Source organism: Acinetobacter gyllenbergii CIP 110306 = MTCC 11365 (assembly GCF_000413855.1).
GTDB classification, from domain to species: domain Bacteria; phylum Pseudomonadota; class Gammaproteobacteria; order Pseudomonadales; family Moraxellaceae; genus Acinetobacter; species Acinetobacter gyllenbergii.
The window spans coordinates 288,357-346,027 of record NZ_ATGG01000011.1 but is presented as its reverse complement, the minus strand read 5'-3'; the positions used below and the strand labels follow the sequence as shown (position 1 = coordinate 346,027).

Here is a 57,671-nt window from a genome sequence, read left to right as displayed (position 1 = left end):
GATTTTAGAACTTAGAAAGAAGACCATGTCTAATCTTCAACGTTCCCTGTATGAGTCGCAGCGACGTTTTGATGTGGGGATGATCACTCGTGCAGACTTGGCACAAGTGCTGGCTCAGGTTGCTCAGGGCCAGGCTGATATCACGCAAGCCCAATCCAATCTCACGGTGAGTGAAGCTCAGTTTTCACAAATCACAGGTTTAACTGCAGATAATCTAACAGCTGTTAACCGTCTGCCAGAGATTTCCAATAATCTCGATGAAATTTTAGCTAAAACCAAGAATCATCCAGCATTACTACGTGCCAAATACGAAAAACAAGCTTCTGAAAAGCAATATGCCTTAACTAAGCGAGAACTTTGGCCGACCGTGATGCTGACTAGTCGTGCAGGTGCTCAGCATGAGGCCAGTTATATTGGTTCAGAAAGTAACAACTATATGGTGGGGGTTCAACTGAATGTGCCGCTCTATGACGATGGTTTAAACCGTGCCAATATTCGAAAAGCACAGGCAGATGTTGATTTGGCTAATCAAAAGATTCGTACCCTTGAGTTGGATCTGAATCAGCGTGCACGGACGACTTATGCTCAATTGCAAACCATTCGCCAAAATAAAGAGGCACTGCAAAACGCGATTGATGCAGCATCGATTGCCTTTGTGTATACCCGTAAAGAATTTGAATTGGGGACCAAAACAACTTTTGACTTGCTCAATACAGAACAAAAGTTATTGGATGTGCAAACTCAGAAAACGGTGAATGAGCAGGATGAAATCGTGTTTGTTTATCAGCTTTTAGATCAAATGGGGCACCTCAATGATTTGGTGTCCACACAAAATACGCAACAGGTGAATAATTAATGAAAACAAATCCACCAAATACCCAAAGCAATCCATTGTTTACCCGTGAAGCAACCTCTGCAGATGATCAGGCCTTACGTGAATTGATTGCGGTGCCAATGACCACCAAAGGGGTGAAAATCAGCTTTCAGCGTGAACCGAGTTATTTTAGAGCTTCGGATATTTTGTATCGGCATAAGCTGCATGTGGTGATTGAAGATACTGAAAGTCAAAAAAATGTGGCTTGTTATAGCAATGGCCATCGCCCGTGTTATGTCGATAAAACAATACAGAATGTGCGTTATGCCAGTGATTTGCGTGTCGATCCAAACTATCGCGGCAAATCTTTGGTCAAGGCTTTAGGGGTCCATGTCAAACAAACCATGCATGATCCTAATTTTAGCCAAATGATCATCTTTGATGATAATCATGCTGCACGAGCAGCAATACAAACGGGTAAAACAGGCATTCCTGATTATTATGATGAGGGATTAATTGAAACCTTGACCCTGACTCATTTGGGGGCTAAAAGAAAAATTAAGGCTTTTTTAACCCAAAGAACTCAAGCTAAAACAGAGATTAGCGAGATTAAGTCCTGTGTGGCGCACGCTGAACATATTAAGGTAATGACCCGATTTATTGCTGAAATGTCGCAGTATTATAATTTTATCCCTGCCTATAATTTTGAAGAATTGCTGGCAGGACATCATTATTTTACAGGTCTACAACTCTCGGACTTTCAGCTTTATTTTCAAGATGGAAAATTGGTTGGCATGTTTGGATTATGGGATCAGCATGCGCTTAAACAAACTAAAATTTTGCATTATAGTTCAGCGATTGGTGTACTGCGCCCAATCTATAATTTATTGACCAAAGTCACGAAAGGTATGCCACTACCTAAACTCGGTGACTCATTAAGATACCATGTATTACACACTTTATTATGCCATCCACAGCAGTTAGCACTGCATCATTTAATGCTCGAAGATGCACAGAAACTGTCTAAGCAACGTGGTGTTGGAGTGGTCAGTTTTACCTTATCGCATCAAGACCCACGCTATCAGCTCAATCAGTTTTATAAAGGCGAGCGCTTAACTGGTATGCACGGTTTTATTAGCTTTGAAGCTGATCCACGTCCAAAATTTGATAAAAACCTAATTCCATATCTGGAAGTTGGGCGGATCTGATTTGAGTCATAAAAAATTCCTCAAACGATTTAAACTTTGAGGAATTTTTTATATCTCATGTGTCGATTATGCTTTTAGAGCTTTAGCATATTCAACCAGTTGATCAACCACGGTTCCCCAACCTTCAAAGAAACCCATGTCTTCGTGTTGCTGACGTGTTTCAGCACTACGATGTCTGGCAATTGCAGTGTATTTGGTTGCACCATTGCCTGCATCTTCAAGCAATAGAATCGCGGTCATAAAAGGATTTTCAGCAGGTTTCCAATCTTCCGTATAGGTATCGGTAAACACTAGTTTTTCACCTTCAATCACCTCTAAAAAAACACCTTGATTGTTGATTTCATTACCATCAACATCAAAGACGGTATTGAATTTTCCGCCGACTCTTAAATCAATCTCACAGGCTTTAATCGAGTGGGGGCGAGGAATAAAGAAGTGTTTGATATGCTCTGGGGTGGTCCAGCATTCCCAGACCAGTTCACGTGGTACATCGATCACTCTTTCGAGTTTTAAGTCAGTTTTTGGATCCAGTTTCATTTTCTCTTTTCCTTTTTAATTCGAGTGCGTAACGATCAAATTGATTTAGTCTTTGTTCCCAGATTGCCCGTTGCTCACTTAACCAATTTTGCATGGGGGTGAATGCTTCGGGGCTCAGTGCACAAGTTCTGATTCGTCCATTTTTTTCTGAGTGAATAAGTCCTGCTTCCTCTAATTTATTTAAATGTTTTAGAAAAGATGGCAGGGCCATATCATGCTGTTCAGCCAGTTCAGTGATCGATGCTGACCCGAAAGACAGCCGAGTGAGTATTTCTCTACGCGTTGGATCACTGAGAGCACTGAATAACAAATCGAGTTTAGAATCATACTTAGCCATAGAGCTAAGTATTGTGCATTTGTTGATCGCGTGTCAATAAAAACCTAGCTAAATGGCTAAGTTTTTTAAAGATGATAGATAGCACTTTGTTTTTAAGCTTTATTAACTAATAAGATACCGATGAAATTGAGGGCTGCACCCACTGCCATAGACCATGTAATCGGTTCTTTCAAAATAAAATACGCCAATAAAACTGCAGAAATAGGGACTAGATTGGTAAAAATAATGGTTTTTGATGCCCCAATGCGATGAATAGCCTGTGCATACCAAATAAATGCCAATACTGTCCCAAAAGCACCTAAATAGAGAATGGATAGCCAACTACTCCATGAAATATCCGTCAACACGTGATAACCCAATTCAGGCCATGCACTGATTAAAAGAAAACCTGTACCCCAAAGTACCGCATAGGTGGTCATGGTTAATGCAGAAGCTTGGGTTTGTTTAAAGCTGAGCGTATAAATCACCCAGCTCAATACGGCACCACACATCATTATTTCCCCCAGACCAAAGGTTTGCTGCAAGGCACTAAAAAACGCACCTTTGCTTACCACGGTCAGGGTACCGATTAGGGCAATGCAAACCCCGAAATAATTGATATTTTTCAACCTTTCCTTAAAGAATATCCGCATGGCCAAAACCGTCAGGACTGGTGATAAGCTCACAAATAATGCGGTTCGGCCTGCTTCAATTCGAGATAATGCGGCAAAGAAAAATAGGTTATATGCACAGATCCCTGTTAACCCCATTAACATGGCATAAAAATGCTGTTGGCCTGAAAGGCTTGGAAAGTTGCCCGTAGTCTTCAGCAATAAGAGAATGAGCAGAAGTGCGGCGAGCATAAAACGTAAGAATGCAGATAGGGTTGGAGAGAGTTCTGCTGCAACAATACGTCCTGCGATGAAGGTGCCTCCCCACATCAAAGCGACACAGACCAGCTTGAAATAAACCGTAGAACTGGAAAGGGAAATGGCTAAGTGGCGCATGAGATGTTTAATCCAAACAGAATCAAACCAAATCGTAAAACTAATTTATTTTTATAGTAAAATGAGCTTTTACTCATGAATGATGTGTTATGACGCTGACTCAACTTGAAATCTTTTCAAAGCTGGCAGAATTAAGAAATTTTACCTATACCGCGCAGCAACTGAATATTTCACAGTCTGCAATTTCACATGCACTCAAAGCATTGGAAAAGAAATGGGAAACTCAGCTGTTTTATCGAAATAACAATGAAGTGGAGTTAACTACTGCAGGGCAACGCTTACTACCTTATGTGAATGAAATTTTGAACGTTTCTAGCATTATCCATCAAGAAGTGATGGATCTCAAAGGTCTAAAAACTGGAATCTTAAGGATTGGATCTTTTGGTGCATCATCTTCCAATGTGCTTATTCCGCTTATTTTAAAGCAGTTTGCGCAACAATATCCTGATGTAGAAGTATTACTCATGGAAGGTACTGATAAAGAGGTCATGCAATGGATAGATGAACGCAAAGTTGATCTTGGTTTTGTGGTGTTGCCTGAACCGCGTTTTGATAGCTTTGCTGTGTTGGAGGATATTTTTGTTGCTTTATTGCCAGCGGATTTAGAGATTGCACAAAAGCCTGCAGTGCAATTACAAGAGCTGATTGAGTATCCTTTTATCTTGACCAGTGCGGGTAGTCAAAACCATGTCATGCAACTGTTTAAGACTGCGCAACTCACGCCACAGATTAAATATAACTTGTCGCAAATTTTGTCGATTTTAAATATGGTGAATCACAGTGCTGGCGTTTCAATTGTGGCTGACTTAGCCCTAGACAAAAATATTCTACAGTTGTACCCCAATGTGGTAAAACGACCATTATCTCCCAATATCAAACGCTCAATTGGTTTGGCGGTAAAAAATAATCAGCAGATGACACCACTTGCAAAAGCCTTTGTTGAGATTGCGATGCAGCTCTAATTCTTGATAAATATCGAAAAATCGGGTTAATTGTTCATAAATAGGCTAGAAAAACAGACAAAAGTTATCAATTACACAAAATACTTCTATAATAGCGTCCATCATTACTAAGGTCAGTGTTTAGATACCGTGACGAGATGACCTTAGCCACACTTTTTTAAGTCTATTGCTTATCCACGATTCGGCTTATAGTTCAATATTTTCAATCTTATGTGCTTGCAACACGTAAGAATATTTAGGTGCACGCATGGAAATCAAGGTTAATTATCTCGACAATCTTCGACAAGAAGCGAAGTTTGATGACTTTACGGTAATCGCCGATCAGCCGATTCGTTACAAAGGCGATGGTTCTGCACCCGGCCCATTCGATTATTTCCTTGCGTCATCTGCATTATGTGCAGCTTACTTTGTCAAAGTGTATTGTGCTGCACGTGATATTCCAACCGATAACATTCGTTTATCACAAAACAATATCGTTGATCCTGAAAATCGCTATAAACAGATTTTTAAAATTCAAGTGGAATTACCTGCTGATATTTCTGAAAAAGACCGTCAAGGCATTTTACGTTCAATTGACCGCTGTACGGTTAAAAAAGTAATCCAAACGGGTCCAGAATTTATCATTGAAGAAGTTGAAAGTATTGATGCTGATGCACAAGCTTTGTTGATGCCGAGCTTGGCTTCTGAAAGCAGCACCTATATTGCGGGTAAAGATCTGCCATTAGAACAGACCATTGCCAATATGTCAGGAATTCTAGCTGGTTTAGGCATGAAGATTGAAATTGCATCTTGGCGCAATATCGTACCAAATGTCTGGTCGTTGCATATCCGAGATGCACAATCACCAATGTGCTTTACCAATGGTAAAGGCTCTACCAAAGAAAGTGCTTTAGCTTCGGCTTTAGGGGAGTTTATTGAGCGTTTAAACTGTAACTTCTTCTATAACGACCAATTCTGGGGTGAGGACATTGCCAATGCAGAATTTGTACATTATCCAGATGAGAAGTGGTTTAAACCGGGTCCAAATGGCGAATTACCCAAAGAAATTTTGGATGAATATTGTCTCGAAATTTATAACTCAGATGATGAATTACTGGGTACGCATTTATACGATACCAACTCAGGTAATACGGAACGTGGTATTTGTTCATTGCCCTTTGTACGTCAATCCGATGATGAAATTGTCTATTTCCCATCAAACCTGATTGAGAACTTATATCTCAGTAACGGGATGAGTGCAGGCAATACCTTGGCAGAAGCGCAGGTTCAATGCCTATCTGAAATTTTTGAACGCGCGGTTAAACGTGAAATTTTGGAAGGTGAAATTGCATTACCAGACGTACCACAAGAGGTATTGGCAAAATACCCAAGTATTGTGGCAGGTATCCAAGGCTTGGAAGAGCAAGGTTTCCCTGTACTGGTTAAAGATGCATCGTTAGGCGGTCAATTCCCAGTGATGTGTGTGACTTTAATGAACCCACGTACAGGCGGCGTATTTGCCTCATTTGGTGCGCACCCAAGTTTGGAAGTAGCATTAGAGCGTAGTTTGACTGAATTGTTGCAAGGCCGTAGTTTTGAAGGTTTAAACGATTTACCGCAACCGACATTCCAAAGCAATGCAGTCACTGAACCAAACAACTTTGTTGAACACTTCATTGATTCAAGTGGTTTGGTCTCTTGGCGTTTCTTTAGCGCCAAATCGGATTATGATTTTGTCGAGTGGGACTTCACCAATGAAGGTGAAAACTCAAATGCTGAAGAAGCCGCAGCATTGTTCGGCATCCTTGAAGAAATGGGCAAAGAAGTCTACATGGCAGTATATGAGCATTTAGGTGCAACCGCATGTCGTATCTTGGTGCCTGATTATTCTGAAATTTATCTGGTTGAAGACCTGATTTGGGATAATACCAATCGAGCGATCTTATTCCGTGAAGATATTCTCAATTTACATTGTTTAGATGAAGAGCAACTGGAAGCTTTGGTTGAGCGTTTAGAAGAATGTGAACTGGACGATTACACCGAAATCACCACCTTGATCGGGATTGAGTTTGATGACAATACGGTATGGGGACAATTAACCCTGCTTGAATTAAAACTGTTGATCTATCTTGCTTTAGAGCAGTTTGAAGAAGCGAAAGAATTGGTTGAGACTTTCTTGCAATACAATACCAACACGGTAGAACGTGGTTTGTTCTATCAATGCATGAATGTGGTGCTGGAAGTCTTACTCGATGATGAAATGGAGCTTGAAGACTACCAAACCAATTTCCGCCGTATGTTTGGCAATGAGCGTATGGATGCTGTAGTGGGTTCTGTTGAAGGCACGGTTCGTTTCTATGGTCTCACCCCAACCAGTATGAAACTGGAAGGGCTTGATCGTCATTTACGTTTAATTGATAGCTATAAGAAATTGCATAAAGCACGTGCGAAAGCGGTTGGCTTAAATGGCTAAAACACAATAAATATTGTTTTAAAAAGTGCATGTTGATCATGCACTTTTTTTATTTAGAGCCGATAAAACTTTGTTTTTTAGCCACTCAAAATTTTAGTAAATGGATAGCTTGACCTTGCAATTATTGGAAGGACTACAGTGTCTTTCATAAAGGTAACTGTGCCACATGAAATAGAAACTCTCATCTATTGAGGGTGTCACTTCCTTTATTTTCATCCATATAGCATGTCAATCACATCTGAAATGAATGTGATGCTGCTGAATAGAAAGGAAACAATAATGAGTGAACAACAATCGGCAATAACGCCTAACCAAAATGATTCAAGTGATATTTATAGTCTCTCTACGCGTGCTTATATGGAACTAAAGAGCCGTATGCAGGTTGATATGCAAATCAATTACACAGGCAATGCCGACATCGATTTTATGCGTGGAATGATTCCACATCATCAAGTCATCGTGGATATGGCCAAGGTCGCCTTGAAATATGGTTTTGACCCAGAAATTCGAATGCTGGCAAAAAATATTATTTTGGCACAAGATATTGAAATTAAAGTGATCAATGCTTGGTTAACAAGGCATCTATTATAAAGCTTTCGATCTTATTCCTGATTTGATAGTTCCATCAGTAAGAGGTTGAATCACAACAGTCTTTTATTGATTACAGTTTTTCGTAATTAGATAGAAAGAAAGGTAGCAATTATGCCTAAGATAACCGTTCTCCCACATGAAAAAGTCTGTCCAGAAGGGGCTATTGTTGAAATAGAACCTGGCGCAAACCTCTGTAGAAGCTTACTTGATCATGGGATTAACATTGAACATGCTTGTGACCTATCAGGCGCCTGTACCACCTGCCATGTGATTGTAAGCAAAGGCTTTGAAAATTTACAGGAAATTGGGGATATAGAAGCTGATCTATTGGATCGGGCGTGGGGCTTGAGTCCAGAATCAAGACTCTGTTGTCAGGTGAATATTCAGGATCAGTCTTTAGAAATCGAGATTCCTAAATACACCGTCAACTATGTGTCAGAAAAGAAAAAGTGATCACCTGAAAATAGTATTTATTTTAATGTGTAAAAGGCTTGACCTTACCATTATGGTAACCTTTATAGTGTGTATATCTTCTTAAATAACCGAATGGAGTTTTACGATGGAATTTCATGTTGAAAATATGACCTGTGGTGGCTGTGCACGTGGCGTAACCCGTGCAATCCAAGCGGTAGACGCCAATGCAAAAGTGATTACTGATCCACCTAACCGCAGTGTTAAAGTTGAAACTACAGCCTCACAGCAACAAGTAGTTGAGGCTTTATCAGAAGCCGGTTTTCCACCACGTTAATCTGTTGATGAATACAAAGCGGCTGATATAGCCGCTTTTTTGTATCCATGGAATGGATAAAAAATAAAAGGCGATCATAAGATCGCCTTTTATGCTGTTCTACTTGCGCCCAGTGAGTGGGGATAGCGAGAGCAAATCATTATGATGATGGATGTCCTTCATTTCATGACTTGGCTCTTTTAAGCCTTCCAGAATCGGACAGTCGGGGCGATTGTCACCCGCACAGCAATCGACCAAGTTCTGGAGTGTTTGTGCCATTTGCTCTAGGTCTTGAATACGTTGTTCTAGCTTATGGATATGTGCTTGTGCCAATTGCTTTACATCAGCGCTATGTCTGTTGCGATTATTCCATAGGTCGAGTAAATCAGTAATTTCTATAACTGAGAATCCTAACTCACGACTACGTTTGATAAATTTTAAACGTTCCACATCATTGTCAGAATAAGAGCGGTAGCCTGCATTACTGCGACCCGCTGCTGGAATTAAACCAATCTGCTCGTAATAACGAATCATTTTGGTGGTTACACCTGAAGCTTGAGACACTTTACCAATATTCATAAGATCCTCCATTAGCCTCTAGCTACAGATGGCGGTTGGAAACGGCGTAAACGTAAGGCATTACCCAGTACAAACACACTTGAAAGTGCCATTGCCGCTGCGGCAAAAATCGGCGACATTAAGATGCCATACGCTGGGTACAACACACCCGCAGCCACAGGGATCAATAAGGTGTTATAAGCGAAGGCCCAGAACAAGTTTTGATGAATATTGCCAATGGTTGCTTTAGAGAGGGCAATTGCATTGGCAACGCCTTGCAAGTTCCCAGACATCAGTACGACATCCGCAGATTCAATTGCAACATCTGTACCTGTTCCAATCGCAAGACCCACATCGGCTTGAGCCAATGCTGGTGCATCATTAATACCGTCACCCACAAAGGCAATATTGCCATATTTTGCTTTCAATTCCTGTACGGCATTGACTTTACCCTCAGGTAGAACTTCGGCAATCACTTCATCAATCCCGAGTTGTTTGGCAATCGCATGTGCGGTACGCGCATTGTCACCGGTAATCATGGCGACTTTTAGACCCAGTTGATGTAGTGCTTGAATGGCAGTAGGAGTGGTGTCTTTGATTGGATCGGCAACTGCAATAATCCCTGCCAAAGTGCCATCAATCGCCACATAGAGCGGAGATTTACCTTCATCGCCCAAACGTTGTGCTGTATGGGAAAATGGCGTGATATCCAGTCCAAGTTCAGTCATATAACGGTCTGCACCAATATAGATGTTCTGGTTTTCATTTACAGTAGCATTGACACCCATACCCGTCACTGAATCAAAGCGATCAACTTTTGCGAGTGACAGACCTTCATTTTTAGCTGCATCGACAATCGCTTTGGCAATCGGATGTTCTGAAAGAGATTCAACAGCTGCAACTCGACTAAGCACCTCATTTCGCTCAAAGGCTGCTGTTACCTCGAAATCAGTGAGTACTGGATGACCTTCAGTTAAGGTACCTGTTTTATCCACCGCAACCACTTGGGCATCTTTTAACAACTGTAATGCTTCACCTTTACGGAATAGGATGCCAAGTTCTGCACCACGTCCAGTACCAACCATAATCGACGTTGGTGTTGCCAAGCCCATGGCACAGGGACAGGCAATAATCAACACAGCGACGGCATTGACCAGTGCAAAGGTTAATGCAGGAGAAGGACCAAAAATTAGCCAGACAAGGAAGGTGAGTAGTGCAGCAATCATTACCGCAGGTACAAACCATAAGGTCACTTTATCGACCACAGCTTGAATCGGCATTTTAGAGCCTTGCGCTTGCTCGACCAGACGAATGATCTGCGCCAGCATGGTATCGCCACCGACAGCAACTGCTTTAAAACTTAAAGTACCATTCTGGTTAATGGTTCCACCCACCACTTGGTTGCCGACGTTTTTCTCAACAGGAATCGGTTCACCAGTAATCATTGATTCATCGACAAAGCTTTGGCCTTCAATCACTTCACCATCAACAGGAATTCTTTCACCCGGCTTTACAATCACGAAATCGCCCGCAAGCACTTGATCGATCGGAATATCGACCACCTGATTATCACGAGAAACATGGGCAACTTTTGCTTGTAGGCTGACTAAACGCTGAATGGCTTCTGATGTTCGACCTTTAGCCTTGGCTTCAAGAAAGCGACCGAGCAAGATTAAAGCCACAATCACAGCGGCGGCTTCGTAATAGACATTTACCGTTCCAGCGGGAAGCAAATTTGGTGTAAAAGTCGCAACCAAAGAAAATAGGTAGGCTGCTAATGTGCCGACTGCGACCAAAGAGTTCATATCAGGCGCTAAACGGAATAAAGCAGGGAGACCTTTGCTATAAAAACGGCGACCCGGAATAATCAGGACCAAGCTGGTTAAAATGAATTGGAGATACCAACTATTTTGCATACCGATGGTTTGTTCAATCAGATGATGAACACCTGGTATTAGATGAGAGCCCATTTCCAAAATAAACACAGGCAATGCTAAAACTGTCGCAATAATCAAGTCTCGCTTAAGCTCAGCTCTTTCTTGATCTTTTTTCTCGAGTTGTTCGCTTTGATCTGGAATAGATGCTTGAATCTCTTTGGCATCGTAACCCGCTTTATCGATGGCTGCGATTAAGTTTTCCACGCTAGCTGTACCTGTTACGGTAGCGCGTTCTGTGGCTAAATTGACATTGGCTGTTTCTACGCCACTTACCGCATTCAGGGCTTTTTCAACACGACTAACACATGAAGCGCAGGTCATGCCTTCAATCGATAACTCGACCTTGCTGGCAGGGACGTCATAACCTGTTTGTTCAATCGCTTGAATCAGTATCTGTCGATCGACAAGTTTGGCAAGGGTAATATCTGCACGTTCTGTGGCTAAATTTACGGAGGCAGATTGGACGCCGTCAACTTTGTTGAGCGCAGTTTCAACTCGGCCGACACAACTGGCACAGGTCATACCTTCAACCTGCAGGCTGACTTTCATATTATTCGGCGATGTTTTTGTTTGCGTTTCCATAAGTTATACCTATAGAGATGATCTGATTGCTTTCAGCATAGACCTTGACATTATGGGAAGGTCAAGCAGATTTATCAACTTTTAGGCTGTTATTTATAAATGCGAAGAAAGAATTGTACTTTGAACAGGATTAAAACTGGTCCTATTCATCTATTTATTCTGAGCCATTATGTTTCTATCGGCTTTATAGGAAAAGATAGCAATCCATGGATTGACCCTTAGCTTGATCAGATACAAGTCAATCCATAGAAAAGCTTGATTTATTGTAAAAATTTCGCTTGTAAGGCAGTGGCTGTGGCAAATATCTTTTGATACCCCTGCGGCAGAATTCGTTGCAAGAGATCTACCGCTTTGGCATCTGCACCAATGAGGAGGCGACGTTTATTTTTGAGCACGGCGCTAAGAATCTGATTTGCTGCTTCATCAGCGGGTGTTCTTAAAATTTTGTCGAAAGCCTGCTGACTTTTCACAGGATCCATCCCTAACATTTCGACACTGTTATTAATCCGCGCAGCTTTAGCAATATTGGTCCGAATTCCACCTGGATGTATGCAGGTTGCACTCACACCTGAATCTTGTATATCGAGTTCTTGACGTAAAGACTCGGTAAAGCCGCGAACTGCAAATTTACTCGCGTTATAAGCACTTTGAGTGGGCTGCGCCGTCAGCCCAAACATACTTGAAATATTAATGACATGTCCATCACCACTTTGTTTTAGATAGGGTAAAAACTCTTTGGTGCCGTATACCACACCCCAAAAATTAATCCCAATCAACCATTCAAGATCTTCATAGCTAACGCCTTCAGCGGTGCTGCCGATGGCAACTCCCGCATTATTAAAGATCAGATTGACTTGCTGATGCTGTTCAACCACGCTTTTAGCCCAATTTGCCATGTCTTGACGATTGGCGACATCAAGCACTTGTATTGTAATTTTGACTGGATATGACTTTAATAAAGTTTGGGTTTTGGCCAGACCGAACTCATTTACATCCGATAAAGCCAGATGGCAGCCTTGTTTTGCCAATGCAATTGCTAGTGCTTGACCAATTCCTGAACCTGCGCCTGTAATGGCTGCAACTTTGTTATTGAATGATTTCATTTAAACCGCCATTTGTTTTTCTAAAGCTTGTATCTGAACAGTCGTCGGTGAGGATTTTGCAATTTGAGTATAATTTTCCAGATCAAAACGACGCGTGCGCTGACGATATTCCAATGTGAAACCCGGCCAATTATTGGTATTTTTCCCTGTCGCGGTTTGATACCAACTGGTGCAACCTTGAGACCACATGGTTGATTTCATTCTTTCTTGGATCTCCTGATTAAACTGGGTCTGGATTTCAGTTTTTATATCTGCAAAACATAAATTATTCTGAATATGTACTTGAATTGCATCTAGAATATAGTTCACCTGACTTTCAATCATATACACGATTGAGTTATGCCCAAGATTGGTATTTGGGCCATACAGCATGAAGAAATTAGGAAAGCTACTCACGGTTAAGCCTAAATAAGCTTCTGCACCATCTCCCCATTGTTGTTTGAGGGTCTTGCCATTGAGTCCAGTAATTTGCATCGGTGCCATAAACTCAGTTGCAGCAAAACCTGTTCCATAAATAATGGCATCGACTTCACGTGCTTTCCCATCTTTATCGATAATACCTGTTTCAGTGACTTGCTGAATTGCGGTATTGATCACCTCGACATTGGGGCGAACCAGACTTCGATACCAATGATTAGAAATCAGAATACGTTTACAACCAATCGGGTAGTCGGGCATCAGACGGTGGCGAAAATGAGGATCCTTGATTTCTTCACGGATATGCCGCTGAAAAATATATTCCGCCAAAGGAATTTCATTCAGCGTTGCAGTAAAGCTCTTAAGGCGAATTTCGTTATAACTATATTGAAAGACGCGATCAAGACTTTGTAGAATCGGTAGTTTTTGGAAAACTTTTCGTTCCAATTTTGAATAAATACGGTCTGGCTTGGGAATGACATAAGGTGCGGAACGCTGATAGATATCTAGATGAGCAACTTGTTTGGCAATTTCAGGCACAAACTGAATCGCACTGGCACCGGTACCAATCACAGCCACACGTTTATTATTTAAATCATAGTCATGATCCCAACGCGCTGAGTGAAAGCTTTTGCCTTTGAAACGATCCAGTCCTTTTATTTTAGGATAGGCTGGCCGATTGAGTTGACCAACGGCTGCAATCAGAAATTCTGCCTCGAATTTTTCTCCTGTTCGTGTTTGGATATGCCAAACACCTTGTGTTGCTTCAAAGTCCGCACTGACAATTTCAGTATTAAATTGGATATGCGGATAAAGCTGATATTTATCAGTGCAATGTTTTAAATATTGGTGAATTTCCTGTGATGAACCATAGCGATTTTTCCAGCCAAGCTCCTGTTCAAAAGAAAAAGAATATAGGTGAGAAGGGACATCACAGGCAGCGCCAGGATAAGTATTGTCACGCCAGACACCCCCGACATCATTCGCTTTTTCAAATAAGGTAAATTGTTCAAACCCAGCAAGTTTCAGCTGAATCGCCAAGCCTAAACCACCAAATCCTGTTCCAATAATGGCGATACGAATATTTTTATTTGAAGATAATTGTTGTTTCAACATAACTGACTCGAGAAAAAAAATCATGTATAGCTCGCAGAATAATCGTTTCATGCATTGATTTAGAGGATGGATGAGGACAAAATATTGTGATTAGCGGACATTGAGAAATATGCTTGAAGTACTTATGGACATATGAACGTAGTATCCACAGTGTTCGTCTCATGGCAGATTTTGCTTCTGAACTGGGCGTGAGTCATGCACAGATCCTCAAGGGAACAGGACTGGAACAGCAACAGTTGCTTGATCCAAATATGTTGGTAACTGGACAGCAAGAATTACAGCTTATCGGTAATTTAGTCGAAAAATTTGGACAGAGACCGTCCCTTGGCTTAGCCGTTGGCCAGCGTTACCACTTTACTGCCTTTGGCTGTTTAGGTTTAGGCTTGATTAGCAGTGCGAATATTCGTGAAGCACTCAACTTTGCTTTGGCTTATTTTCCTTTATCTTTTGCTTTTAGTCAGTTTCTCGTATCAGAACACCCAGAGACTGGTAATATTCAAATCGAAATTGTGGTTGATGAAAGGATTCCGCAAGTTTTATGGCAATTTATTATTGAGCGAGATGTTGCTGCCTTGATTACAGTTCAACAAGATCTGATTCGAGAGCATTTGTGCCAAAAAGTCGTATTTGCTTTTCAGCCTCATGCAGAAATTCAGTCTTATCGAGAGTTATTTGGGATTACACCCGAATTTGGTGGATCAAAAAACTTTGTTGTATTAAATGCCGAAAAAATAGATCAAAAGCTCAGTATGGCTAATGAGCTGGTGTTACATTCAGCTGAACAACAATGCCAACAAATATTGGACAAGCGGCAATCTCAAAAAAAATATACTGAGCAAGTTCAGCAAATCTTAATGAATAGTAGAGGGGAAATTCCTTCAATGGAAGAGGTTGCGAATCGTTTATGCCTAAACTCCCGAACCTTACGGCGTTATTTAGCTCACGAACAAACCACCTTTATTAAAATCAGGGAGGACATCCGAAAAATTCTGGCAGATTTATATTTGTCTTCAACCCAAACTTCGATTGAGCAAATCTCAGAATGGTTAGCTTATGCTGAACCCGCCAGTTTTATACATGCTTATAAACGTTGGTACGGCAAAACACCACATGCAAGCCGATTAAAAAATAAAGTGTAGAAAATAATGGCTCAGTGACATATAAAAGATAAAGGAAGACGAAAGGGAATAACTGTTCATCTTTATTCTAGAGTGGACAGGTGTCGGGAAGATAGAAAGGTAGCATGCTATGCTTTTGGAACACGATTTAAGTTCATCAGAATTTACGCTTTTATCTGAAATTATGTGGAAATTAGGTTCAGAAAAAGGTCAGGGAACTTTAAGGCAAAACATTCTGGCTGATATCGCGACTTTATTGCGCGCTGATTTTGCAGCATCTTATATTTGGGATGCAAAACAGCATTTATCCAAACAAGGCCTTATGTGGCGGATCGACCCTAAAGCGATTGTGGAATATGACCGTATTTGGCAGCACGATGACCCGATTACGTCTCGGCTGCGGGAACGGCAACAAGCAACTTTCGTTAATGAAATCATTTCTCTATCAGAACTAAAAAAAACGGATTATTACAATGAGTTTCTACGCCCTTATGGTCTGTATCATGGGGTAAATATCTATTTTGTTCGAGATGGGATAGATCTAGGTGATTTGCGTATTTGGCGTGCTCAAGATTCAGCGATGTTTAGTGAACGAGAAAAGAGAATTTTAAACTTGCTTGAACCTTATATGACCCAAGCCTTAGCGATAGGTTTATCAACTCAATACGGTTTGACCCAGCGGGAGGAAGAAGTGGTCATGTTGGTGTGCAAGGGATTGAGTGATAAACATGTTGCCAATTTACTGGATATTGGCTTCACTACCGTCAGGACGCATCTTAAAAGTGCCATGAAAAAAATAGGTTGTCATAACCGTACAGAAATGGCTGCATTGATGCATGCTTAATGATCTCCTCAATTTTGAGGATATTCAATAGATTTAAAACGGTACAAATTATAAAAATAATTACTTAAATGGATTTTAAGTCAAAATGTTAAATGTGAATGAAAAGGTAGATCAGGACCAAGAATTTCAACTGCATAGAGCGACAATCAAGGAAATAACAGCTTTGGTTCGTGATCGAAAAGTTTCTTGCGAACAGTTGGTAGACCATTATTTTGAAAAGATTGATGCACAACGGTCTTTAAATGCTTTTATCAGCCTTGATCAAGCGGCAGCGATTCAGCAGGCTCAGTTTTGGGATCAATCTATTGCGGAAGGGAAGCCTTGTCCTGCATTGATCGGCGTATTAATTGCAGTCAAAGATAATATTCATGTTGCAGGTTTCGCCAATACAGCGGGAACTCCTGCTTTAATAGGGTTCAGACCCAAAGCAACAGCACCTGTGATTCAAGTATTGATTGATCAGGGGGCGATTATTGTTGGGAAAGCCAATATGCATGAACTGGCGTTTGGGGTCACTGGCTACAATACTGCAATGCATATTGACGGGGTTGTTGGCACACGCAATGCAGTGAATCCTTTACATATTGCGGGTGGTTCTTCTTCAGGAAGTGCCGTTGCTGTTGCCGCAGGTATGGTGCCAATTGCAATCGGAACGGATACAGGAGCTTCTGTCAGATTACCCAGTGCACTGAATGGCTGTGTCGGTTTTCGTCCAACGCTAGGACGCTATGCTCAAGAGGGGATTACCCCCATTTCCCATACTCGTGATACCGCAGGCCCTATGGCACATTCAGTAGCAGACATTATGCTGATTGACCAAGTGATTACCCAGCAGAAGATACCGTTTACTATGTCTAAGCAGCGGATTAGACTTGGACTCTGTGCTTATTTTTGGGAAAATTTGGACCAAGATGTACAACTGCAAGCACATCAAGCACTACAGCTTTTAAAAAATGCTGGAATTGAAATCATCAGTGTAGACATGCCTGAGTTAGAGCAACTGAATCATCGTATTTCATTTCCTGTAGTGATCTACGAAGGCAAATATGATCTGATTGAATATTTAAAGAAACATGAAATCGGAATAGATCTAGATGCTATTGTGGAGCAAATTTCAAGCCCTGATGTGCAGCAACTATTCAAGCAACATATTCTGCCTGAATTGATTGTAGATCAAACAGGGCAGTCTGTAGCGGTCGAACCTTTATATCATGATGCGATTATACAGGCGCGCCCTCAATTGCTTGCGCTATATCAGAAAACTTTTCAAGATCATCGACTAGATGCCTTAGTTTTTCCAACCTCAGCCATGGTTGCGCCACTGGCAAATGAGCAAGTGAGTTCAGTTGAAAACTTTCAAGCACTTATTCGTAATACCGACCCAGGCAGTAATATTGGTTTACCAGGGCTAAGTTTGCCGATTGGTGTTGGAGAAAAATCAAAATTACCGATTGGATTGGAAATTGATGGTTTACCGCATACGGATCATGAAATATTGGCGATTGGGCAAGTATTAGAACAGATTTTTAGTGGTTTAAATCATCACTAAAATAACCTCGGTCTCAGTACAAAGCCCGTTTCATTGAGAATGGGCTTTGTTTGTTGTTTGAAATAAGCACCGATATCATTTTGATTAGATCGATAAGAACAAATGATACAAATTGAAATGGCAAATCCACAGGTGCAAATCTAGTATTAAGCATACTTTATAAAAACGGTTTAAATTTGTTTTATGTTTTTTAATAAATTTTTAGGTGTTTGTGTTTTAAGTAGCATGTTTGCAATCAGTGGCTGTCAAAAAAACGAGCCACATTCCAAAGAAAAAATAGAAGCTGTCAGTCAATCTGGTTTAAAACTGGATGCAGTACAGATGATGACGCATTTACAGGCTTTTGAACAAATTGCCAAACAGCATGGTGGCAATCGTGCTGTGGGTACGCAAGGTGGTTTGGCAAGTGCAGACTATATTTTAAATCAAGCCAAGCAAGCAGGTTTTAAAACAGAAATTCAGACTTTTGAAAATCGGGAAAAAACCAAAGGCCAAAATATTATTGTGGAGATTCCTGGTGAATCAACACAAAGCGTGATCTTGCTCGGTGCACATTATGATTCGGTCAAAATGGGGCCTGGCATCAATGACAATGCATCAGGCGTGGCCTTATTACTCGACTTGATGACACAATTATCGAGCCAAAAAATACAGCCGAAAAACACCATTTATTTGGCATTTTGGGACTCAGAAGAAGTCGGTATTGCGGGTTCTCAAGCGTATGTGGAGAAGCTGACTGCTGAACAATTAAAGTCGATTAAAGCTTATATCAATCTTGATATGGTCGGCACTAAAAATCCTGAAATACTGATTGCAGATGGAGATAAATCATCTGTGGATGAGATGGAAAAAATGTTAAAAGAGCGTGGCATGCAGGAACAGGACTATAAGCCCTTACTCGATGGTTTGCGTAGTCTACCGAGCCATGCCGGTGATTTAGCATTGGAAGAAACGCTTAAGGCGTTTTTTAAAGCAAAAAATCTCAAAATTAAAGAAGATGTTTCGACTTTAACTGCCAGTGATACAGCGCCGTTCTTAGGTAAAGTTCCAGTGACTGCTGTCATCTTGTTTAATGAGCAAATGAAAGGGGATGAACTTGAGTTCGCGCCGTGTTATCACAAAGCATGTGATACGATTGAGCAGGTTGATCCAAAGTCAATGCAATTGGCAGGTGATGCAGTTATTCATTTATTAACAGTCCTAGATAAATAATAAGATCGAATTGAGAGATCTTGTATATTTAATGAGTCAATTGTACGGTTAAGCCTTGCAATAGAAATGACGAAATTGTCATTTTCAGGTCATGCTGTTGTTGGACTGCCTGTTCTATCCTATAGGAAGTTAAGAGAGAATAGGTGAATAGAAATGAAAGCATTGGTTAAACTCATCTTTATCCTATCGTTTGCGACAACAGCGAGCTTAAGTTATGCAGATGGTGGTTTAATGTTCTTGGAAAAAAACCAAGAGCGTAATGCAACTGTACAAGGTGGCAATGGTCAAAATCAGGCAAACTAGGATTTAATTTTGTAAGAACCCTACAATTTCTCCCAAATTGTAGGGTTCTTTATATGTTGCAGTCATTCGACTTTAAAAATTATTCGAAAGACAATATTTTCTCCTTCGATAAATGCATCAATTTCCGCGCCGTGAATTTCGATAATCGACTTGGTAATGGCCAGCCCTAGACCTGTACCATCTTCAGCCTTGTGTCGTGATGAGTCCAGACGATAAAAGCGGTCAAAGAAACGAGAAAGTTGTAAAGGGCTTAAAGTCTGCATTTCAGCAGACACTTTGTTTTTAATCTGAATGATCGAGTGCTGATCATTTTGGCTGAGCCTGATTTCTAAAGTCGATTCTGACTCGCCATATTTAATTGCATTCGAGATTAAATTATTAAAGGCTCTACGAATCATCGCAGGTTCGGCCTGAATAGATGCCTGACCTGTTTGCTTGAGCTGTATCTGCTTTTCTGAGGCAAAGGCTTCAAAGTATTCAAACAGTACCCGCATTTCTTGCTTTAAATCGATTTCCTTTTTGTTTTTCAATGCGAGATTGTGATCCGATTTGGCAAGAAATAACATATCTGAAATCATTTTTGCCAGATGTTCATATTCTTCTAAGTTTGAAAATAATACATCTTGATATTGCTCAATGGTTCTTGGCTTGGTCAAGGAAACTTGGGTCTGCATCATGAGATTATTGATCGGCGTTCTGATTTCATGGGCCAAATCACTTGAGAATGCAGAAAGTTTATCGACTGAGATTTCTAAACGATTCAGCATGTCATTAAATGCAGTTGCTAATGGTGTGAGTTCAATTGGTATATTACTCAGATCAAGGCGGTTGGACAGATTATTTGCAGAAATGTTTTCTGACAGTTTTGCCATTTTCCGAATCGGGCCAAGACCTTGCCAAGTGGCTAACCAACCTAAAAACATCAGGCCAATCACACCGAGTAGACCAATCATCAGTAACTGCCGTTTAAAAGAGTGCAAGAAGTAGTAATTATCAGTCACTTCAATCGCAGCAATAATTTGCATGTTTTGATTACTTTGATCATAGCGAAGGTTTTTATTGATCATGATGCCTTGATAATTCTGATCCTTATTTTTCCAGTTAATCCATTGCCCATTTTTATTTTGAATCAATTGGCTCAGGTCCGCATGGTTATTCTTTTTATTATAAATGGTTTGGCCATTTGCTAGTTTGATCTGGATCACCAGATTATCGTGCCCAATCAAGGCTTCATCTAAACCATCTTTAAAGTTACTTGGTTTTTGTTGGAAGAGATTTTCGATCAGTTGAATTTTGCCTTCAATTTCTTTTTGGTTTTGTTGATAAAAATAATTGACCACATGTTGATTGACGAATATTCCCATGACGATCAAGATCAGCGTCGTGAATAAGGTAGATATAAAACTGATTCGAAAGCCAATCGAACGGAATAACTTATTTCTCATCTTCGATCTCTAGGACATAGCCCATGCCACGGATGTTTCTAATCAGTTTGGGGCTAAAATCGGTATCAATTTTATTTCTCAATCGACGAATTGCGACTTCGACCACGTTAGTATCACTATCAAAATTGATATCCCAAACCAGTGCAGCAATCAGTGATTTAGGTAAGACTTCACCTTGACGGCGCATAAATAGTTCTAATAATGAAAACTCTTTGGCAGTCAGGTCAATCCGTTGTCCAGAACGCACCACACGCCGTTTAATCAAATCAAGATGTAAATCTGCAACGGCATAGAAGGTTTGCTCTTCTTTAATTTGCCCACGTTTTAATAGAGTTTTAATCCGAGCGAGTAATTCAGCAAAGGCAAAGGGTTTAATCAGGAAATCATCTGCACCGAGTTCCAAGCCTTTGACACGATCTTCGATCTGATCTTTTGCAGTAAGAAACAGCACTGGGAGAAAAGTATTTACTTTGCGAATTTCCGTGAGGATTTTCCAGCCATCCAGTTTCGGCAGCATCACATCCAAAATAATCAGGTCATATTGTTCTGTCACAGCAAGATGTAAACCTGAGATACCATCCTGACTCCAATCCGTCACATAACCAGCTTCGGTTAAGCCTTTTTGCAGATAGTCACCCGTTTTTTGTTCATCTTCAACTAGAAGTATTCGCATGCTTTCATCGAGCCCAAAGTTTTATCGTGTCATTTTAGCGTCAAAGATAATCAGATTTTTATAAATGACAAAATTGTAATATTGCGGTCAGCTTCCTGACGTTATTGATGCTGAGCTAGTTTTAAGAAAGCCACTTCGAAATTTTTTGCTTTATCCAATAGTCTAGACTGAAATATCGACCACCGCCCAATACGATCAGAGCCAATAACATGATCATATAAGTAACAGCAAACTCGATTCCGTTATTCAGAATCACAAAAGAGCCGCTGGATGTTAGCCAGTCATAATGACCATAGTTTTCTAGAATTCCCCGAGCTGCTTCCAGCTTTTCAGCAGAGGCGAGTACTTGTTGATTGGCAAAGGGTGCATTGGGATCGGCAATCGCTTGCCAGCCGTTTGGCAGGTGTACAGTGACGATCGCCACCAACATGGTAACGATCAATGGAATACTAATCCAACGTGTTAACAGACCGAGCGTTAAAAGCACAGCCCCAGCAAGTTCAGCCGATGTTGCCAGTGCTGCCATGATATGCGGAAAGGGTAAACCCAAGCCCCAATCGCTATTACCAAACCATTGCACCGTATCTTGAAAATGCATCAGTTTATTTGTACCTGCCATCCAAAATATAGGGACTAAATAGCAACGTAAGGCAAGCGCCGCAATGCCATCCGCATGTTTGAGTGCTGAGCAAATGTTTTGATATTGCTGAGTAAGAGTATATAAAAAGTTCTTCATGATAATTTCACACCGAATAGGATTGAATGATCATTAGTCGGGTGAGGATTCCGTTTCTTACATAAATTTTTTTTATTTGCACTGTAATAAATCGAGATTTACGCCGTCTAACTTTATGTACCTATGTACAAACCGAGAATTTACCTTAAAAGGAATAGAAAAATGAGCAAACTTAATTCAATGACTTCAGTTGCAGCGTTACTAGCATTATCAGTCGCTGGTGTAACCCAAGTGACTATTGCAGCAACGACAACGACTACAGAGGCCCATGCAAGCAAAGCTGCTGATGGAAAGTGCGGTGAAGCGAAATGTGGCGCCAATAAAGTAAAACAACAGCAAAAGTCTGCTGAAGCCAAATGTGGTGCTGCAAAAAAAACTGCGGATGCCAAGTGTGGCGCAGCCAAGAAAGCAGCTGATGCAAAATGCGGCGCGGATAAAAAAGTGGCTGACGGCAAGTGTGGTGCCAAATAAGCCATTCAATCATGGGGGATGTCGGTCTAAAGCTTAGACCGACATTATTTCAATAAAAGGAGTGTATGCATGGCTGAATTGTTAGGTGTAGGTCTTGGGCTAAGGCGTGAATTTATTGATGAATTTATAAATGCTGAGAAACATCCCGATTTTATCGAAGTGGCTCCTGAAAACTGGATGGGTTTTGCGGGTCGGCATGCCAAACTTTTAGCCCAATGTGTAGAGAAAGCGCCTTTAATCTGTCATGGACTGTCTTTATCCATTGGTGGGCCGCATCCTCTTAATTATGAATTTATCCAACAAGTTAAAAATTTTCTACAACGTTATCAAGTACCGATTTATTCAGAACATTTAAGTTATACCCATGATGGTGGTTATTTATATGATTTATTACCGATTCCGATGACACAAGCAGCGGTTAAATATGTAGCTGAACGAATTTTACGTGTGCAAGATATTTTAGGGCAGCGACTGGTGATCGAAAATGTCTCCACCTATTTAATGCCCAATGCAGAAATGCGTGAAGCTGAATTTGTACGTGAAGTACTGCTCAAAGCAGACTGTGAATTACTACTGGATGTGAATAATGTCTATGTGAATAGCGTGAATCATGGCAGTGATGCTTATGCATTTATTGACGCAATGCCGAAAGAGCGAATTCGTTATTTACATATTGCGGGACATCAACAAGTTGAACAAAACCTGTTGATCGACACCCATGGTACTGAAATTAGTGATCCAGTTTGGCAACTCCTTCGATATACCTATCAGGTTTGTGGAGTTAAACCCACCTTACTGGAACGAGACTTTAATATTCCATCCTGGCAACAGTTACAAGATGAATTGACCAGTATCAAAAATATGCAGCAGGAGGGTCGTGATGAAGGCAAAGCCAATATCCTTTCATACCACGCAGCGACAGTTTTGTGACTGGATTCGTGATCCTGAATTAGAGCTACCACAAAACTTTTCAGCGCAGCGTATGCAGGTCTATCGTGATTTGCTATTTAATAATGTTGGTTCATTTATCAACTTGGTATTTCCTGTTGCACGTAGTATGTTGACGGAGCCGAAATGGCAACCGTTATTAGCAGAATTTTTTCAGAAATCACAGTGCCAATCACCGTTATACAATGATATTTCTTTACAGTTTCGAGAATACTTAAGCACCCAGCAACATCCTGCACTGCAAGAATTCCCTTGGTTGGCAGAGTTATTACAATATGAATGGCTTGAACTCTATTTAGATACGGTAGAAATCGAAATGCCGATTCTGACAGAAGATCAAGACTGGCAATTGACTACCCAAGTATGGATATTGGCCTATCAATATCCTGTTTATCGCTGGACAACAACCATGAAGCTTGAACAGGTTGAACAAGCGCCAAGCGCTATTCTGGTATGGCGGGATGATCTTGATCAGGTCTGTGTTGAGGTCGTGTCACCTTTATACGCTGCGATGATCGAATTGATCCAACAGAATAGAGGAATTGAACAAGCGCTACAGCAATTGATTAAATCAGTACTTCCTGATTTTGATGAAGAGGAGGTGCAACTACAAATCTATGGGTTAAAAGCATTCTTAACTCGGTTAAGATTAATTCACGTTCCTCATAATAATGATGAGATACAGGGATGAATTCAGCTTCAGCACCAGATCATGATGATCTACTTCATCAGTTGCACAATCCTGCTTTTTTACAAGATTTAAGACAGCAAATGATTAAATTTGCTGTCTTGCAGCTTGCTTCATTGCCGCAGGCGGAAGATGTGGTTCAGGAAGCACTGACCAGTGCCTTTCAACATCTAGATTCATTTACAGGACGGGCGGCTTTTAAAACTTGGGTGTTTGCGATTCTTAAAAATAAGATTATTGATTTGATTCGGCAGAAATCTCGTTTAGTCAGTATGAGTGAACTCTTTAACGATGAAGAAAGTGAACTCAGTATAGAGGCCTTATTTGATGCTTCAGGGCATTGGCATAAATATGAAGCGCCACAAGCTTGGCTAAGCCCAGAAGAGATGATGGAGCAACAAGATTTCTGGATAATCTTTGATGCTTGTCTCAATCATCTACCTGCTAAATATGCGCAGGTATTTATGCTGCGTGAAATGATTGAGCTGAGTAGCACTGAAATTTGTGAGAAACTTGAACTGACAGTTTCACATTTTAATGTACTGATGTATCGCAGCCGAACACGGTTACGTGAATGTTTAGAAAATAAATGGTTATTGCAGGAGGATTGTTCATGTTGACATGCCGCCAAGCCACCCAATTATTATCCGAAAAGCAGGATAGGTCATTATTACGACTTGAGCAGATGCATCTACAGCTACATGTATTGGCTTGTCGTTCCTGCCGCCGTTATGGCAAACAAATCAAGAGTTTAAGCCAACTTGCAAAAGCGTTTAGGCAGGTTGATCAAAAATAGATTGCTTGTGTCATGTTCTCCAAACAAAAAAAGGAAATCATCGGATTTCCTTTTTTTGTGATCAGCATCTAAGACTTATAGTTTGGCTTGACGTTGCGCGATGTATTTTTCGTTAAAAAAACCACCCAATGGAATAAATGCAAGAATAAATAATCTAAGTAACTCGATGCTTGACCAAACCGATGCGGTGCGCACTAAGTTCCAAAGATAGAATAAAAAAGCCAATCCATGAATAGGTCCCATGATTTTGGTCGCTATCGGTAAATCAAATGCGTACTTTAAGGGAATTGCCACAACAAATAACAACAATAAAGTCACGGCCTCGAGTACAGAGGCAAATCGCAGTTGTTGCAATTTTTTTGTCATCACGCTCATCACTTAGCTCCAGGAGATTAATAAATGAATCAAAAATTAACGCAGCATATCATCTTTAAGCACTATCGCATTGATATTGTTGGTAACGATTCTTATTTGATAAGCATTATAAAAGGGGGATAAAAGCATGTTCTGAAAACCGAAGCTTTTCGATAGTTTTAAAAATTCACAGTCATATACAATCTTTTAGGAATTAAAACTGAATTTAAAAATACTAAGCTATTAATATTTATATTATTTATAAATTTTAATTATTCAATAAGCTAATATTTTTTATCAAGCAAGTATAGTGAATAGAGTTTTTATGCAACTTGTTGCATAAAAACTTTTATCCCGATATGATTGAATGAATTTAAAGAAAAGCGAAATGCTTATTATTTCTAAAACTGGCCGTATCTATTTGAAATAAAAAGTATCTAAAGGATAAAAGTGATGTCAAAAATTCCAGAATTAATGCAAAACCTGAGACTCCCTGTAATTGGTTCGCCGCTATTTATTATTAGCACGCCTAAGCTGGTTCTCGCTCAATGTAAAGCGGGTGTGATCGGTTCGATGCCGGCATTGAATGCACGACCTGCCGAAAAACTAGAAGAATGGCTGAAAGAAATTACCGAAGGAATTGCTGAACATAATGCCTTACATCCAGAGCGACCAGCGGCACCTTTTGCAATTAACCAGATCGTGCATAAAAGTAATAATCGTCTTGAACATGACATGGAACTGATCGTCAAATACAAAGTGCCGATTGTGATTACGTCTTTAGGCGCACGAACTGAGATCAATGATGCTACCCACAGTTATGGCGGTGTGGTTTTACATGACGTCATTAATAATACCTTTGCCAAGAAAGCGATTGAAAAAGGGGCGGACGGCTTGATTGCGGTTGCAGCAGGTGCAGGTGGCCATGCAGGTGTGAAGAGTCCATTTCCATTAATTCAGGAAATCCGCGAATGGTTCGATGGACCGCTGGCTTTATCGGGTGCGATCTCTACAGGTGATGCGGTTCTTGCTGCACAGGCAATGGGAGCAGACTTTGCTTATATCGGTTCAGCATTTATTGCCACCCATGAAGCCAATGCCGAAGATACCTATAAGCAGGCCATTGTCGATCATAATTCAGATGAGATCGTGTATTCCAACTTATTTACCGGCGTGCATGGTAACTATCTTGCACCAAGTATTCGTGCGGCGGGGCTTGATCCAGCCAATCTACCTGAAGGTAATCTGAAAGATATGGATTTCAGTACACCGAATGAAGATGGTACACAGCACAAGGTCAAACCTTGGCGTGATATTTGGGGATGTGGACAAGGGCTAAATGCAATTAAAGCCACGACTTCAGTCGAGGAACTCGTGAATCGTCTTGAAAGAGAATATCTTGCAGCAAGAAAACGTCTCATGCTTTAAGTTTTAAAATCAGGCCTTAATTTCTAAGGCCTGAGATGCTTTATTACACTAATTTTTTAACGATGAGTGCTAACTTACCCACATGCTCACCTTGTTGTAACAGGGTATGCGCTTGTTGTGCATCTTCCAGATCAAAAGCTCGGTATAACAATGGCTTCAGTTGCCCTTTAGCAATTAAAGGCCAAACTTTGTCTTGCAGGGCAGTCATAACCTGAGCTTTGGCTTCTGGCGTCTGAGAACGTAAGGTTGCGCCTGTATGGGTCAGACGTTTTGCCAGCATCGGAAAGATATTCAGATTTTGTGCTAGTCCTTTCAGTACACCAATTTGTAAAATAGTGCCATTCATGGCCGCAACTTCATAATTTTTTTGAATATAATCGCCTGCAATAATATCCAGTACAAAGTCGACACCTTTGCCATCTGTATGCTTTTTAACTTCTTCAACAAAATCTTGTTGTTTGTAGTTAATCGCAACATCCGCGCCAATCTCAATACTGGCTTGTTGATGTGCCAGACTTGAAACCGTAGTAAAAATTTGGGCCGCACCAAAAGCACGGGTCAGCATAGTTGCCGTTGTCCCAATACCAGAGGTACCCCCATGAATCAGAATAGAGCTATTTGGACGGAATTTGGCATGCTGAAATAAATGCGACCAAACCGTCATAAAGGTTTCCAACAAAATAGCACCTTCAACTAAGCTGAGGCCATCTGGAATAAACAGGACGTTGTCTTGATGCGCAACCACATATTCCGCATAGCCACCGCCTTGAACCAAAGCACAAACTTCATCACCGACTTTAAATTTAGTCACCGATTGACCGACGTGTTTTACAATTCCAGAAACTTCTAGTCCTGGAATGTCGGTGACACCAGTGGGAGGGGCGTATAAGCCCTGACGTTGCATGACATCTGGGCCATTAATCCCAGCAGCGACGACTTCAATTAAGATACCCTCATTGCTTAATTCGGGGATTGGCCGCTCACTGAGAGTGATTACTTCAGGCCCACCAGCACCATTAAAGGTAATACATTTCATTGATTGAGTTCCTGAGTATTCATCATGTATGGGGCAGGATGAATACTTTTTGTTTTAAAACTTAGGGATTTGAATAGAACATTCGCTTATAGAACGTTTTAAATCTGTTCAAATTTAAGCCCTGCGTGCTTTGTTAAACGTTGAATGAATCGATCATCAAACATGGTTGCAGGTGTCCAAAAGCCACCTTGAGGCGTAGATTTTTCGCCATCTTTGGCATGGTCAATGGCAAGACTCAGCGCTGCTTGTCCCAACATCTTTCCTGTAGAGCCGTAACCGGGATCGCGGTCGCCAGTCACTTTAATTTTCAGGCTTTGTCCTGCATCTGTTTTACCGACAAAACGTAGGTCAAATCGGCCAGTGCGTTGTTGTTCTGGAGTAGGGCCTTCTCCTGGCTTTGGTAATAGATAACGTTCCATCACTTGGCTAATCGGTTTACTGACCGCAGCGAGCATAAACGCAGCTAAACCAGAAACAACGGCTAAAGCTTTTAAGCGTCCTTTTAGCCCCTCACCAGTCAACATGGCTTCGTTATAGCTAAAGTTGTTGCCATAAGCATTGCCAGATAAGGCATTTGAGCGATGTACCACACGTTCATTGACTGCTGCCATCACAAAAGGTGCAATCCATGCATTAAAATCAGGGTCAAATTTGGCTGTTTTGATATAAATTTGTCTTTGGGTATTGCCATGATCTACAGGGCAAAGAATATAGGGATTGAGCAGATCTTTACGTAAGGCAGGATCAGCAGCGGCTTCTTGAACAACATTGATCAAGCTTGCCACTGTGCCACCCGATGCACCACCTTTTAAGGTTTTGACTCGCATGCTGACTTGGGTCGCAGCTGCATTAAACTGTTGCTGTGCTTGTTGTTGTAAATAATAGACTCCCATGTCGGATGGAACTGAGTCAAAACCACAGCAATGCACAATACGCGCACCTGATTGCTGGGCTTGTGCTTCATATTGAGTGATCATTTGTTTAATCCACTGGGTTTCTCCAGTCAGATCACAATAATCTGTCCCATTGTTTACACAAGCTTGAACCAATGGTTCACCGTATAAAGCATATGGGCCAACTGTTGAGACCACCACACGTGTTTGTGCACAAAGCGCATCGAGTTCGGTTTGATTGTTGGCATCGGCAACCAAGATCGGAATAGCTTGTCCTGCTGTGCCTAAAGCATCTTTTACGTGTTGTAGTTTTTGCTGTGAACGTCCTGCAATTGCCCAATTCAGCTGTTCTTTGTGGTCAGCAAAGTATTCTGCCAGATATCTGGTGAGGATTTGTCCAACAAAGCTGGTGGCGCCGAAGACCACAAGATCATATTTTGTTTGGTTCATGATTTATTTTCCATTGATTGTTTGATCGTTTGAATTTTTAAAGTGCTTGCGGTAAATGTAGCGCAACTTGAGCGTCATGAATCACATCTAAACGAAGAATTTTCGATGCACCAAGTTCATCCAATAACTGGCTTAAAGGTCCACCATGACGAACCCAATTCACTTTTCTTGGGAATAAGGTTTGTGCAAAAGAGAGGATATTTGATTGCACGCGTGTTTGATGCCATTTGTGGTCGACCAAATGTAGCATTGTGGCTTCACTGGTTCGTGTCTCCGACTGCACTTGCTGTAAAGTTGGCGTTGCTGCGCTGAGGCTTAAATCAATTTTTCCTTCCGTATCCATCAAATTGGCATTCACCTCAATCGGGTTGATGTCGACATTAATTTCAGTCAGCCACTTGGGCAACTGATAGCCATAAACGCCGCGTACCCGCGCTATCTCTGTATCAACTGGTAGGGCTAAAACATGAGCATAGAAATGTCGTTGCCGAATCGAGTTGATCAGTTCCAGTGCATGTGGGCCACGTGCATCGGGTTGGCGCACTACAATTGCGACTGAGACTTCGTTATATGGGTCGTTATCACAAACGGAATAAGTAAAGAAAGTGAGCGCAACCAGTCCATAACCCGGAAAAGCCTGTAGCGGTTCTAAAGGAACAGGCAGTTTTTTCTTGAGTTGTTTAAGCGGTGCGAGCATTAGAACCTGCACATTAGCGCTACGATAATAAAAATTGGGTGCCCAAACTGGGCCAACTCTGGATTCAAGCAATTTTTTCGGAATCTTACGGAAGAAATCAATATTCCCCACAGCAGGGTCTTGAGCGACTTGGTCTAAATCGGGATGCATGCGAAAGCGATCATAGTAACCACCTTTCGGTACTTTGACTTTTTGCTGTCCAAATTCAACTTCAGTAAATTGCTGATGACTATTCATATTTAACCTATATTGACCCAATCCATCCAGTCTTATGCCAAGACCTGCACATTGATTGCTTGAGAATCACTATAAGATTAAAGTCAACTTTAATGTCAAGCAGCTAAATTTAATATTTGATAAGTAAAAAGCCGGTTCGTTGAAACAATGTAAAGAAAACAAGTACTGAAAACATTTAAATTTATGAAAAAAACCATTGATCTCAATGAATAAGTCTATTGATCATCTATTTATTTTTTAATCATTAAATTACATTTTTGTTATCAGAATGGGACTAATTATGTTGACCTTAAAGCTAACTTTAACCTTAGTATAGAGTCACTATCCATGCGGATAGTTTGAAAAATATGTGATTCCAGGAACATTAATTAGAACATAGATCAGAACTCGACAGTGTAAATCTTACACAGGAGAAACAAAGATGGCTTACGTTACGACAAAAGATGGTGTAGATATTTTTTATAAAGATTGGGGACCTCGCGATGCACAGGTCTTATTTTTTCATCATGGTTGGCCACTCAGTTCAGATGATTGGGATGCGCAACTGTTATTCTTTTTGAATGAAGGTTTCCGTGTCGTGGCACATGATCGTCGTGGTCATGGTCGTTCAAGTCAGGTTTGGGATGGCCATGATATGGATCACTATGCAGACGATGTCGCTGCGGTGGTACAACATCTCGGTATCAAAAATGCGGTGCATATTGGTCACTCAACAGGTGGTGGTGAAGTGGCTCACTATATTGCACGACATGGTGAAGCAAATGTTTCTAAGGCCGTTTTGGTCAGTGCGGTTCCACCCATTATGGTGAAAACAGCGAGTAATCCAAATGGTTTACCGAAAAAAGTCTTCGATGATTTGCAAAACCAATTATTTAAAAACCGTTCGCAATTTTACTATGATTTACCTGCAGGTCCTTTCTATGGATTTAACCGTCCAGATGCAAATCCGTCTGAGCCAGTAATCTGGAATTGGTGGCGCCAAGGCATGATGGGCGGTGCCAAAGCACATTATGATGGGATTGTGGCTTTTTCTCAGACTGATTTTACTGAGGATTTAAAAAAGATTTCAGTCCCTGTACTGGTGATGCATGGTGACGATGATCAGGTTGTACCTTATGAAAACTCTGGGGTATTGTCTGCAAAGTTGGTACAAAATGGGACTTTAAAAACCTATAAAGGTTTCTCACATGGGATGCTCACGGTCAATGCGGATGTGATTAATCCAGATCTATTGGCATTTATCCGCCCATAAGTGTGATTGATTATATTCAAGTTTAAACTGGAAAAGAGGGGCATTTATGCCTCTCTTTTTTATTCTAAGAATGTATATATAAAGGGAAATAAAACCGCTTGACATTAAAGTTTACTTTAATCTTAAAGTAAATACATCGTCAAAGAGGTGACAAAAATGAAAGTATTTGAAAAATTAGTTTTCCCAAATGGTTCACATATCCGCAATCGCATTGCAAAAGCTGCAATGGAAGAAAACATGGCGGATTTAAATCATGCGCCATCTGAAGAATTGATGCGTTTATACCAAGCTTGGGCTGACGGTGGTGCTGGTTTGATTATCACGGGTAATGTGATGGTGGATCGTCGTGCCATGACTGGGCCTGGTGGTGTGGTTCTGGAAGATGAAAAGTATTTGGATATGTTCAAACGCTGGGCGCAAATTGGCCGTTCTAAGGGGGCGCAAGTGTGGTTGCAAATTAATCATCCTGGTCGTCAAATGCAAGCCAATTTAGGTCAAGAAACTTGGGCGCCTTCAGCAGTAGCCTTGGATTTAGGCAAAATGTCAGATCGTTTTAATACACCGATTGAAATGACCCAAGACATGATTGATGAAGTGATCCAACGTTTTGCCAATACTGCACGATTGGGAGAAAAAGCAGGCTTTACTGGTGTTGAAATCCATGCAGCACATGGTTATTTACTCAGTCAATTTCTTTCGCCCTTGAGCAATCAACGTCAAGATCAATGGGGCGGTTCTTTAGAAAACCGTGCGCGTATTTTGATCGAGATTGTCAAAGCAGTGCGTGCTGTAGTTTCAGACACTTTTACAGTAGCGGTGAAGCTGAATTCTGCCGACTTCCAACGTGGTGGTTTTAGTGCTGAAGATGCGCGACAAGTGGTTATGATGCTCAACCTACAGGCTGTTGATTTAGTTGAGTTATCGGGTGGTAGCTATGAAGCTCCAGCCATGCAAGGTCAGGCACGCGATGGTCGTACCTTGGCGCGTGAAGCTTATTTCTTAGAATTTGCTCAAGAGATTGGCAAAGTAGCCAGCATGCCTGTAATGGTGACTGGGGGAATCCGTCGTAAACAAGTGGCTGAACAAGTCATTGAAAGTGGTGTCGATATGGTTGGGATTGCGACAGCACTCGCGATTGACCCCAACCTCCCAAATGAGTGGAAACAAGGGCAAAATAACGCACCTGAACTCAAACCGATCAGATGGGAAAATAAAACTTTAGCATCGCTTGCCAACATGGCAACAGTGAAATTCCAGTTACGTAAACTCAGTCTGGGTAAAACCACCAATCCAAAGGTATCTCCAATCTGGGCATTGGCGTTACAGCAAACAGCAATGACTTGCCGTACGCACCAATATAAAAAAAGGATGCGTACATATTCATTTGCTTCATAAGAGAATAAGCTGGCAATGCTAAGGCAATAAATAGCTTGACCGAGCAAAAGCCAATTGCAGAACAATCTGTCATTGGCTTTTTTTATTGGCACGTGATTAAAAATATTGGAAAGGAAAAAGTGATTTCTGACCATAAAAAATCCGCTTTATTTAGAAAGCGGATTTTTTCTTATACATCTATTTTGTATTCTCTTTAACTTTATCCAACGTAGGAAAAGGAACGGGCATATTGAGTGCCAATTGCGCATCTTTTACGACATCTAAACGTAAGATCTTGTTTGCACCTAAGTTATCCAGTAATTTGCTCAGTGGGCCACCACTTCGAATAAGCTGCACATTTTTAGGAAATAGCTTCTGCCCAAATGCAAGCGTATTCGATTCCACAGAGGTGCTGTGCCATTTACCATCAACTAACTGATACATAGTTTTGGTTTCAATTCGTGATTGTGGTTTTACTGTTTTAATCTTAGGCAGAGGAGCTGTCAGACTTAAATCAGGCTTGCCATCGGTATTAAAAATATGGGCTTGTAGGTCGTGGTTACCAATTTTCATATCTATTGGTGTTAACCATTTGGGTAATTGATAACCATAAACCCCACGAACACGGGCAATTTCAGTATTTACGGGTAAAGCAAGTACATGTCCATAATATTGGTGCTTATGCATGGAACTCAGTAATTCAGTGCTATTAAAGTGATGTGCACTGGGCTGACGAACAACAATGGCAACAGAGACCTCATCATAGGGATCGACATCACCCACGGCATAAGAGAAGAAAGTCAATGAAACTAAGCCATACCCAGGGAGCGGCTGTAAAGGTTCAAGTGGAGCGGGGAGTTTAGCTTTTAATTTTGCAATAGGCGCTAACATCAATACTTGAACATTACTGGTTCGATAATAGAAATTCGGTGACCAGACTTGACCTACTCGGGTATCAACCAGCTTTTTAGGAATACTACGGAAGTAATCAATATTGCCTGCTGCAGGGTCTTTGGCTACTTCATCTAAGTCTGGATTCATACGGAAGCGATCATAATAGCCGCCTTTCGGCACATTGACTTTATAGGGACCAAACTCAACGACAGTCGTTTGCTTTGTATTTGGAGCAGTAAGATCGTTTGTGGTGGTATTGATTGGGGCCTCAGTTGCATAGCTTGCTGTACCGAGTAAGAAGCTGATGGATATCGTAACGATGTTACGAGTTAAAGCAAAATTGTTGAACATGATCATGTTCCTCCTATTAACCTAAAACAAATGCTAAGATTAAAGCTCACTTTAAGGTCAAGTGTTTTAAAGGAAGAAAATCAATCAACAGCGGAAGTTGAATAGATCAGATATTCAATCGAGGGCAATAAAGAGGGTTTTGGGGCAATTTAATATGATAAAAAAGCCAGCTCTTTTGAACTGGCTTTTCATTAAAGTTTTTAATTCAAGGTTTTTAACCGTTCGACAACAGCGACTGCAATTTCTTTACTGGATTGTGGATTTTGTCCAGTGATAATCCGATCATCAGCAATCACATAAGATGTAAAGGGTAAGAAACTACGCTTATACTTTGCGCCGCGTGCGACTAATCCATCTTGCAACGAGAAAGGAACTTGGGACTTAATCCCTGATAAGGTCTCTTCAATATTGGCAAAGCCTGTAACATTACGACCTGCAATAAGTGCTTTACCCGTTGGGGTTTGAAGCGGCAATAACCCACCTACACCATGACATACTGCAGATACAACACCGCCTTGCTGATAAATCTTTTCGCTGATCTGCTTTAGGCTTTGGTTGTTGGGAAAATCCCACATGGTGCCATGTCCACCCGTGTAATAAATCGCTTTATAGCGGGAGGGATCAATGGCATTGGGAGCTAGTGTATTGCTTAAGCGCTGCATAAACTGAGGATCAGCCAGATGTTTTTTTGCGGATTGATCCACATAAATTGACTTGAGACTACGCTCATCTAAGGGTACTGCACCACCTTGTGGGCTGACAAAATCCATTTTATAACCAGCAGTTTGTGCAACATCATAAAAATGGGTGAGTTCGGTCAGCCATAATCCAGTGTGATCTGAGCGGGTAGGATAAGCAGAATGGTTGGTCATGACCACTAAGATCTTGCCTTTGATTTCAGATTGCTGCTTCGCAATGTCAGCGGCATAAACGGTATTACTTGCTAATATCAGCATCAAAATGTTGATCAACCAATTATTAAAATTCCACGCTTTAAACATGACAGGCTCCTCATTGATTACCTGAGATAAATGCTATGTTTAAAGTTGGGTTTAAGGTCAAGCGCTTTTATTGATGTTTGATCAATGGCTTTTGGATACCGTGCTTAGGTTTTATCTTTAGCATAGTAAAGATTAAGTAAGCGCTGCGCATTTTCCTCACAGGTAATTTCATCAGGCTTATTATTAATGGCCATAATCATCAACTGTAGATTTTGTTTACTGATTGCTAGTTTTTGTTCAAGTTCTTCAATATCTTTGATTTTACTCTCAAGCAGGCCAATTAAAATATCATGGTTCCATGTTGTGACATTGGAAGGAAGAAAAGATTTAATTTCTGTCAAAGAAAAGCCAACTTGTTGTGCCTGCTGGATCAGGAATAACTGTTTCAGATCATTTTCGCTATATTCACGATAACCATTGGATTTTCGTTTTGCCTTTGGAAGCAGCTTGATTTGTTCATAATAACGAATTGTTGGCGTGCTTAAACCACTTTGTTTTGATAATTCGCTGATATTCATCTGACGGTTTTCCTCTTGACATTCAAGCAAACTTTAAGCTTATAGTGGTGTAAAAGCAAGCCTGACAATAAAGTTAAAAACTGAGGTGAAAGATGTCAAAACGTATCCTACATGTTGTAACCAATGTCCCTGAGTATGAAGGCATTAATCGACCGACTGGACTGTGGTTGGGGGAACTTACCCATGCCTATGATGAGTTTGAAAAGCATAATTATATTCAAGATATTGTTAGTCCAAACGGCGGCTTATCGCCAATAGAACCTAAATCATTAGTGCGTTTCGTTGCTGATGCCTCTGTATTAAAACGCAAAAATGATCCCGCATTTATGCAACTGCTTGAAACGACCAAAAAACCTTCAGAGGTTAATTGGCAAGATTATGATGCAATCTATTATACAGGTGGTCATGGTGTGATGTGGGACTTCCTTGATAATGCTGAATTGCAAGACATCACTAAAAATATCTATGAAAAAGGCGGTATTGTTGCCAGTGTCTGTCATGGGTATTGTGGATTGCTTAATGTTCGACTTTCTACGGGACAGTATTTAATTGCTGGGAAAAAGCTAACAGGTTTTGCCTGGTGTGAAGAAGTATTGGCAGGTGTGGCGAAAAAAGTCCCTTATAATGCCGAAGAACTTGCTAAACAACGTGGTGCTCTCTATGAAAGAAAATTCATTCCGTTTGTACCGAATGTAGTACGCGATGCCAACTTGATTACAGGACAAAATCCATTTTCAGCACGTCTGACAGCTTTTGCAATGATTGATGCTTTAGAAGCGAAATAATTGGCTGCTTTCCAGATGAATAAAGTGATTTGAATGTCACTTTATTCATAGTCTTCTAGTATCAAACGTGCCGTATTTGCTTAGATAATGATTTTATTGATATTCAATCGGTTGTGCTAGACGCTGTTGTTGAATCAGTCTCAATTTCAATTCTACTGCAAGAGCATCTGCTTGATCTAATGCATATGCTAGCGAGTTTTCATGACGAATATCTGCGAATTCTTGATATTCGGATGCAATTTCATCGATATGCTCAACCCCTAAATATTTACTTAAGGTTCGCAAATGTGGGACGAGATGACCTTGATTAGCACGAATCCCATCGGCGTCAAAACCAAATTCACCACTTGAGGTAATGATGACCAGACGTTTACCTGATAGTAAGGGTTGGAGTGGAAAATCTCCACGGGCCAGATCAAAATCAAAAGTTTTATGGATACGGATAATTTGATCAAACCATGCTTTTAATTGTGCAGGCATACCATAGTTATACATCGGTGATGAAATCACAATCAGATCAGCTGCTGCAACTTCGGCAATCAGTTGGTCAGATAAAGCTAAGATTTCCTTCTGCTCAGTTGTTCTTTTTTCTTCTGGGGTAAACACAGCACCAATCCAGTCTTGATTAATAAAAGCGGGTGGATTCATGCCTACATCACGATAAATATACTCATCTATCGTATATTGCTTTTGTAATGCATTGATAAAGTGTTTCGCGATATTTTTTGAAATAGAGTTATGATGTGGATTCGGGTTGAAAGCAGCTCGAACACTGGCATCAATATGTAATAGGCTCGTCATAACAGGCACTCTAGATATAAAAAAGATAAACTTATCTTAAGTAGCCGTTGCAGACTGGACAAACGAGTAAATTGCAGCTATGAATGAGTTTAATTCATCTATAAAGCTAGTTTATGGGGCTTATACAAATGCAGGTTTCCCTACAAGCCTTGAAGGCATTTGAAGCTGCCGCTCGTTTAGGTAGTTTTAAGTTGGCTGCGGAAGAGTTATCACTCACACCGACGGCGATTTCACATCACATTGGTAATCTGGAAAACCGTTTAAATGTGGATTTGTTTTATCGACAGGTTCGAAAAATTAGTTTAACCGAGACTGGAGAGAAATTAGCGAGTGCCATATCAAATGGGTTTCGTACCATTGAAGATGCTTTGGAAGAGGTGAGCACTGCCAGTCGAGTGATTAAAATCACCACCACGTCTTCACTGGCCGCAATGGTTTTAATTCCCGCCATGCATGATTTTTCACAAATACACCCAGAAATCTCAGTGGAAATTTCGACAGGTGAAAGTTTGGAAAATCATTTATATGCACTGCCAATTCGCTATGGTGTAGTTTCAGATGTAGATCGATCAGATATTATTAAATATGAGTCATTTAATGTATTTGCAGCCGCAGGGCTATTTAGAGAGAATTGGGCTGAACAGTCTACTACGCTGTTTAACACCGAATGGAAAAATAAGAATTTGCCTAAACCACCATTGCAAACATGGCTTGAGAAAAATACTTTTGAGGGAAAAAGCATAACTGTGCAGCACTTTGACCAAGAAATTTTTGGTATTCAAGAAGCACTGATGGCCAATGGATTAGTATTTTGCTCAAACACATTGGTCAGTCGATTAATACAGGCAAAATTGATGCAATCACTAGCAACTGAAAGTGTGCAATCCGAATTATGTTATTACATTCCAGACAAAGAACAATTAAAGCGTAGAAATAGGCATATGAATGAACTGATTTTTTGGGTAGAAGCATTGTTGAATCAATGATTTACTTCTTGTTTCTGTATTCTAAGAGCGGTGGAATATTCAACTTGTGCTTATAAAAATAACAGTCAATACAAGTTTGTCAGATTCTTGCTTGATTTTACAAATGATAATTATTATCATTTAAGCACACTTTGTTTTGAGTCAGATGATCGTGAACAAAACCCCTATGCTTGTAGATCAGTTATACAGAAACCATAGAGGCTGGCTTCATCAATGGCTGAGACAAAAATTAGGTAATACCGATCAAGCTGCGGACTTGGTACAAGATACCTTTATAAAATTGTTGCAAACACGTGATGAACTTTTTGGGATTAAAGAACCACGTGCCTATCTCACTTCGATTGCCAAAAACTTACTCATCGATCAGGTACGTCGTAAGAAAATTGAACAAGCCTATTTGGATGGTTTAAGCCAAATGGAGTATATGCTGGATGGTGTGGCTTCACCAGAAGAGCAAATGCAGATTATTCAAGCGCTCGACCAAATGTGTAAAGCCTTAGAAGATGTCTCTGCAAAAGCGCAACAAGCGTTTATATTACATTATCTAGAAGGTTACACGCATAAAGAAACAGCTGAGCAGTTGGGTGTTTCGACCAAAATGATTCAAAAATATCTAGCCAGTTGTTTAATTCGTTGTTATCAGGCTCGTTTAGAAATGGATGTCAGTATTTAAATGACAATGGATAAGCAGGAGCATCAGCAACTGGTTGAGGAAGCTGCATTATGGATTGTACAGCTCAGTTCAGATGATGAGCCGACCCGAAAAAATGCGCAATTAAAGTTTAATCAATGGAAACAGAACAGCCAACAACATCAAAAAATTGCAGCTGATATTGAGCAGTGTCTTTGTTCGATTCAAAACGTATCCCAAAGCACGCAGCATAAAAAAGTGGTCAAGTCAGCACTTAAAGCAGGTCTGGGTTCAGCGAAAACCTATAAGCATCTGAGGGTGGGGAGTGCTTTTGCGATTGCTTTGGTTGCAGTCAGTGGCAGCATTTTTTATTTTTCAGATTACTCTATTGCTTATGTAACAGCAGACATTCAGGGCAATTCAGCACAATGGACTACACAAACCTTGCAAGATGGTTCCCGTTTAATCTTGCGTGGCAAAAGTGCAGTCAATATCGATTTCCAAGCCAATCAACGCGTTGTGGAATTGGTGCAGGGACAAATTTATGTAGATGTCGCTAAAGACCCACATAGACCGTTTTTAGTTAAAACCAAACATGGGCAGATTCAGGCACTTGGGACTGCTTTTAGTGTGAACTATGCGCCTACTGTAACCGAGTTAAAAATGTTGCATTCTCGGGTACGGGTGCAAGCAGCAAATGTGTATTCCAAACAACAAGTGATTGTGAGTGCAGGACAGGCTGTGAGTATGAATCAGGATGGAGTGCAGCCTATTTCAGCACTCAATATTTATAATGAACAGCAAAAGTGGAATAAACATCAGTTGATGGTAGAGGATTTACCACTCGATCAGGTGTTAAAAGAATTAGACCAAAATTATAAAGGTAAAATCCTATTTAATGCTGAAGCTTTAAGTCATATCCAAGTGAATGCCGTTTTGCCCTTGGATCAGACACAGGATGCACTCAAATTATTGGCAACCGTTTTTCCAAATTTAAAGGTTTATCAAATCACACCTTATCTCATTGTTATTTCATCAAAAAATAATTAATAAATAACAGGTGTGGGTGTCTTGAATATCTACATTCAAAAAAATTAAATTTTTTTTAGCATTTAGGTTCCACTTTTTTTAAAGCTGTTCGTCATAGTAAGTAGAAGCAATAAATTTGGGATCATTTTATTTTAACAAGTTTAATGATTCTTATTTACATTTACTGGGGCGGGAAAAATGAAGAAAGTCGGAGAGGGTCAAATGCGAAGTCGGAACTTATTTCGATTTTCAACACTCGCATTTGCTGTACATACAGCATGTATTGCAAGTTTAGCTTTACCCATGCAACATGCTTATGCAGAAACCTTTGCGGCAAAATCTTATAATATTCCTGCAGGAACTTTGGCCAATGTGTTGAATCAGTTTGCTGAACAATCGGGGACATCAATTGCCATTGATGCGCAGCAATTAAAAGGGCAACACAGTTCAGGATTAAAAGGCAGCTATGCATTAGAGCAAGGTTTTCAGCATATTTTAGCCTCTTCAGCATTTTATGCAGTCAAAGTCGGACAAGGCTATACACTGGTCAAAAAGACAGCTAAAAATAGCAATCTATCTGCAAGTGCAGCGGCCACTACGATGAATCATACATCTTCAACTCAAGCTCAAGATGATGAAATCGCTGTTCGTTTAACACCACTGGTGGTCTATGGTCAAGAAGATCGTGATACGCAAGGCATCAACAGAGTTTATGATGCCAATCGGTCTTCTGTTTATGCAGGCAAAGACTATATTGAGCGCTTTAAAGGCACCAATCCTGCCGATGTTTTGCAAGGTATGGTTGGGGTTTATAGTGGTGATGCCCGTAATAGCGGTGCTTTAGATCCGAGTGTACGTGGTGTGCAAGGGGTAGGTCGAGTACCCTTAACCATTGATGGTACTGAGCAGTCGATTGCGGTGTGGCGTGGTTACAATGGGGTGAATAACCGAAATTATATTGATCCAAATCTGATTGCGGGCATTGAAGTCATTAAAGGCCCATCACTGGAACGGAATACTACAACCTCAGTCGGTGGTGGTGTTGTGGTCAAGACCTTAGAAGCTGATGATATTGTTCGTCCAGGTAAAACCTTTGGCGCGGAATTAAAAGTAGAAGGTTCTACCAACTCAAGTGATCCTTCATTGCCCGACATGAGTAAAATCGGCAAGAATTATAATGATACGACGCCGTGGGAGGATATTAATGGTCAAAAATACGATCCAGATATTTATAAAAAGAACCGCACTCGCAATGATAATTCTAACTTCTCGGGAGATGATTTAGCAGGCCGACTGGCATTGGCAATGAAACAAGATAAATTTGATTTATTGGCTGTTTATGCTGTTCGTGAAAGAGGCAACTATTTTTCAGGCACACATGGCGCCGGCTATTACAAACGGGCTGAGCCAAGCAATAGTCTTGATTTTATTCCATATTTCGCTCATTCCTATAAGCCTGGCAATGAAGTACCGAATACCTCAAGTCAGATGGAGTCTTGGCTATTTAAGGCTGGTTATCGACCAAGCGATGATCAAGCACTGAAATTCACTTATCGAGATACCAAAAATAGATTTGGTGAAATCATGCCTTCACGAATCGAATGGGGACTCACCCCTGAAATTGGTGTACCGCAATGGCCACTTAGTGACATTCGTTCTAAAGCCTACAGCTTAGAATATAAGTTTAAACCTGAGACCAATCAGTGGGTCGATTTCTATGCCAATATTTGGCAAACCGATACTGAAAGCGAAACTTACACACGGGGTGGATGGCCAACGATTATTGATTTCAGAGATAATCGTCTGATCAATACAGCAATCAGTCACTCAGACAACCGACGTCAAGGCATTAGTATCAGTAATAAAGCACAATTAACTGGTCAGCTCGATTTAACTTTAGGCGGAAGCTTCTTAAAAGAAAAGCTCACTTCTGATGATATTTATGGTGAATACGGCCCAAGTTATTCCTTATATCAGGCTTTACCTCGTGCGGGGCGCCGTGAAGAAAAGACCTTTGATTTTAATTTCAACTATCGACCAGCTTCTTGGTTAAGCTTTGATGCGGGTATGCGTTATCGCTCTTATTGGGCTTTTGATGACTTCTTAAATAAATCGATCAGAGATGGTATTGATCCCTCTTTAAATCCGTTATTTACCAAGAAAAGTAAAGTCAAAGAATACAACTTTGAATATCGAACCATGCCTGAGAGTTATGATGCTCAGCAACAACGTATGCTAAACCTTTTAACGCAACGTTATGCAGCCAACAATCCTGATTGGGATGGCCGTTTAGAAACAGTGCCTGCATCAGAAACGGCTTTGTACAGCCGGATTTGGTCACAGAAAAATACACTCACTTGGAAAGCTGATGAAAATGGTCATTTGGCCCTAGCCGATAATATATTAAACCAACTGAATGCCTTAGGGCAGAAGTATGTGGTGATCGGCAGTGGTTTCCAACCTGTTGTAATTGAGCAAACTCCGATTGAATCGGCTCAGAAAGTAAAAGACAGTGGTTGGGCACCTCAACTTGGCGCATCTATTCATTTGACTGAAAACAATCGGCTTTATATACGCTATGCAGAGGAATATCGCTTACCCAGCTTATTTGAAAGTACGGTCGGCTTCTCGGCGATGATGCCATCTCAAGCAATTAAACCCGAACATGCGTTTAATTATGAAGTGGGTTATGTTTATGACATGCGTAACTGGCTCAGTTCAGCTCGCAATGCCGATATTAAATTGGCCTATTACTACAACAAAACCAAAAACGTAATTGAGCGAAATCAAAATCTGATTTTTACCAATATGGATGAGCAAAAGCTTTCTGGCCTTGAGTTGCAAAGCCGTTTTGACAATGGTGCTTTCTTTACCGATTTAAGCATGGCTTATAACCTTAAAAATGAAGTCTGTGACAGTAATAGCGCCATTAATAAAATGATTAATAGCGGCACAATACAAACAGATCAAGGTATTCAATTCCGCGATGCTTATCAACGTTGCGTCGATGATGGTTTTCCAAACGGTTATCTCGTGACGATGTCGACACCTGAGCTCAGCGCACATGCTTTATTCGGCGCGCGCTTTCTAGATGAAAGGCTTGAGCTTGGTGCGCGAGCAACTTTCTACAAAGGCTATGAAAGTCCATTACGTAAAAATAATGATGCAGGTATCAATAAAGGCTATTACCTCAATGTGCCTCTTGCTTGGGATGATACGTGGATTTTTGATGCCTATGCACGCTATCAAGTTGATAGCTATAACACAGTTGAATTTGTTGGAAATAACCTTTCGAACCAATTTTATATCGATCCTTTAACTCGCAGTGCGATGGCTGCACCAGGCCGTACCTTGAAAGTCAGCTGGACCACCAAGTTTTAACACAGAATTTAATTCCAACTTTCTAATGAGTCGGGATTAGATAAAGGTAAATAATGATATTGAATGATTATTATTTACAAAACCAGGGGCAGTTATAGATCTTACTGTTCCTATAACTAAATAGATAACCATAGCGTTATCTTTATTGAAACAATAACTTAGCTTTAGAAAAATGGAGTAACAATAAATGAAAATCTCTCAACTGTTCATCGGTCTTGTTGCATGTTCTGCTGTGTTTGCACATGCAGGTATTGATGGTGCTTCAAGTAATGAAAACAATATCATTATTGGTGCTGCTGCAAATGCCAGCCACCCAGGTGGTGCAGCAGCCGTTTCTGTACAAGCGGCTGGTGCACCCTACAATGCATTTACAGGTTTTAGCTCGTTAAAAGGTTTGGCACAAGCGTTCACTGCACGCGGTGCAAGCAATACTGATGTTACTGTCGGTAGCAAAACTTTTAATATCTCCCATATTCCTGTTTCGGCAATGCCACCTTCACATAGTGCCTTAGGTAATTTCAATTTTGGTCAGGTGGGCTCACAGGAAGTCTATTTTGGTGAATGGTGGAAAGCGGGTGATACAGCAGCAAGTGCAAGTCATACTGTTTATTACGCAGGTGACAATACCAATACTACAGTACCAACCTCTGGTACGGCGACTTATACCGTTGCAGGGATTAATGGTTCAGCAACCAATCTGCTAAGTGGTAATTTAACTGCTAACTTTGGTGCAGGTACTTTAGAAGGATCATTAACTGGAACAGGGACTGCTGTTTCAAGCTTAAGCTTAAATGGTGTGACATTTAATCCAGGTACTGCGGCATTCAGTGGCGGCGCTAGTGCAAATGGTACGGCTGGGCTAAATAATTCAGGTATTGTTCAAGGACACTTCTTTGGTGCAAATGCCGCAGCTTTAGCGGGTATTGCCGAGTTTAACAATGCTGCTTATAACACTGCCTTTGGTGGTGCGAAAAACTAATCAGGGTGAAAGGAATCTACAGCAGTAGATTCCTTTTTCTTGTTTATGACTAAATGATTTTTTACTTTTTTTACGGTTTTTATGAAAAGAAAATTGCTGTGCTGTTTGATTTTATTGGCGAATTCATCACTCTACGCAGATGATGAGACACAACTGCGCCTGAATCAAAACTTGGATCAGAATTTATTACAACAACAGCACCAACTACAACAACAAGGGGCAATTCGGAGCACCGATGAACTACCGAATATTGTGATTAATGGTCAAGTATTTGAGGTTGAGAAGAACCAAGATGATCTTGCAAAAGCTTTATATTTGGCGGTCATGCAAAAGCAATGGGGTAATGCTGCTGTTTATCTAAAGCATTATCAACAATATGATGGCTATGACCAAGCATTAACAGATTTTGCCGAGGGAGCATTGGCTCGTGCGCAAGGCCAACTCAAATTAGCCGAACAAAAATTTCAAAGCAGCCTCAATAAACAACCGAATAACCTTATTTGTGAACTTGAGTTAGCGCGCGTGCTGTTTGAACAGCAGAAGAACAAACAAGCAGCACGCCTTTTTACATCGATTCAAAACAAATTGGGGCAGAGTGATCGTGGTGTGATTCCACCAGAGGTTGAACAAACGGTTAATCTGTTTGTCAAAGCACTTGATCAACGTGATGCATGGCAAGGCAGTGTCGCAATTGGTCCATCCTATGCCACGAATCTGAATAGTTCTTCTGAACAAAGCAAAGTATGGACGCTATATGGCTTTGACAAAGATGGTAAGGTCATTCCTGTTAGAGAAATTACCCGCAGTAGCCCTAAAGCTGAGTCGGCAACAGGTGTGGACTATGAAGCCAGTTTAATGAAACGCTTTTCTCTGTATGGCAATCATGGGCTCTCCTTACGTGGTTTGGCTTATGGACAGTCTTATGACGATCGTGCCGACTTTAATGAATCCACTCTCAATATCAATGCTGGCTATAGTTTTTTTGATTTAAAAAATCAAATCACCATTGCACCGTTATTTGAGCACAAACGTTATGCCAATGATGGCCTATACAATGCTTGGGGCGCGCGCGCAGAATGGATGCGATTCATTTCCGCTGATAAAGCACTCAAGCTTGAAGCTGAAATCAAAGATTTAAATTATCAAAAATATAAGACCCTAGATGGTAAAGAAAGTTCAGCTATGCTGACCTTTTGGAAGATTCTACCTGAACAATGGACCTTATTTGGTGGCTTGGATGTCTTAGATCATGATACCCAAGAAGAATACATGGCGGCGTACCAGCAACAAGGTGTTCGTTTAGGTCTGAGTAAACCGTGGAGTGCTGGCTTTAATACCACTTTATTCAGTTTGTATCGTTGGCGACAGTTTGATCGTTACGTGGCGGCATTTCAAACACGCCGTCAAGATTTTGAGCAAAACTACACCTTTGTGTTGCAAATGCCTCGTTTCAAATTCTATGGTGTGACGCCGAATCTAACCTATCGCTATAACCGTAATAACAGCAATGTGGATTGGTTATATTCCTATGACAAACACAATGTCAGCCTAAAACTAGAGCACCGTTTTTAGGGGGAGTGGCGATGAAATCAAAATTCCTATATCCGCGCTATGACTTTAGTACAAAAGGACCACCTATTCGGATTTGGGCACTTTCGCAGCGTAAGTTAATCATTGTAACAGTGGTCATTGTTTTACATTTACTTGGATTGTGGTCGTTGAGCCATTTTATTGAGCCTTATACTTTGGCAGCTTCACCCAAAGTGAATGCGTTGAAAGTTCATTTTGTGTCTTTATCAGCTTCAGAACGTGCATCTCCTCAAGCAACTGCAAAAGTTGAAGTTGCCCAAACATCAACAATACCCGTATTAGAAAAACAAACAAGCACTCGCGCTGCTCCGACCCATACTGAAAACACAGAGCAAAAAGTGATAAGCAGTCAGAGTGCTGTGCATGAAGTGGCTAAGCAACAAAGCAGCCACAAAGTTGCGAGTTTAGCTGCGACATCCACAGCAGCAATAGCGGCTCAAGTGTCTGAAAATAAAGTGAAGCAAGATACCCAAGCGGATCAATCTTCGCAGATGTTGACAGAAAATCTGCTCAGTTCGAAACAACAAATAGGGCAGGCTCAATCCCAGTCGGGTGGTGTAAATACAGCAGCACAACAGGAATTGGCTCGTGCGCCGGAAAGCCAAGTTGATCGTGATGAACCTGTTCAAGTCAGTAGTGTTGATGTATTGAGCTTTGGCAAGCTTGCTTACGATGATCGGGAACTTAAACAACAAAACCGTGTGGTTGAATTACGGCTACGCATCAATGAAAACGGTCAGCCCATCGAAATTCAAATCAAACAAAGTTCAGGGATTAGCAGCCTAGATCAGCGTGTTTTACAAGCCGCTCGCCAGTCCAAATTCAAACCTTACAAGATCAATGGTCGCGCTGTGGCCGTTGTGGTGGATTTCCCCGTGCAACTCAAACTCAGTCGGAGTCGTTAACCGATGAGTCCTATTCCTTTTCTAGGAGAATGATGATGAACGCAGCAACAGAGCAAATGATTGCCAATAGCCTTTCTCAGCGGTTAAAGCAGGAAACAGCGGCAGAACATGAGCGTATGCACCAGTTAATGGCGCAAGCAGATGTATTTTCAAGCAAGGAGAAATACGCTCAATTTACCTTGTCGCAATATTATTTCCAGCAGGAAATAGAACATCTTTTTGAACAAGAAGGCGTCGCTGGACTGATTCCCGATTTAGGAATTCGTGGCCGTTCTAGACAAGCCTTTGATGACTTGCAGGATTTGGGTATTCAGCCCGCAGGTCAGACATTACAAAGTGCAGAAGTCAAATTGCCTGAAGCACTGGGTTGGATCTATGTGTCAGAAGGTTCGACTTTAGGTGCTGCATTTCTGTTTAAACAAGCGCAGAAGCAGTTAGGTTTCTCCGAAACATTTGCAGCACGCAATTTGGCGGCTTATCCAGAAGGTCGGGCGAAAGTGTGGAAACGCTTTGTTGAAGCACTTGATGAGGCTGCTTTTGATCAAGATTTGCAAGATCGTGTGGTACAAGGCGCACTGGATGCATTTGACTATTTTGGGAAAGCATTGAACCAGCTCGACGAATTGAAATAAGTGTTGAGGCAGTAAAAGCTTATTCAATATGGAGAACACTAATCGCATGGATAATCAAATGAAAACAGATACCTTATCATCAACACCACAGCCAGCTAGCAAGTTAGCACGTTCAGTGTGGTGGCGATTATTGTTTATCTATCTGGCTTGGCTATGCATCGGTTTAGGGATTCTTGGGATTTTTATTCCTGGCCTACCAACGGTTGATTTCATTCTGTTGGCAGTGTTCTTTGCCGCTCGAGGCTCTGAAAAGCTGCATCAATGGTTCCTCAACCATCGCTTAATAGGCCCAATCATCCAAGAGTGGCAAGAAAACCGACGTATCCCCAAAAAAGCAAAATATATCTCGACCGTCAGTATGAGTATTGCTGCGGGTGTTATGATCTGGACTATTCCACATCCATGGGTGGTCTATCCACTGATTGCCTGTATGGCAACAGTATTGATCTGGATGTGGATGCGGGATAAAGATTGAGAGCATTATCATCAGCGAATATCGACTATTGGGCAGGCCGCATCGGCTTGCTCTTTTATTACTCGGTATAATAAACTTATCTCAATATTTGCTTCGGTTGTAAGATTGCTCTGATGTACAAGGCTATATTCTTTGATATTGATGATACTTTGCTGAATTTTAGTGTCGCTAACCGCGCTGCTTTTATTCAATCTTTCGCTGAATTTAATTTAGATCATGATGATTTGACCTATTCTACCTATAAAGCCATTAATCATCATTTGTGGGAAAAGCAGAAGCTAGGTCAAATTACCGTACAAGATGTAATTAATAATCGATTTAAAGAATTATTCCGAGCATTAAATGTTGAACTTAATCATGATCATTTCCGTGATACTTTTCAGGGAAATTTAGCCAAAGAGCATACCCTCGAAGCTGGCGCTGCTGAAGCTATTCATTATTTAAGTCAAAAATATAAGCTCTTTGCAGCATCCAATAGTATTCTCAGTCAACAAAGAGCTCGTTTAGGTTTGGCTGGTTTATTGCCACATTTCTCTGATTTATATATTTCAGATGACATTGGTTATGAAAAACCGGATCAGCGTTTTTTTGAAACATGTCTGCATAGAAGCCAGATCGCTAAAGAAGACGTCCTGTTCATTGGGGATAGTCTTGAAGCTGATATGAAAGGTGCTGCTTCTTGCCAGATCTCAACCTGTTGGTATAACCCGAAAAATCTACCGAACAAATTAGCCTTAGATCTGACTCATACCATTCAACATTTATCTGATTTGGTCAGGATTTTATAAATCAATGCGATCTGGCTGATGGGGTTTAAGATGAATTAAAATCAGCCAGTAACAGACCGCTGGAATGATGGCGATAAACCAAGCAAAAACATCAGCATAGACCAGCCACCATTGCTTCGGGAGTTGGCCTGTATACCCCCAGCCTAAAAGAATAAAAAAGGGTGCCGCAACGACTAATGAGCCTAAGCAGATTGTGAGAAAATTTAGATATTGATATCGGTTTAAGACAAGCGAGAATAAGAATGAAAATGGAACGGTTAAAAGGCAATAAGCCAAATAAACCAGAAGATGCCCAACAATAACTGCAAATATAGAACCCAATTTAAACTCATTGTTCATGAGAATAAATAGCACAGCCATAAAGCAAAGTAAGGGAATTGGGGCCAATAACAGCGATTTTAAAATGATCTTTTTATTATATTTCAACTGAAATTCCTCAAGCTGTATGATTACATATTGCATAAATTTAATACATATTGCGTAACTATATTCGCTCTGCTAGTCTTTTTAGCGACTTAAAGGATATTTAAATCTATATTTGGAATTTTAGATAGATAAACTGGAAGAATCAAAAAGGGAAGATAACAATGTTAAAAGAGACCAATATAGAGACTGAGTCATCAAAACAAGCAATTGTGATTACACTGATCCTATGTTTCATTTTTGCCATTATTGAAGGGTTTGATCTGCAATCTATGGGGGTTGCTGCACCGCGGATGAAAGCAGAAATGCTATTAAACAGTGCTGAGATGGGGTGGGTATTTAGTGCCGCCGTATTAGGCACATTACCTGGGGCATTGATTGCAGGACGAATTGCAGACTCGATTGGACGCAAGAAAGTTTTCATCACCTCGATTGCCGTTTTTGGTCTAATGTCCTTATTGACACCTTTTACCAAAGATTTGAATTCCTTACTTTTAGTCCGTTTTCTGACTGGTTTGGGCATGGGTGGGGCTTTACCGATTGTCATTACGATGGTTTCTGAAGCGGTACCTGAAAAATATAAAGCAACAGCGGTCAGTGCCATGTACTGTGGTATGCCAATCGGCGGGGTCTTAACCTCAGTGGTGGCTTTATCTCTAACCGCAGATCACGAATGGCGTCATATCTTTTATATTGGCGGGATTGCCCCCTTAATTCTGGTTCCTATTCTTATTTTGTTTTTACCTGAATCAAAAGCATATTTAAACAAAATCCCTCAGGTCACAACACAAAAACAAAGTGTACTGACCGTACTTTTTGCCAAACCACGTGTGGTGGTGACCTCTAGTCTATGGCTCAGCTTTTTTGGTACATTACTTGTTTTAGCATTGTTTCAGAATTGGTTACCGACGTTAATCTCGGGACTAGGACTCAATAAACAACAAGCCAGTTATATTCAGATTGGTTTTAATTTAGGGGGTTCTATCGGTGTATTGATTTTAGGTTTGATGCTGGATCGACTCAATAAATTCTTTATTGTTGCCAGTGTTTATGCGGGCATTTTGGCTTCTTTAATTGGTTTAGCTTATTCCAATAGCGTGTCAAGTTTTATCTTGTTTGCGACAAGTTGCGGAATGTTTGTGATTGGTTGCCAGTCAATTTTATATACCTTAGCAGCAAAATATTATCCAACTGAAATGCGAGGCACAGGAGTGGGGGCTGCTGTTGCTATAGGACGCTTAGGCGCTTTTGCTGGTCCGTTAGTAGCAGGTTATTTATTGGGTACAGGTCAAAGTGAAATTGTGGTGATTGCATCGAGTATTCCAATGATTTTATTGGCCGCAATCTCTGCATTAATGTTGCTGCGTAAGCCAGAGCATTCAGTCAACCGGAAAGAACCTCTAGGCACGGTAACATCTTCACTTTAAACAAAGCGTAAAACCTTGACGGTGAAATAAACCGTCAAGGAGAGGCTTCTGAGCAGCATTAAAACTTCAGCTTTTTAAGCCCACGGTTGATACCATTTTGTAATGCAGCCTTAATAATTGGACCAATGAATGGAAGTCGACCTTTAAAACTAATGGTGTAATCCAATCGAGTGCGATTCGCGCCTAAATCGCTAAACTTCATGATTCCTCGATGTGCTTTAATTGGACTAATGCCGCTGGTAATTGCATATTCAATCAATTCATTTTCTTGATAGACCAAGTTGGTTTCAACAAAAGAAGGGGCTAAAGGGATAGACAGTTTTCGTGCAGAACCCACGCCATTTCGTGCATCCTTACCATTACTGATTCGCGTGATTTTTGCAGGTGCAAAGATTTTACTGAGGTTTTCATGTTCACTGAGCACTGCAAAGACCTTGTCTACTGGCGCATTGAATTCTTGTATTATCTTAACTTGTTGTGTTTTTAGCATATTGGAACCCTTCCAAATAAATTGACATAGTGTATTGTCAGTATTTAGATATTAGCATGTATTTTATCCATTCTGAATTTTACTTGGTCGGAAATTCGCATGCTTTTCTATACAACTCAGTCATATCTATTTTCGGACTGAGAATGGTCGATATTTCATATTATGATTGTTTTCGTTCTTTGAGTGATTGGCTTGGTGCAATCCCAGTCCAACGTTTATAAGCTTGTGAAAAAGTAGATAAATCAGAAAAACCAAGTTGCTCAGCGACCTGTGTGAGGCTTAACTTTCCTGATAAAAGTTCATTGGCACGTTGATGTAATACTTCATTTTGAATCAATCTAAACGAGGTATTTTCTTCTTGTAAACGTCTTTTTAAGGTACGTTCACTGATATGCAATTTGCTGGCAATGTCAATCAGGGTAAGAAGCTTGCCAGGCGGTGCATTGCTTAAAAAGTCACGGACAATCATAGTGGTGGTCAAAGTGGTATGCCGTTGATTAATCAGTTCCGAACATAAACGTTCACACATAGCCGCAGTATTTGCATTGGCATGCGGTAGTGGCTGGTTTAATTGAGTTGCGTCGAACTTTAATTCATTACTTTTTTGCTCAAATAAAATCGGTGCCTTTAAAAAATGCTGTGGCAGTTCTGTGAAAGATTGCTGTGGTTGAGGGTTTTTAAGATGAAAGGCATCAAATTGAAAGCAAGCTTCATAAATATCGCTAATGACTCTCGAGGTAGCCGCCATCGCACGTGCAATGACAAACTGTTGTAATTCTATTGAGAGGCTGGCGGGTTCGGTAAAATGTATAATAGCGTGTTGTTTTTCCAAACGGAAACTGATTTTAACAAAGGTATAAGTTAGGGGAAGATAACGCTTTGCTAATTTAAATGCATCTAAGCCTGTTGCACTACTCATGAGAGCATAACCCAAAATGCCATAAGTGGTCAGTTTATGCTGAAATCCAACAATCAAGCCTAAAGTTGTTGTATCGATTGCCAAGTGCTGAGTTAAATTTGTAATCACGGCAATTTCTTGCTCAGCGCTCACAACACAGTTGGCATCATTTAATCTGTTCAGGTTTAATCCAGTTCCAAGCAAGAGCAAACTTTTTTGTAGATGTTGGCGTTCCGCTAATTCGAGCAACAACTGCACACTGGAAGGTGCACGTAGATAATCTTGAAACTCAAACATTGATTGGCCTAAAAACTAAAATCCATGTCCCAATCTAGCATGGCTGTATCGTCGCTAAAAGCCTAAGATTTAATTATCCGATATGAGGCAGCAACAAGATATGAATACCATGCAATATGTAAATTCGTTCAGTTTGGTACGTCAATATATCCAAAAATTAGGTGTAGGTATCTTGATGATGTATGCAGTCAGTAATTCCTTTGCCAAAGAAATAAAAGTGGGAGATACCGCAATGACCTATCAAAACCAAATCGCTTGGCAGCAAATCGAACAATTTCTTCCTCAACAATTCCATATTCCAAAAGATCAGTTGCCGAAGGAAGAGTGGTGGGCATGGAAAGGTAACAATATTCATTTAGATACCTATCGAAATCCACAGGCAAAAATCAAAGTGATTTTATTTCATGGTGTTGGAACCAATGGCCGACAGATGTCGATGATTCTCGGTAAGCCTTTGGCCGATCGTGGTTATGAAACCATTGCGATTGATATGCCAGGTTATGGTATGACCCAAGTCGGCAAAGGCAACTTGATTCGATATGAAGATTGGGTACAGGCAGGCAGCGACCTAATTGATTTTGAATTGGCCAAAGATAATCGCCCAATTGTATTGTATGGTTTGAGTGCTGGTGGAATGCTAACTTACCATGTAGCTGCCAAGAATAAAAAAGTAAAGGCAATTGTAGGAATGACCTTTCTTGATACAAGTAACCAAGTGGTGAAAGACACGGTTGCAAGTAACTTATTTATGAGCCGTGTCGGTACGCCTTTGGCGCATTGGAGCGCAAAGACACCATTGGCTTCAATGCGAGTGCCGATGAGTTGGGCCAGTAAAATGAGTACGTTAGTGAATAATAAAGCGGCTTTAAAAGTGTTTATGAAAGATAAAACCTCAGCAGGTAACGCTGTTTCACTGGCCTTTTTAGATTCATATATTCACTATAAACCTGAAGTGGCCGCTGAAGATTTTGATGTGAGTCCAATTTTATTGACTCAACCTGCCCAAGACCGTTGGACACCGCTTGATTTAAGTACACCTTTTCTAAGCCGTATCCATAAGGTACCTGTTAAAACCGTGATGTTGGAAAATGCAGGGCATTATCCCTTAGAACAGCCTGGTTTATCGCAAATGGTGGATGCGATTGATCAGTTTTACCAAAGCACGATAAATAAAAAGTGATCAATTGCTTACTGGCAAAAAGACTATACCGAGGTATAGTCTTTTGAATTGAAAGAAAAAATTTCAGCTTAATAAGCGAGTTTTAACAATACTCTAAAGAACATTGCAATCATCAATAAACCGAAGAATCCAGCGAGCCAAAGTACGATAAACCATTGTGTTTTAGAGAGTTTCATTACACTGCCTCCTAGTGATAACCTGTATCACCAACCCGTACTTTATCTCTAAACACCCAGTAGGATAGGATGGTATAGCCGATAATGATAGGAATCAGTATCACAGCACCAATTAAAGCAAACTTCTGACTGGAATATGGTGCAGCAGCTTGCCAAATGGTGACCGAAGGCGGAATGATATTTGGCCAGAGACTGATCACAAAACCCGTAAACGCCAAGAACACTAAGGCCAAAGTAAAGATAAACGGTTTTAACTCTTGGCGTTGTTTACATGCTTTTAAAATCAGGAATGTAAAGAGTAAGACCAAGATGGGTACTGGGCTAAAATACAGTAGATTTGGTAGGGCAAACCAACGGGCTGCAATTTCAGGATGAGTCAGTGGGGTATATAAACTGACCCCAGCAAAGACCACAAATAGTAAGATGATCAATTTAGGCATCAGCGCATACATCTGGTCTTGTAATTCATGGTCGGTTTTCATAATCAGCCAACCACAACCTAATGCCGCGTACATGGCAACCACGCCCAGTCCGGTAAATAAGGCGAAAGGAGTTAACCAGTCCAGACCTGAACCAGAAAAAATACCATTAGTGGTCTGGATACCCTGAATATAAGCACCTAAAATAACACCTTGCAGGAAACTAGATAGAATCGAACCCCAGATAAAAGCTTGATCCCATAAATGCTTGGTGCGATTCGCCTTAAAGCGAAACTCAAAGGCAACACCACGAAAAATCAAGGCAATCACCATCAGAGTAATCGGCATATATAAAGCTGATAACACCGTTGAATAAACCAGTGGGAAAGCTGCGAACAAACCTGCACCACCAAGTACCATCCATGTTTCATTGCCATCCCAGACCGGTGCGACGGTATTCATCATCACATCACGTTCTTCATGGCTTTTGATGAAAGGGAACAGAATTCCGATCCCCAAATCAAAGCCATCTAGAATGACATAGATCAGCACACCCAGTCCGATAATGCCGACCCAAATCAGAGATAAATCAATCATGGTGTTTCTCCTCTTTGGTCGGGTCTTGTTGGTCAATGCTTTCATCGACGGCACTTAAAGGACGCATTGGTGTTTTGAAGTGCCCATGACCTGCGGGCTCAAGATCAACAGCCTCAACAAATTGCGGGCCTTTATGCATCAATTTCAGCATATAGTAGATCCCGATACCAAACACAACACAGTACACCACCACAAAGATAATCAAGGTCAGACCAACTTGTTCGGCAGAAACAGGAGAAAGCGCATCTTTGGTGCGCATCACCCCATACACCACCCAAGGTTGACGGCCTACTTCCGTGGTAAACCAACCTGCGAGTACAGCAATAAATCCTGACGGACCCATCACTAATGCAAAGCGGTGAAACCATTTACTTTCAAACAGCTTTCCTGTTTTTCTGAGCCAAGCACCAGCGAAGGCAAGCAAAAGCATGAGCATACCTAAGCCCACCATGATGCGGAAACTCCAGAACACAATGGTCGAATTTGGTCGGTCTTCAGGGGCAAAGTCTTTTAAGCCTTTAACAGTCCCATCCATAGAATGGGTTAAGATCAGACTGCCTAGATTTGGAATTGCAATAGCATATTTAGTCCGTTCTTCTTGCATATCAGGAACGCCAAATAAGTACAACGGCATACCTTCATCATAGTTAGTCTCCCAATGACCCTCCATTGCGGCAAGTTTGGCAGGTTGATGTTCTAATGTATTCAGACCATGGGCATCTCCAACAAAGACTTGCAAAGGTGCTAAGACCAGAATAAGCCACATTGCCATTGAGAATGAGGTCTTGACCAAGGCATCACGACGGCCTTTGAGTAAATGCCAAGCCGCTGTTGCAGCAACGAGTAGCGCTGCAACCATAAAGGCTGCAATTGCCATATGCACCAGTCGATACGGGAAAGATGGATTAAAGACGATTGCCCACCAATCGGTTGGCACAATAATGCCATTCTCGATCGAAAATCCTTGAGGTGTTTGCATCCAACTGTTGGAGGACAAAATCCAGAACATGGAAATACAGGTGCCGATGGCAACCATCAAGGTGGCAAAGAAATGAGCTTTGGGACTAACGCGTCCCCAACCAAACAACATGATACCGAGGAAACCAGCCTCCAAGAAGAATGCACTAAGCACTTCATAGGTGAGTAAAGGCCCGGTGACACTCCCCGCAACACGGGAGAATTCGCTCCAGTTAGTCCCAAACTGGTAGCTCATGACCACGCCTGAAACTACGCCCATACCAAAAGCGACTGCGAAAATTTTGACCCAGTACTTAAACAGATCTTTATAAATCGGATCTTGGGTTCGTAGCCAACGCCATTCTAAAACTGCTAAAAAGCTGGCTAATCCGATCGAGATGGCCGGGAAAATAATATGGAAAGAAACGGTAAAGGCAAATTGTATACGTGCCAGTTCGAGTGCGGTAAAACCTAAAGTCATGGCAGCACCTCATCTTGCAATTGATCAGCTAAACCTACAGTTGCAAATATTCCTACCAATTTACAGGTATGATTAAAAAAACAGAACATTACTCTAATCTCTTGAAAATATAAGTTTTTCAAAACTCAACAGTTTTGAGCTTCAAGTCAGAATGAGATTAAGAGTGGAGGTGCTCGACCTTGAGGGGTGAGAAAGAGTTGTTGAAGCTGAAAGAAAACATGGAAATAGTTTTCAATAAAGGCCAGAAAGCGAACCTGAATCCTAACGAGAATGTGTTTTAGATCAAGATCAGGTAAAGGGAGTACATGGCTATACACCACACAATATTGACATTGGTGATTAGCATCATGGTGATGATGCTGATTAAACGGTGTTTTCGCTTCAGCTGAAAATTTATGCTGTTGATGTTCCATATCATGTGGTGAGTTAAGCATATGATCATGCTGATTCACTATATGATGGCTATGGAATGCAGAGGTAGAATGATGGTCTTGTAATAAAATTTGGGTAATAGTCTCACATACTGGAGAAACTTGATATTTCTCTGGCAGCAAGGGCTGTAAGAATACAGCGATTTGTAAAAAGATCGCATAGAACCCAAGCAATCTTCCAAGCATCAACACCCGATTGATCTCTTTTTGGAAATCATTGGAGAAATACTATAACAAAGAAATCTTTTTTTTAAAGGGGATACTTAATAATTCTTAATGAATAATGATAAGTTTTCTTCGGTAATAATTATTATATTTCATTACTGTATGCGGCTTTTTGTTCAATTTATCGTTAAATTAGACTTAATAATTGTGAGTATATTTTGATTTTCGGCCTAAATTGTTTGGATCAAACTTGTTATTTATTCATAAATAAAAAATAGCTAATATGTTCGAAATTGAAAAAAATAGACGATGAGAATGAGAAAAGGCTTAAAGCTAGATCACGACGCACTTTTTATGCGGTTATTCTTCAAATCTTCATCTGAAGTTACAGATGAGGAGGTGGAGTATTATCGTGAGTATCCAGACCAAATTGATGAAGTTACCGCTCCAATTAGTATCCATAAATTTTTTCTCTGGGCTGGTGCACTTTTAGGCATTGCTATTGTTGCGATTGCAAAATTCCTAAAATATTCAGGCACATTAAGCTTTTTATCAGAAGGCATTTTTGAATTTGTGATTGATATCATCTATGAAAGTGGGATTGCACTCATTGGTGCTGCGGTAACTGCTTATATGCTTGGTGTTGTGCTGAATAAGCAACAAGATAATGCTGCAAAGTGGCGTGAAGAAATTCGTCGAAGAATAAAAGATAGCACAGAATAATAAATGACAATGTAATAGCTGGATGTCTGGTTGCAATCATTTTTCATCCAGACAGTTTCGAGTTGCCTAGGTTTTGGTTAGATAATTATAGATCGACTGAATAATCGCATTTCTCAATGCCAGTGGCGCAATATTGACGGGTGGCTCAAGTACAGCAGCGTGTATTAACGATTCTAATAATTGAAGAATCATCCAAACCATCAGTGATTTATTTTTTTCTACAATTTCATCTTGATGTAATTCAACCAATCTATAAATTTCATCTCGAATTCCTGTTTCATCTTCAACGCGATTGATATCAAAAAATGGGAGCTTCTTTTCAAGTAGTTGATGTAATTCTGGCTCAAATGAATGTGCTGCAATGACAGCATCTACTAGGGATTCGATTCGCTGTTTTAAGGTTTGTGCATTTTGATGATCAATCACAGTT

The 57,671-nt window shown here is 40.7% G+C and carries 59 protein-coding genes (2 of these 59 cut by a window edge); 34 read left to right on the top strand and 25 right to left on the bottom strand.

The window, feature by feature from the left end:
• Nucleotides 1-856 carry the 3' portion of a TolC family protein gene (locus F957_RS13280; protein ID WP_016540057.1) on the top strand. The gene continues 479 nt to the left of window position 1, outside the view, so 856 of the gene's 1,335 nt are visible here — the last part of the coding sequence; the start codon falls outside the window, past its left edge; its stop codon occupies nucleotides 854-856.
• Nucleotides 856-2,022: a hypothetical protein gene (locus F957_RS13285; protein WP_016540058.1), complete on the top strand. Its 1,167-nt coding sequence runs from the start codon at nucleotides 856-858 to the stop codon at nucleotides 2,020-2,022. Before F957_RS13280 ends, F957_RS13285 begins: the two co-directional genes overlap by 1 nt.
• Nucleotides 2,023-2,088: 66 nt before the next feature.
• On the opposite strand, the gene F957_RS13290 is transcribed toward F957_RS13285, so the two are convergent.
• From F957_RS13290 to F957_RS13300, 3 genes are all read right to left on the bottom strand, one after another.
• The gene (locus F957_RS13290; protein ID WP_016540059.1) at nucleotides 2,089-2,559 is read right to left on the bottom strand and encodes an SRPBCC family protein; all 471 of its coding nucleotides are present in this window, start codon (nucleotides 2,557-2,559) and stop codon (nucleotides 2,089-2,091) included.
• Complete coding sequence (locus F957_RS13295) at nucleotides 2,537-2,896, bottom strand: ArsR/SmtB family transcription factor (RefSeq protein ID WP_016540060.1); 360 nt, start codon at nucleotides 2,894-2,896, stop codon at nucleotides 2,537-2,539. The genes F957_RS13290 and F957_RS13295 overlap by 23 nt, the downstream gene beginning before the upstream one ends.
• A 92-nt stretch (nucleotides 2,897-2,988) precedes the next feature.
• Complete coding sequence (locus F957_RS13300; RefSeq protein WP_016540061.1) at nucleotides 2,989-3,882, bottom strand: DMT family transporter; 894 nt, start codon at nucleotides 3,880-3,882, stop codon at nucleotides 2,989-2,991.
• Between the two features lie 89 nt (nucleotides 3,883-3,971).
• On the opposite strand from F957_RS13300, the gene F957_RS13305 reads away from it, so the two are divergent.
• The 5 genes from F957_RS13305 (at nucleotide 3,972) to F957_RS13325 (ending at nucleotide 8,635) form a co-directional block, all read left to right on the top strand.
• Nucleotides 3,972-4,844 (top strand): LysR family transcriptional regulator, encoded by an 873-nt coding sequence (locus tag F957_RS13305; protein WP_016540062.1) that lies wholly within the window; start codon nucleotides 3,972-3,974, stop codon nucleotides 4,842-4,844.
• A gap of 247 nt (nucleotides 4,845-5,091) precedes the next feature.
• Nucleotides 5,092-7,296, top strand: coding sequence for an OsmC domain/YcaO domain-containing protein (locus tag F957_RS13310; protein ID WP_016540063.1), 2,205 nt, complete (start codon nucleotides 5,092-5,094; stop codon nucleotides 7,294-7,296).
• Nucleotides 7,297-7,575: 279 nt separating this feature from the next.
• Nucleotides 7,576-7,887, top strand: a complete 312-nt coding sequence (gene copM, locus F957_RS13315; RefSeq protein WP_016540064.1) for a CopM family metallochaperone — start codon at nucleotides 7,576-7,578, stop codon at nucleotides 7,885-7,887.
• A 111-nt stretch (nucleotides 7,888-7,998) separates the two neighbouring features.
• The gene (gene fdx, locus F957_RS13320) at nucleotides 7,999-8,340 is read left to right on the top strand and encodes an ISC system 2Fe-2S type ferredoxin (protein ID WP_016540065.1); all 342 of its coding nucleotides are present in this window, start codon (nucleotides 7,999-8,001) and stop codon (nucleotides 8,338-8,340) included.
• Nucleotides 8,341-8,446: 106 nt separating this feature from the next.
• On the top strand, nucleotides 8,447-8,635 hold the full coding sequence (locus tag F957_RS13325) for a heavy-metal-associated domain-containing protein (RefSeq protein ID WP_004653564.1): 189 nt from the start codon (nucleotides 8,447-8,449) through the stop codon (nucleotides 8,633-8,635).
• Nucleotides 8,636-8,734: 99 nt separating this feature from the next.
• Here the strand turns inward: F957_RS13325 and cueR are convergent, their stop codons facing one another.
• From cueR to F957_RS13345, 4 genes are all read right to left on the bottom strand, one after another.
• Nucleotides 8,735-9,193: a Cu(I)-responsive transcriptional regulator gene (gene cueR / locus F957_RS13330; protein ID WP_016540066.1), complete on the bottom strand. Its 459-nt coding sequence runs from the start codon at nucleotides 9,191-9,193 to the stop codon at nucleotides 8,735-8,737.
• A gap of 11 nt (nucleotides 9,194-9,204) precedes the next feature.
• Nucleotides 9,205-11,691 carry a heavy metal translocating P-type ATPase gene (locus F957_RS13335; protein ID WP_016540067.1) on the bottom strand — a complete coding sequence of 829 codons (2,487 nt, stop codon included), beginning with the start codon at nucleotides 11,689-11,691 and terminating at the stop codon, nucleotides 9,205-9,207.
• Nucleotides 11,692-11,951: 260 nt separating this feature from the next.
• The gene (locus tag F957_RS13340) at nucleotides 11,952-12,794 is read right to left on the bottom strand and encodes an SDR family NAD(P)-dependent oxidoreductase (protein ID WP_016540068.1); all 843 of its coding nucleotides are present in this window, start codon (nucleotides 12,792-12,794) and stop codon (nucleotides 11,952-11,954) included.
• A complete protein-coding gene (locus F957_RS13345; RefSeq protein WP_016540069.1) occupies nucleotides 12,795-14,327 on the bottom strand; it encodes a flavin-containing monooxygenase in 1,533 nt (510 codons plus the stop codon).
• A 113-nt stretch (nucleotides 14,328-14,440) separates the two neighbouring features.
• Between F957_RS13345 and F957_RS13350 the strand changes: the two genes are divergently transcribed.
• The 5 genes from F957_RS13350 to F957_RS21610 all read left to right on the top strand — a co-directional run bounded on the left by F957_RS13350 (nucleotide 14,441) and on the right by F957_RS21610 (nucleotide 19,353).
• Nucleotides 14,441-15,466, top strand: coding sequence for an AraC family transcriptional regulator (locus tag F957_RS13350; RefSeq protein ID WP_032860364.1), 1,026 nt, complete (start codon nucleotides 14,441-14,443; stop codon nucleotides 15,464-15,466).
• Between the two features lie 109 nt (nucleotides 15,467-15,575).
• Nucleotides 15,576-16,289, top strand: coding sequence for a response regulator transcription factor (locus tag F957_RS13355; protein ID WP_016540071.1), 714 nt, complete (start codon nucleotides 15,576-15,578; stop codon nucleotides 16,287-16,289).
• 85 nt (nucleotides 16,290-16,374) lie between these two features.
• Nucleotides 16,375-17,838: an indoleacetamide hydrolase gene (iaaH, locus tag F957_RS13360; protein WP_016540072.1), complete on the top strand. Its 1,464-nt coding sequence runs from the start codon at nucleotides 16,375-16,377 to the stop codon at nucleotides 17,836-17,838.
• 183 nt (nucleotides 17,839-18,021) lie between these two features.
• The gene (locus tag F957_RS13365) at nucleotides 18,022-19,050 is read left to right on the top strand and encodes a M20/M25/M40 family metallo-hydrolase (protein ID WP_016540073.1); all 1,029 of its coding nucleotides are present in this window, start codon (nucleotides 18,022-18,024) and stop codon (nucleotides 19,048-19,050) included.
• Nucleotides 19,051-19,203: 153 nt separating this feature from the next.
• On the top strand, nucleotides 19,204-19,353 hold the full coding sequence (locus F957_RS21610; protein WP_016540074.1) for a hypothetical protein: 150 nt from the start codon (nucleotides 19,204-19,206) through the stop codon (nucleotides 19,351-19,353).
• A gap of 62 nt (nucleotides 19,354-19,415) precedes the next feature.
• Here the strand turns inward: F957_RS21610 and F957_RS13370 are convergent, their stop codons facing one another.
• From F957_RS13370 to F957_RS13380, 3 genes are all read right to left on the bottom strand, one after another.
• Complete coding sequence (locus tag F957_RS13370) at nucleotides 19,416-20,798, bottom strand: heavy metal sensor histidine kinase (protein ID WP_016660260.1); 1,383 nt, start codon at nucleotides 20,796-20,798, stop codon at nucleotides 19,416-19,418.
• Nucleotides 20,788-21,471 (bottom strand): heavy metal response regulator transcription factor, encoded by a 684-nt coding sequence (locus F957_RS13375; protein WP_004653555.1) that lies wholly within the window; start codon nucleotides 21,469-21,471, stop codon nucleotides 20,788-20,790. Before F957_RS13375 ends, F957_RS13370 begins: the two co-directional genes overlap by 11 nt.
• Before the next feature lie 121 nt (nucleotides 21,472-21,592).
• A complete protein-coding gene (locus tag F957_RS13380; protein ID WP_016540076.1) occupies nucleotides 21,593-22,207 on the bottom strand; it encodes an HvfX family Cu-binding RiPP maturation protein in 615 nt (204 codons plus the stop codon).
• 162 nt (nucleotides 22,208-22,369) lie between these two features.
• Between F957_RS13380 and F957_RS13385 the strand changes: the two genes are divergently transcribed.
• The 5 genes from F957_RS13385 to F957_RS13405 all read left to right on the top strand — a co-directional run bounded on the left by F957_RS13385 (nucleotide 22,370) and on the right by F957_RS13405 (nucleotide 25,110).
• On the top strand, nucleotides 22,370-22,678 hold the full coding sequence (locus tag F957_RS13385) for an HvfA family oxazolone/thioamide-modified RiPP metallophore (protein ID WP_016540077.1): 309 nt from the start codon (nucleotides 22,370-22,372) through the stop codon (nucleotides 22,676-22,678).
• Nucleotides 22,679-22,747: 69 nt separating this feature from the next.
• The gene (locus F957_RS13390; protein ID WP_016540078.1) at nucleotides 22,748-23,608 is read left to right on the top strand and encodes an HvfB family MNIO-type RiPP peptide maturase; all 861 of its coding nucleotides are present in this window, start codon (nucleotides 22,748-22,750) and stop codon (nucleotides 23,606-23,608) included.
• Nucleotides 23,559-24,317, top strand: coding sequence for an HvfC family RiPP maturation protein (locus F957_RS13395; protein ID WP_016540079.1), 759 nt, complete (start codon nucleotides 23,559-23,561; stop codon nucleotides 24,315-24,317). The genes F957_RS13390 and F957_RS13395 overlap by 50 nt, the downstream gene beginning before the upstream one ends.
• Nucleotides 24,314-24,934: an RNA polymerase factor sigma-70 gene (locus tag F957_RS13400; protein ID WP_016540080.1), complete on the top strand. Its 621-nt coding sequence runs from the start codon at nucleotides 24,314-24,316 to the stop codon at nucleotides 24,932-24,934. Before F957_RS13395 ends, F957_RS13400 begins: the two co-directional genes overlap by 4 nt.
• A complete protein-coding gene (locus F957_RS13405; protein WP_016540081.1) occupies nucleotides 24,928-25,110 on the top strand; it encodes an anti-sigma factor family protein in 183 nt (60 codons plus the stop codon). The genes F957_RS13400 and F957_RS13405 overlap by 7 nt, the downstream gene beginning before the upstream one ends.
• 75 nt (nucleotides 25,111-25,185) lie before the next feature.
• Here F957_RS13405 and F957_RS13410 read toward each other — a convergent pair whose 3' ends face one another.
• Nucleotides 25,186-25,485, bottom strand: a complete 300-nt coding sequence (locus F957_RS13410; protein WP_016540082.1) for a DUF3817 domain-containing protein — start codon at nucleotides 25,483-25,485, stop codon at nucleotides 25,186-25,188.
• Between the two features lie 432 nt (nucleotides 25,486-25,917).
• Between F957_RS13410 and F957_RS13415 the strand changes: the two genes are divergently transcribed.
• A complete protein-coding gene (locus tag F957_RS13415; RefSeq protein ID WP_016540083.1) occupies nucleotides 25,918-26,892 on the top strand; it encodes an NAD(P)H-dependent flavin oxidoreductase in 975 nt (324 codons plus the stop codon).
• A 43-nt stretch (nucleotides 26,893-26,935) separates the two neighbouring features.
• Here F957_RS13415 and F957_RS13420 read toward each other — a convergent pair whose 3' ends face one another.
• The 3 genes from F957_RS13420 to F957_RS13430 all read right to left on the bottom strand — a co-directional run bounded on the left by F957_RS13420 (nucleotide 26,936) and on the right by F957_RS13430 (nucleotide 30,205).
• Complete coding sequence (locus tag F957_RS13420; protein ID WP_016540084.1) at nucleotides 26,936-27,928, bottom strand: NAD(P)H-quinone oxidoreductase; 993 nt, start codon at nucleotides 27,926-27,928, stop codon at nucleotides 26,936-26,938.
• 98 nt (nucleotides 27,929-28,026) lie between these two features.
• Nucleotides 28,027-29,271: a saccharopine dehydrogenase family protein gene (locus F957_RS13425; RefSeq protein ID WP_016540085.1), complete on the bottom strand. Its 1,245-nt coding sequence runs from the start codon at nucleotides 29,269-29,271 to the stop codon at nucleotides 28,027-28,029.
• Nucleotides 29,272-29,308: 37 nt separating this feature from the next.
• Entirely contained in the window at nucleotides 29,309-30,205 is an 897-nt protein-coding gene (locus F957_RS13430) for a hypothetical protein (protein WP_016540086.1), read from the bottom strand.
• Between the two features lie 421 nt (nucleotides 30,206-30,626).
• On the opposite strand from F957_RS13430, the gene F957_RS13435 reads away from it, so the two are divergent.
• A complete protein-coding gene (locus F957_RS13435) occupies nucleotides 30,627-31,457 on the top strand; it encodes an alpha/beta fold hydrolase (RefSeq protein ID WP_016540087.1) in 831 nt (276 codons plus the stop codon).
• 156 nt (nucleotides 31,458-31,613) lie between these two features.
• Nucleotides 31,614-32,852, top strand: coding sequence for an NADH:flavin oxidoreductase/NADH oxidase family protein (locus F957_RS13440; protein WP_016540088.1), 1,239 nt, complete (start codon nucleotides 31,614-31,616; stop codon nucleotides 32,850-32,852).
• A 177-nt stretch (nucleotides 32,853-33,029) separates the two neighbouring features.
• Here the strand turns inward: F957_RS13440 and F957_RS13445 are convergent, their stop codons facing one another.
• The 3 genes from F957_RS13445 to F957_RS13455 form a co-directional block, all read right to left on the bottom strand.
• Nucleotides 33,030-34,076, bottom strand: coding sequence for an acetoacetate decarboxylase family protein (locus tag F957_RS13445; RefSeq protein WP_016540090.1), 1,047 nt, complete (start codon nucleotides 34,074-34,076; stop codon nucleotides 33,030-33,032).
• A 200-nt stretch (nucleotides 34,077-34,276) separates the two neighbouring features.
• Nucleotides 34,277-35,077, bottom strand: a complete 801-nt coding sequence (locus F957_RS13450) for a type 1 glutamine amidotransferase domain-containing protein (RefSeq protein ID WP_016540091.1) — start codon at nucleotides 35,075-35,077, stop codon at nucleotides 34,277-34,279.
• 104 nt (nucleotides 35,078-35,181) lie between these two features.
• Nucleotides 35,182-35,595: a MerR family transcriptional regulator gene (locus F957_RS13455; protein ID WP_016540092.1), complete on the bottom strand. Its 414-nt coding sequence runs from the start codon at nucleotides 35,593-35,595 to the stop codon at nucleotides 35,182-35,184.
• 92 nt (nucleotides 35,596-35,687) lie between these two features.
• Here F957_RS13455 and F957_RS13460 point away from each other — a divergent pair, with 92 nt between their 5' ends.
• Nucleotides 35,688-36,380 (top strand): type 1 glutamine amidotransferase domain-containing protein, encoded by a 693-nt coding sequence (locus F957_RS13460; protein WP_016540093.1) that lies wholly within the window; start codon nucleotides 35,688-35,690, stop codon nucleotides 36,378-36,380.
• A gap of 93 nt (nucleotides 36,381-36,473) precedes the next feature.
• Here the strand turns inward: F957_RS13460 and F957_RS13465 are convergent, their stop codons facing one another.
• Entirely contained in the window at nucleotides 36,474-37,181 is a 708-nt protein-coding gene (locus F957_RS13465; RefSeq protein WP_016540094.1) for an FMN-dependent NADH-azoreductase, read from the bottom strand.
• A 128-nt stretch (nucleotides 37,182-37,309) separates the two neighbouring features.
• Between F957_RS13465 and F957_RS13470 the strand changes: the two genes are divergently transcribed.
• The 10 genes from F957_RS13470 to F957_RS13515 all read left to right on the top strand — a co-directional run bounded on the left by F957_RS13470 (nucleotide 37,310) and on the right by F957_RS13515 (nucleotide 48,577).
• Nucleotides 37,310-38,167, top strand: a complete 858-nt coding sequence (locus F957_RS13470; protein ID WP_016540095.1) for a LysR family transcriptional regulator — start codon at nucleotides 37,310-37,312, stop codon at nucleotides 38,165-38,167.
• A 151-nt stretch (nucleotides 38,168-38,318) separates the two neighbouring features.
• Nucleotides 38,319-38,840: a sigma-70 family RNA polymerase sigma factor gene (locus F957_RS13475; protein WP_171068267.1), complete on the top strand. Its 522-nt coding sequence runs from the start codon at nucleotides 38,319-38,321 to the stop codon at nucleotides 38,838-38,840.
• Nucleotides 38,841-39,848: a FecR family protein gene (locus F957_RS13480; protein ID WP_016540097.1), complete on the top strand. Its 1,008-nt coding sequence runs from the start codon at nucleotides 38,841-38,843 to the stop codon at nucleotides 39,846-39,848.
• A 201-nt stretch (nucleotides 39,849-40,049) separates the two neighbouring features.
• Complete coding sequence (locus F957_RS13485) at nucleotides 40,050-43,208, top strand: TonB-dependent receptor (RefSeq protein ID WP_016540098.1); 3,159 nt, start codon at nucleotides 40,050-40,052, stop codon at nucleotides 43,206-43,208.
• A 187-nt stretch (nucleotides 43,209-43,395) separates the two neighbouring features.
• A complete protein-coding gene (locus F957_RS13490) occupies nucleotides 43,396-44,187 on the top strand; it encodes a Slam-dependent surface lipoprotein (RefSeq protein ID WP_016540099.1) in 792 nt (263 codons plus the stop codon).
• Between the two features lie 81 nt (nucleotides 44,188-44,268).
• A complete protein-coding gene (locus F957_RS13495) occupies nucleotides 44,269-45,759 on the top strand; it encodes a surface lipoprotein assembly modifier (protein WP_016540100.1) in 1,491 nt (496 codons plus the stop codon).
• 11 nt (nucleotides 45,760-45,770) lie between these two features.
• Nucleotides 45,771-46,682: an energy transducer TonB gene (locus F957_RS13500; RefSeq protein WP_016540101.1), complete on the top strand. Its 912-nt coding sequence runs from the start codon at nucleotides 45,771-45,773 to the stop codon at nucleotides 46,680-46,682.
• A gap of 32 nt (nucleotides 46,683-46,714) precedes the next feature.
• Nucleotides 46,715-47,314 carry a biliverdin-producing heme oxygenase gene (locus F957_RS13505; protein ID WP_155762614.1) on the top strand — a complete coding sequence of 200 codons (600 nt, stop codon included), beginning with the start codon at nucleotides 46,715-46,717 and terminating at the stop codon, nucleotides 47,312-47,314.
• 28 nt (nucleotides 47,315-47,342) lie between these two features.
• Nucleotides 47,343-47,789, top strand: a complete 447-nt coding sequence (locus F957_RS13510) for a YbaN family protein (protein ID WP_032860369.1) — start codon at nucleotides 47,343-47,345, stop codon at nucleotides 47,787-47,789.
• 113 nt (nucleotides 47,790-47,902) lie between these two features.
• Nucleotides 47,903-48,577, top strand: coding sequence for a YjjG family noncanonical pyrimidine nucleotidase (locus F957_RS13515; protein WP_016540104.1), 675 nt, complete (start codon nucleotides 47,903-47,905; stop codon nucleotides 48,575-48,577).
• On the opposite strand, the gene F957_RS13520 is transcribed toward F957_RS13515, so the two are convergent.
• The gene (locus tag F957_RS13520; RefSeq protein WP_016540105.1) at nucleotides 48,572-49,003 is read right to left on the bottom strand and encodes a hypothetical protein; all 432 of its coding nucleotides are present in this window, start codon (nucleotides 49,001-49,003) and stop codon (nucleotides 48,572-48,574) included. The genes F957_RS13515 and F957_RS13520 overlap by 6 nt on opposite strands.
• A 161-nt stretch (nucleotides 49,004-49,164) precedes the next feature.
• Between F957_RS13520 and mhpT the strand changes: the two genes are divergently transcribed.
• Nucleotides 49,165-50,427: a 3-(3-hydroxy-phenyl)propionate transporter MhpT gene (gene mhpT, locus F957_RS13525; protein ID WP_016540106.1), complete on the top strand. Its 1,263-nt coding sequence runs from the start codon at nucleotides 49,165-49,167 to the stop codon at nucleotides 50,425-50,427.
• A gap of 58 nt (nucleotides 50,428-50,485) precedes the next feature.
• Here mhpT and F957_RS13530 read toward each other — a convergent pair whose 3' ends face one another.
• Nucleotides 50,486-50,917: an SRPBCC family protein gene (locus tag F957_RS13530; protein WP_016540107.1), complete on the bottom strand. Its 432-nt coding sequence runs from the start codon at nucleotides 50,915-50,917 to the stop codon at nucleotides 50,486-50,488.
• A gap of 160 nt (nucleotides 50,918-51,077) precedes the next feature.
• Nucleotides 51,078-52,112 carry an AraC family transcriptional regulator gene (locus F957_RS13535; protein ID WP_016540108.1) on the bottom strand — a complete coding sequence of 345 codons (1,035 nt, stop codon included), beginning with the start codon at nucleotides 52,110-52,112 and terminating at the stop codon, nucleotides 51,078-51,080.
• A 100-nt stretch (nucleotides 52,113-52,212) separates the two neighbouring features.
• Between F957_RS13535 and F957_RS13540 the strand changes: the two genes are divergently transcribed.
• Nucleotides 52,213-53,292 (top strand): alpha/beta hydrolase, encoded by a 1,080-nt coding sequence (locus F957_RS13540; RefSeq protein WP_016660258.1) that lies wholly within the window; start codon nucleotides 52,213-52,215, stop codon nucleotides 53,290-53,292.
• Nucleotides 53,293-53,479: 187 nt separating this feature from the next.
• Here the strand turns inward: F957_RS13540 and cydB are convergent, their stop codons facing one another.
• From cydB to F957_RS13555, 3 genes are all read right to left on the bottom strand, one after another.
• Nucleotides 53,480-54,484, bottom strand: a complete 1,005-nt coding sequence (gene cydB, locus F957_RS13545; protein WP_016540110.1) for a cytochrome d ubiquinol oxidase subunit II — start codon at nucleotides 54,482-54,484, stop codon at nucleotides 53,480-53,482.
• Nucleotides 54,477-55,922, bottom strand: a complete 1,446-nt coding sequence (locus F957_RS13550; RefSeq protein ID WP_016540111.1) for a cytochrome ubiquinol oxidase subunit I — start codon at nucleotides 55,920-55,922, stop codon at nucleotides 54,477-54,479. The genes cydB and F957_RS13550 overlap by 8 nt, the downstream gene beginning before the upstream one ends.
• Nucleotides 55,923-56,068: 146 nt before the next feature.
• The gene (locus tag F957_RS13555; protein ID WP_016660255.1) at nucleotides 56,069-56,539 is read right to left on the bottom strand and encodes a DUF2946 domain-containing protein; all 471 of its coding nucleotides are present in this window, start codon (nucleotides 56,537-56,539) and stop codon (nucleotides 56,069-56,071) included.
• Nucleotides 56,540-56,833: 294 nt separating this feature from the next.
• Between F957_RS13555 and F957_RS13560 the strand changes: the two genes are divergently transcribed.
• On the top strand, nucleotides 56,834-57,241 hold the full coding sequence (locus F957_RS13560) for a hypothetical protein (protein ID WP_016660254.1): 408 nt from the start codon (nucleotides 56,834-56,836) through the stop codon (nucleotides 57,239-57,241).
• Between the two features lie 66 nt (nucleotides 57,242-57,307).
• On the opposite strand, the gene F957_RS13565 is transcribed toward F957_RS13560, so the two are convergent.
• On the bottom strand, nucleotides 57,308-57,671 hold the 3' portion of the coding sequence (locus tag F957_RS13565; RefSeq protein ID WP_016540114.1) for a TetR/AcrR family transcriptional regulator. It continues 245 nt past the right edge of the window; 364 of the gene's 609 nt are visible here — the last part of the coding sequence; its start codon lies off the right edge, out of view; its stop codon occupies nucleotides 57,308-57,310.

Coding starts and splice junctions, on each gene's coding strand:
- F957_RS13430 (WP_016540086.1), bottom strand. CDS start 30,205: ATGAATAGTCATCAGCAATTTACTGAAGTTGAATTTGGACAGCAAAAA.
- F957_RS13370 (WP_016660260.1), bottom strand. CDS start 20,798: ATGAGAAATAAGTTATTCCGTTCGATTGGCTTTCGAATCAGTTTTATA.
- fdx (WP_016540065.1), top strand. CDS start 7,999: ATGCCTAAGATAACCGTTCTCCCACATGAAAAAGTCTGTCCAGAAGGG.
- F957_RS13390 (WP_016540078.1), top strand. CDS start 22,748: ATGGCTGAATTGTTAGGTGTAGGTCTTGGGCTAAGGCGTGAATTTATT.
- F957_RS13465 (WP_016540094.1), bottom strand. CDS start 37,181: ATGACGAGCCTATTACATATTGATGCCAGTGTTCGAGCTGCTTTCAAC.
- F957_RS13535 (WP_016540108.1), bottom strand. CDS start 52,112: ATGTTTGAGTTTCAAGATTATCTACGTGCACCTTCCAGTGTGCAGTTG.
- F957_RS13295 (WP_016540060.1), bottom strand. CDS start 2,896: ATGGCTAAGTATGATTCTAAACTCGATTTGTTATTCAGTGCTCTCAGT.
- F957_RS13480 (WP_016540097.1), top strand. CDS start 38,841: ATGACAATGGATAAGCAGGAGCATCAGCAACTGGTTGAGGAAGCTGCA.
- F957_RS13410 (WP_016540082.1), bottom strand. CDS start 25,485: ATGAGCGTGATGACAAAAAAATTGCAACAACTGCGATTTGCCTCTGTA.
- F957_RS13450 (WP_016540091.1), bottom strand. CDS start 35,077: ATGTTTAAAGCGTGGAATTTTAATAATTGGTTGATCAACATTTTGATG.
- F957_RS13440 (WP_016540088.1), top strand. CDS start 31,614: ATGAAAGTATTTGAAAAATTAGTTTTCCCAAATGGTTCACATATCCGC.
- F957_RS13285 (WP_016540058.1), top strand. CDS start 856: ATGAAAACAAATCCACCAAATACCCAAAGCAATCCATTGTTTACCCGT.
- cueR (WP_016540066.1), bottom strand. CDS start 9,193: ATGAATATTGGTAAAGTGTCTCAAGCTTCAGGTGTAACCACCAAAATG.
- F957_RS13400 (WP_016540080.1), top strand. CDS start 24,314: ATGAATTCAGCTTCAGCACCAGATCATGATGATCTACTTCATCAGTTG.
- F957_RS13560 (WP_016660254.1), top strand. CDS start 56,834: ATGAGAAAAGGCTTAAAGCTAGATCACGACGCACTTTTTATGCGGTTA.
- F957_RS13510 (WP_032860369.1), top strand. CDS start 47,343: ATGGAGAACACTAATCGCATGGATAATCAAATGAAAACAGATACCTTA.
- F957_RS13550 (WP_016540111.1), bottom strand. CDS start 55,922: ATGACTTTAGGTTTTACCGCACTCGAACTGGCACGTATACAATTTGCC.
- F957_RS13425 (WP_016540085.1), bottom strand. CDS start 29,271: ATGAACCAAACAAAATATGATCTTGTGGTCTTCGGCGCCACCAGCTTT.
- F957_RS13385 (WP_016540077.1), top strand. CDS start 22,370: ATGAGCAAACTTAATTCAATGACTTCAGTTGCAGCGTTACTAGCATTA.
- F957_RS13495 (WP_016540100.1), top strand. CDS start 44,269: ATGAAAAGAAAATTGCTGTGCTGTTTGATTTTATTGGCGAATTCATCA.
- F957_RS13420 (WP_016540084.1), bottom strand. CDS start 27,928: ATGAAATGTATTACCTTTAATGGTGCTGGTGGGCCTGAAGTAATCACT.
- F957_RS13505 (WP_155762614.1), top strand. CDS start 46,715: ATGATGAACGCAGCAACAGAGCAAATGATTGCCAATAGCCTTTCTCAG.
- F957_RS13355 (WP_016540071.1), top strand. CDS start 15,576: ATGCTTTTGGAACACGATTTAAGTTCATCAGAATTTACGCTTTTATCT.
- F957_RS13415 (WP_016540083.1), top strand. CDS start 25,918: ATGTCAAAAATTCCAGAATTAATGCAAAACCTGAGACTCCCTGTAATT.
- F957_RS13460 (WP_016540093.1), top strand. CDS start 35,688: ATGTCAAAACGTATCCTACATGTTGTAACCAATGTCCCTGAGTATGAA.
- F957_RS13435 (WP_016540087.1), top strand. CDS start 30,627: ATGGCTTACGTTACGACAAAAGATGGTGTAGATATTTTTTATAAAGAT.
- F957_RS13310 (WP_016540063.1), top strand. CDS start 5,092: ATGGAAATCAAGGTTAATTATCTCGACAATCTTCGACAAGAAGCGAAG.
- F957_RS13345 (WP_016540069.1), bottom strand. CDS start 14,327: ATGTTGAAACAACAATTATCTTCAAATAAAAATATTCGTATCGCCATT.
- F957_RS13300 (WP_016540061.1), bottom strand. CDS start 3,882: ATGCGCCACTTAGCCATTTCCCTTTCCAGTTCTACGGTTTATTTCAAG.
- F957_RS13540 (WP_016660258.1), top strand. CDS start 52,213: ATGAATACCATGCAATATGTAAATTCGTTCAGTTTGGTACGTCAATAT.
- F957_RS13305 (WP_016540062.1), top strand. CDS start 3,972: ATGACGCTGACTCAACTTGAAATCTTTTCAAAGCTGGCAGAATTAAGA.
- F957_RS13365 (WP_016540073.1), top strand. CDS start 18,022: ATGTTTTTTAATAAATTTTTAGGTGTTTGTGTTTTAAGTAGCATGTTT.
- F957_RS13455 (WP_016540092.1), bottom strand. CDS start 35,595: ATGAATATCAGCGAATTATCAAAACAAAGTGGTTTAAGCACGCCAACA.
- F957_RS13530 (WP_016540107.1), bottom strand. CDS start 50,917: ATGCTAAAAACACAACAAGTTAAGATAATACAAGAATTCAATGCGCCA.
- F957_RS13405 (WP_016540081.1), top strand. CDS start 24,928: ATGTTGACATGCCGCCAAGCCACCCAATTATTATCCGAAAAGCAGGAT.
- F957_RS13290 (WP_016540059.1), bottom strand. CDS start 2,559: ATGAAACTGGATCCAAAAACTGACTTAAAACTCGAAAGAGTGATCGAT.
- F957_RS13485 (WP_016540098.1), top strand. CDS start 40,050: ATGCGAAGTCGGAACTTATTTCGATTTTCAACACTCGCATTTGCTGTA.
- F957_RS13445 (WP_016540090.1), bottom strand. CDS start 34,076: ATGTTCAACAATTTTGCTTTAACTCGTAACATCGTTACGATATCCATC.
- F957_RS21610 (WP_016540074.1), top strand. CDS start 19,204: ATGAAAGCATTGGTTAAACTCATCTTTATCCTATCGTTTGCGACAACA.
- F957_RS13325 (WP_004653564.1), top strand. CDS start 8,447: ATGGAATTTCATGTTGAAAATATGACCTGTGGTGGCTGTGCACGTGGC.
- F957_RS13515 (WP_016540104.1), top strand. CDS start 47,903: ATGTACAAGGCTATATTCTTTGATATTGATGATACTTTGCTGAATTTT.
- copM (WP_016540064.1), top strand. CDS start 7,576: ATGAGTGAACAACAATCGGCAATAACGCCTAACCAAAATGATTCAAGT.
- F957_RS13395 (WP_016540079.1), top strand. CDS start 23,559: ATGAAGGCAAAGCCAATATCCTTTCATACCACGCAGCGACAGTTTTGT.
- F957_RS13470 (WP_016540095.1), top strand. CDS start 37,310: ATGCAGGTTTCCCTACAAGCCTTGAAGGCATTTGAAGCTGCCGCTCGT.
- iaaH (WP_016540072.1), top strand. CDS start 16,375: ATGTTAAATGTGAATGAAAAGGTAGATCAGGACCAAGAATTTCAACTG.
- cydB (WP_016540110.1), bottom strand. CDS start 54,484: ATGATTGATTTATCTCTGATTTGGGTCGGCATTATCGGACTGGGTGTG.
- F957_RS13500 (WP_016540101.1), top strand. CDS start 45,771: ATGAAATCAAAATTCCTATATCCGCGCTATGACTTTAGTACAAAAGGA.
- F957_RS13490 (WP_016540099.1), top strand. CDS start 43,396: ATGAAAATCTCTCAACTGTTCATCGGTCTTGTTGCATGTTCTGCTGTG.
- mhpT (WP_016540106.1), top strand. CDS start 49,165: ATGTTAAAAGAGACCAATATAGAGACTGAGTCATCAAAACAAGCAATT.
- F957_RS13555 (WP_016660255.1), bottom strand. CDS start 56,539: ATGCTTGGAAGATTGCTTGGGTTCTATGCGATCTTTTTACAAATCGCT.
- F957_RS13335 (WP_016540067.1), bottom strand. CDS start 11,691: ATGGAAACGCAAACAAAAACATCGCCGAATAATATGAAAGTCAGCCTG.
- F957_RS13340 (WP_016540068.1), bottom strand. CDS start 12,794: ATGAAATCATTCAATAACAAAGTTGCAGCCATTACAGGCGCAGGTTCA.
- F957_RS13380 (WP_016540076.1), bottom strand. CDS start 22,207: ATGAAGAACTTTTTATATACTCTTACTCAGCAATATCAAAACATTTGC.
- F957_RS13375 (WP_004653555.1), bottom strand. CDS start 21,471: ATGCGAATACTTCTAGTTGAAGATGAACAAAAAACGGGTGACTATCTG.